Origin of the sequence: Peptoniphilus sp. KCTC 25270, from assembly GCF_021012875.1 — a bacterium.
Taxonomy (GTDB): domain Bacteria; phylum Bacillota; class Clostridia; order Tissierellales; family Peptoniphilaceae; genus JAJMZJ01.
Genome location: NZ_JAJMZJ010000003.1, coordinates 230,686 through 280,674, shown reverse-complemented (window position 1 = coordinate 280,674; position 49,989 = coordinate 230,686). Strand labels below are relative to the sequence as shown.

Genomic DNA, 49,989 nt, shown 5'->3' with positions numbered 1-49,989 from the left:
AACAAATAAAATGTTCCACATAGAACAAATAAAATGTTCCACATAGAACAAATAAAATGTTCCACATAGAACAAATAGTTTTCAGGGCAAGTCTTTTTTTCTATCTTTGAATTTGATATTATAAAAGAAAGGAGGCGTATTGTGACAAAAATTGTAACTGTTTTTAATCAAAAAGGTGGTGTCGGGAAGACGACCACTGTTGTAAACTTAGCAGTAGCCTTGAGTTTATCTAAGAAAAAAGTTCTAGTAATCGATATTGATCCACAAGCCAATACAACCAGCGGTTTGGGGATTGAAAAAGATTTAGATTATATGGTCTATGATTTTATTATAAATGAAGGAGAGAACGTAGAGATAATAGAACGTTCAAAAAACCTAGATATCATCCCATCTGGAGGCGATTTGGCAGGAATTGAAATGGAGCTCGCTTCTATGGAGGGATGGAATAAAAAACTAGAAAATGCCTTAAAAAAATTAACTAAGGAATACGATTATATTTTAATCGATTCTCCCCCATCTTTAGGGATTTTGTCTCTAATGAGCTTATCGGCTTCGAATAGCATTTTAATTCCTGTGCAATGTGAATACTATGCTTTAGAAGGTGTGGCCCAATTAATGGATACAATTGAATTGGTAAAGAACAATTTCAATCCAGAAATTGAGTTGTTTGGCGTAGTAATGACTATGTATGATGGAAGAAACAATCTTTCTACACAAGTAGTGGAGGAAATTAAATCGGCTTTTAAGAACAAAGTATTCCGGACAATGATTCCTAGAAATGTTCGTTTGGCAGAAGCTCCTTCTTTTGGGCAGAGTATTTTAGAATACGATCCAAAGAGCAAGGGGGCAGAAGCCTATAAGAAATTGGCAAAGGAAGTTATACAGAAAGGGTAATTATGGCGAAAAAATCAGCTCTTGGAAGAGGTTTGGGGAATTTTATTAAGGATTCTACCTTTACCGAGGAAATAAGTGAAAAAAAGCAAGAAAAGAATATAGAAATGATTCCCATTGAGTTGGTAATTCCTAATAAAGATCAGCCACGGAAGGTTTTTGAAGAGGAAATGCTTTTGAATTTATCAAAAAGTATTGGAGAAGTGGGAATTTTACAGCCTATTTTAGTAAAAAAAGCAGGGGAAGAATTTGAAATTATAGCGGGAGAACGTCGATTGAGAGCGGCTCAAATGGCTGGACTAGAGAAAGTTCCTGTATTGATTTCTGATTTTACGGAGGAAGAGACAGATAATATTGCTTTAATTGAAAACATTCAAAGAGAGGATTTGAATCCAATTGAAGAAGCTCTTGCTTATGAGAAATTAAAGAAAAATTATAAATATACACAGGAAGATATGGCGAAAAAATTGGGAAAAAGTCGCCCTTATATTGCCAATACAATGCGTCTTTTGAATTTGGAGCCGGAGGTACAGGAGCTTTTGATTCAAGGGAAATTAAATACATCCCAAGGGAAATTGCTTCTTATGATTAAGGATCGAGACAAACAAATAAAAAAAGCACTCCATATTGCCCAAGTAGGGGAAACGGTAGAGCAGACCCAAAGCCATATTAAGGAAAAACCGGCTCGTTCTCCCTATGAAGAACAATTAATGGACAAAATTATGGAAAAATTAGGGACAAAAGCACAATTAAAGGGAAAGACAAAAAAAGGGAAATTAATTATTGATTTCTATTCAGAAGAAGATTTAACTCGTATTGTTGACATTATTCTTGGTGGTGACTCAATTGATGAATAATTACACTTTTTATTTAACAGATGCATTTACAAATACCCCATTACAAGGGAATCCAGCAGGTGTGGTATTATCTGATGATCATCTAAAAACAGAAGATATGCAAAAGATTGCGGAGGAATTAAAGCAGTCAGAAACAGCCTTTATTAAAAGATTGGATAAAGATATTTATGAGGTGCGCTTTTTTACTCCTGTGGAAGAAGTGGATCTATGTGGCCATGCGACCATTGCTACTTTTTGGGTAAAAGGTGCCAAGGGATATATTGAAAGTATCGAAAATGGAAGAAAAATTATCATACAACATACCAAAGCGGGGGCTCTTCCTGTGTATTTGGACTATAGAAATAATGAGCTCCAAAAAGTAACAATGGAACAGCCAGAAGTTCAATATTTTGGAAATTGTAAGAATATTGATAAATTAGTACAGGCTTTAGGAATAAAGCAGGAAGATATAGGCATTGAAGGTTGTGAATTGCCTTTGGAATATGTTTCTACTGGCATTAAAGATTTGATGATTCCAGTAAAGTCGAAGGAAATTCTAAACAATATTCAACCGAATTTTGCCTTAATGGAAGAATTGTCAAAAGAAGAAAATTTTTATTCCTACCATGTATTTACAGGTGAATTTCCTCTTTTGGAAGTGTATCAAAGAAACTTTTGCCCTATTTTAGGAATTGATGAAGAGTCTGCCACTGGTACATCTACCGGGGCGTTGCTAGCCTATTTGGATAAAGCGGGAGTTTTGAAGAAAAAAAGCATCGTAGCCAATCAGGGGATTGAAATGGGGCGACCTTCTGTGATTTATGCTTCCATAGAAGAAATAGATGGGAAAGAAAAAATATTGGTAGGAGGACAAGCTACTACCTTTATTGAAGGGGTTATTGACTTATAATGGAAAAGAAACTCTATGAATACACCTTAAAGGATTATATAAAAAAAGCCTCCGATACATCTTCCATGCCTGGGGGAGGGTCCATTTGTGCCTTAAATGGATCCTTAGCGGCTTCTTTGGGAATGATGTGCTTAAAGTTAAGCAAAGAAAATATAGAGCAAGAGAAATTGCAAGAGGCGATAGAAGTTTTAGAGGAAGTACAAGAACAGCTAATGGATTCTATAGAAGAAGATGGAAAATCTTTTGATGACGTTCTAAAAGCTTTCAAAATGCCGAAGAATACACCAGAGGAAGAAGCCTTTCGCAAACAAAAAATTCAAGAAGGATATATTCATGCCATTGAAGTTCCCAAAAAAACAGTGGTTTTATCGGCAAAAATATTGGAAATCTTGCAGAAATTTGATAAAAAATGGAGCAGCCACGGGATTACCGATGTTAAAATTGCTAAGAGTTTGGGAAAATCAGCCATAGTAGGATCTTTGGAGACCATTGACTTGAATTTAGAATCCTTAAAAGACGAAGAAATTCGCAAAAATTACGAAAAAGAATTGGAAAGATATAGACTGTTGGAAGAGGAAAACTAGCATCTTTCCCCTATGTAGGAGAAAAGAATGAAGTGTTTGTTTGTTGTAAATAAAACAGCGGGGAAAAACAATAAAGAAAAAATGATGGAAGAAATCCATAAATTTATGGAAGAAATTCATCAAGAATACAAGATTTTAACAAAAGATTTACGTTGGGAAAATTGGGATGCGTTGTTTTATGAAGTAGACCATATTATTTCTGTTGGAGGAGATGGAACCAACCATTATTGCATTAATGCAGCCATGGAAAGAAATATTCCGAAATTCTCTATACTTCCAGCAGGAAGCGGAAACGATTTTTCCCGAACGCTGGAAGCATCCAGGGAAGTTCGAGAACAATTAGAGAAGATTTTTTCTGGAAAAAGTAGAAAAATCGATGTAGGGAAATGGAACGACCAATATTTCTTAAACATAGCCTCTATTGGATTCGATGCTGACGTAAACTATATAACCAATCGAGAAGTTTTGAAAAAATACGGCACCTTTGGTTTTATTATCTCTTTAATGAAAAAGGCCCTTCAATACGAGGCAAAAACCATAGTCTTTCCTTGGAAAGGAGAGAGGAAAGAGAAAGAAATCGCAGTATTTACTCTGGGAAATGGAAAATATTATGGAGGAGGCGTTCCGATTTTTCACAGTAGTTCCGTAGAAGATGGAAAACTGGAGCTATTGATTGTAGAAAGAAAAGAAATGAGGCGTCTGCCGCTATTGATTGGAAGCCTTTATTTGAAAAAAGACCATTTGTGGAAAAGAGGATTTTACCGGGATAAAATCGAGACTTTTTCTATGGAAATAAAGAACGAAGCGATTGTCAATCTCGATGGAGAATCTCATTTTTATAAAGGGCCTGTAAAGGTTGAAATTATCAAAAATGCCATAGAATATAAGGGGTAGGAAACTACCTCTTTTTTTATTGTAATAAATATGTAATGATTTTTTTAAGAAACCAGTGATATAATATCCATTGTGTTCCGAAAGTGGTTACAAAAAAGTAACAAGTTATGTAATTTTTAGGGACATATTACAAAAAAGATAAAATTAGAAAGTTGGATATAGGATTGAAAATCAATTACAGTAAGAAAACACTAGCCATTATGGCCTTAACAGGAATTATGATGGGGCAAACTTTAACTCCGAATGTAGCCTTTGCCCAAGAAGTAAAAGCAGAAAATACCACAGCAGTGGAAACGACCCATGAAAACAAAGTGGGAAAAAATCTCGTATTATATGTAGGAAAAGAAGCAATTTGTCGTTTAAGTTCTCAAGAGGAATACGACGCTTTAACGGAAAAAGTCAAAGCTTACTTTACAGATGAAGGGGCCCAAGTGGTTGAATTTAACATTGAGCCAGCCATGGAATTAAAAGAAAAAAGCTTTACTTTTGAAGAAGTAAAAACAGCAGATGAAGCTTATAAAATGTTAACCCAAGGTGGACGTCAAGAGGCTTTATACATAGCAGAAGAAGAGGAAACTTTAGAGGCCATCGCTGAGAGATACGGCATGACCTTAGAAGAGATTCAAAAATTGAATCCAGAACTTGTGGATCCAATTGAAAAAGGGACCCATGTAAAAGTTTACCAAGGTTGCCCTATGATCCAAGTAAAGATGGAACAAATCATTTCTATGGAACAAGATCTTCCTTTCGAAACCGAAGTACGTCAAGATGGAAATATGTACCAAGGGGAAAGCAAAGTATTGCAAGAGGGCGTAAATGGGAAAAAAGTCATTACCATTCACCAAGGAAAAACCAATGGAAACATTGATTTTAGTGTAATGAACAACCAAACCATTTCTGCAGAACCAGTAAAAAGAGTGGTTGTGGAAGGCACAAAGGAACGTGCGGCGACAGGAACTTTTATGAATCCAACAACGGGACGCCTTACTTCTAGATTTGGTCCAAGATGGGGACGTATGCACAAGGGAATTGATGTAGCAAACTCTATTGGAACGAGTATTTTGGCTGCAGATGGTGGAGTTGTAACCAAAGCTTGTTATTCCGGTTCCTATGGAAACTTAATTGAAATCGACCATCAAAATGGCTACAAAACACGTTATGCTCACTTAAGTGGATATAAGGTATCGGTTGGAGATAAAGTAACTCAAGGCCAATTGATTGGTTTAATGGGGTCTACAGGACGTTCAACAGGAAGTCATTTGCATTTTGAAGTCATTGTAGATAACGTACAAGTCAATCCATTGGGATATGTACAATATTAAAAAATAAACCTTTCCATATAAAAAACCTCTCCTTAAGGAGAGGTCTTTTTTTATTCCATAAACAAGACAATTTCTTTTGTTTCTATAGATTTTTGTATATCAATAATTCTTTGGTTGCTACTTCCTCGAAATTTAAGTCGCAAATCTTTTAAGGAGTGGACAAAAGGACCATCCACCAAGACGTCACAGAGAAGCAAGAGTTCTTTCTGTTTTGTATTTTCTAAAATTTGTTCTAGGTTGTAGCCAGAATAAATCCAAATGTTTTTCTTGGTTTCTTCTTTAATCTTTTTTGATAGAGGAATGAGCCCCTCTGTATTTTCCATGGGCTCTCCTCCTAAAAAAGTAATTCCAGAAATCATAGGATGTTTTAGAGCTTTTAAGATCTTTTCTTCCCACGCTTTGGAATATTCTTCTCCAAAGTGAAAATCCTGATATTCTTCGTTAAAACACTCTTTACAATGGTGGGTGCAACCACTGACAAAGAGAGAGGAGCGAATTCCTTGTCCGTTGGCCGTGTCCATTTCTCGAAATTGTGCAATTTTCATTAGATATGCAACACTCGATTCTTAATTTCTTTGGTGCGCCCTTCGTTCCAGAAATTTTCTCCTAAATAGCCACAAGTTCTTCGAATGACAGTTAATTGATTTCGATCGGTATTGTGACATTGAGGACATTCCCACTGGTTATCATCGTTTACAAGGATTTCTCCATCGTAACCACATTGGTGGCAATAGTCCAATTTTGTGTTAAACTCTGCGTACATAATGTTATCATAAATGTATTGAACCATCGTTTCTAAGGCTTCTACATTATTTCCCAAATTAGGAATTTCTGCATAGGAGATCGAACCTCCCTTAGACTTATTTTGGAAACGACTTTCAAAGGAAAATTTATCAAATACATTGATTTCTTCTCGGACATCTACGTGATAGCTGTTGGTGTAGTATCCTTTGTCTGTAACGTTTTTAATTTCTCCAAAACGAGCTCGATCCAATTTGCAGAAACGATTGGTCAAGCTTTCGGCTGGTGTTCCATAAAGAGCAAAACCAATTCCCATCTCGTCTTTCCAAGATTGTACGGCCTCGTTTAATCGGTCCATAATTTTGTGGGCAAATTTTTCTCCTTCCGGATCCGTATGGCTTACTCCCTTTGTTAAATAGGTGGCCTCATAAATTCCAATATATCCTAAGGAAATGGTTGCATAGCCATTTTTTAGAAGAGGAGCAATTTTTTCTCCTTTGGCCAAACGTGAAATTCCACCATATTGCCAATGAATGGGAGAGACGTCGCTTGTTGTATCCTTTAGTAAATCGTAACGCAACAAAAGGGCTTTTTTCACCAATTGTAGGCGTTTTTCTAAGATTTCAAAGAACAAATCTTCGTTTCCATTGGCAAGGATTCCAATTTGTGGAAGATTTAAGGAAACAACGCCCATATTAAAACGTCCCTCAAATTGGTAGTCTCCCTTTTCGTTTTTATAAGGAGCTAAGAAAGAACGACATCCCATAGGGGAAAAGACATTTCCTTCGTATAAATCCCGCATTTTTTTGGCGGAAATATAGTCGGGATACATGCGTTTTGCAGTACATTCCGCTGCTAGTTTTGTTAAATAATAATAAGGGCTATCCTCCGTAATATTGTGTTCGTCTAAAACATAGATCAATTTTGGGAAGGCGGGCGTAACAGAAACGCCCTTTTCGTTTTTAATTCCCTCGATTCTTTGTTTTAGAATTTCCTCTGTAATCATAGCCGCTTCTTTTTCGTATTCGTATCCAGGAAGAAAATGCATAAACAAAGTAACAAAAGGTGCTTGGCCATTGGTTGTCATTAAAGTATTGATTTGATATTGGATGGTTTGGATTCCGTCCTTAATTTCCTTTCGCGTTCTCTTCCAAGCAATCTCCTCAGCCTTTTTTTCATCTGGCTGAATTCCGTAAACTTCTTTTTGCTCTTCTAAAATGGATGCATAGTGTTTTTCGTAAGATTTTCGTACGTAAGGAGCCAAAATACGATCAATTCCATTAATGCTTTGTCCCCCAAATTGTCCACTGGCAATCTGTGCAATAATCTGTGTAGTAACGGTACAGGCTACTTGAAAAGATTTTGGTGTTTCGATTTGTTTTCCATTAATAACGGTTCCGTTTTTCAACATATCTTCTAAATTTACTAGACAACAATTGAACATAGGTTGAATAATATAGTCCATATCGTGAAAATGAATCGCCCCACTATCATGGGCTTGAACGATATCAGTAGGAATAATTTTTCTACGGGCAATATCTTTGGAAATTTCTCCAGCAATTAAATCCCTTTGAGTAGAAACTACATTGGCATCCTTGTTGGAATTTTCATCCATAACCTCGAAATTGCTTCGGTTTAACAGACCGGCAATGTCGCCATCTGTTGTATTTTCCATACGCTTAAAAGATTGTACTGCTTTATAATTTTCATAAGCACGAGCCGTTGCCGGATTTTTGTATTCCAAAAGTTTATAATACACTTGGTCTTCGATTTGATAAATGGTAATATCCTTTTGGATTTTTTGAACAAAAGTTTCAATTTCCTTAGCAATTTGTTCCGCTTGTCCTTCTATGTAAAGTCCACTACTACTGTGCATGGCTTTTTCTATAGCAATGGCAATTTTTTGAGGATCAAAATCTACTCGTCCCCCATTTCTTTTGATTACCTGATACATGTTTCTCTCCTTTTGATTCTAGGGCAATTGACAAACTGATTATACAACATATAGGAAAAAATATCTATAGAAACACAAGATATAGTGCAATAAATTTTTATAGCTATTTTATCAATTGACAGAGATTGTTTTTTCTTATAATATGATAAAGATATGGAGCTGTAGCTCAGTAGGATAGAGCAGTGCCCTCCTAAGGCACGTGCCGGGGGTTCGATTCCTCTCAGCTCCGCCAGATAGCCTGCAAAAAGCTGCAGGCTATTTTTTGTCGGATGATAATGGCTATGATATAATAGAAAATAGCGAGGTGAAATAAGAATGAATCATAGGAAATACGATACAACTCTATATTTTTTGTTATTTATTCTTTTTTTTCTTGCCGTTTGGCCAACTTTAAGCAACCCTTCTTGGGAAGTGGGAGATAGTTGGCGTCAAGCGGACACTTTTAGTGTAGCTTATGATTACAACAAAAGCGGCATCGACCTTTTGAATCCTCGTTTTTTTTATTATGGAAAAGAACCAAAAACCGTTCAATTGGAATGGATGATTATGCCGGCATTAGGAGCGATATTAAGTAAAGGTGTGGGCTTTACTCCAGCCGTTTTACGAGTAGTTTCTGCCTCGGCCTTTTGTGGTTCGGCGATGTTTCTCTATAAATTGCTACGAATTCGTTCCCAGAAAGAAGAAGCATCCATATTGGGTGGTTTCTACTATATTATCCTGCCCTATGCTCTATTTTATGGGCGAGCCATTATGCCAGAAAGCATGGCTCTTTTTGGATATTTAGGAGCTTTTTACTTCTTGGCAAAATGGGAATTGGATAAAGAGTATAAGACTTTGATTTTTAGTGCCTTATTAATGGGATTTGCTCTTTTAGAAAAATTAAGTTTGGGATTTTTGGGAATTGTTCCCGTAGGAATTCTCTTATTCCATCAAAAACAAAAAATATTTGTGCAAAAAGAAGCCTATACTTATGGACTGATTTCTTTGGCCATTCCTTTATTGTATTATTACATTGTGGGGCAAAATGCCACAGATACCTTTGTTAGCCAAATTATCAATCGCTTTGTTTTAGGGGGAATGGAAGGAGTAAAGGATAGTCTTTCTTTTCTATTTGCAACGGCAAAAACAGCTTATACTCCTTTAACTTTGATTTTAGGAATTTTTGGTCTTATTGGAATTTACTTGCGAAAAGATTTGTTTTTAGGCCTTTGGTTTTTGGGTCTTTGTTTAAGTACTATGGTTATTTTTCAAGGAATCCGTTTGGGATACTATATTATTTTCTGGATGCCTTTTTGGGCTTATCTTGCGGGAGAAGTTTTGGGAAGTATAAAGAAATCTTTCTTATCCTATGGACTTATTTTTCTTATCTTTTTTTCCACCACTTTTCTTGGGTTAGATTACTTGGATCGAGAGGCAAGGGTGAACCCTATGTTTCATTCTGCCATTGCTTTAATGGAAAAAAATATTCCTGAAAATTCCTATATTGCAGGAAATGGAGAAAGTCCGGTTTTATTTAGTGCAACAGGCTATCCCGGTGTGCGTTATCCAATGAACAAATCGGATACACCAGAAAAATTTGACGCCTTATTAAAGGATGGGCTGCAATATTATATCTTCCATAAATACGTAGAAATGGACGAAAATATAATGAAAAAAATACGTAGTCACGTGGATTTGGTAGAACAAAATTCATATATTGTAATCTATAAGGTAAAGACGGAGGAATGAGTTGAATCTAGAACAGAAAAAATTAATACGGTATTTACTCATCTCCATATTTATTACGTTGATTGACTTGGGAGTCGTTTACATTTTACGCTTTGCCTTTGATCAAAATTTGGTTTTTTCTAATACTATTGGCGTTATTACTGGATGTGTTGTACAATATTTCTTAACTATGCGCCACGTATTTGAAAGAGAAAAGAATTCCTTATCCGCCATTATTTTTTTTGGAACCTTTTTTGTGGGTTTGCTTTTGGCCGATGTGACTATTTACGTGGTTCATGAACTTTTGGATACCACATTTTCAGAAAAACTGGTATTTTTAATTTCCAAAGGGTTTTCCATGGTGGTTCCCTTTTTTGTACTTTATTACCTTCGGAGGTATTTATATGACCGTTTCCAACCTCGATCCTAGGATATTTGTTCTTCTTCCTTGTTACAATGAAGAAGAAAATATTCAAGCTCTTATAAAAGAGTGGTTTTATCAACAGCCTCTTTTGAAAGAGCAAGGATATGAGCTGTTGATCGTTCCTGTGGATGATAAATCAACAGATAAAACAAAAGAAAAAATAAAAGAGATGGAATCGGAAAGAGTTCATCCTCTTTTTCATACAAAAAATCAAAACCTAGGTGGCGTAATGCGCACAGGGGTGGAATTCTTTTTAGAAAATGCAGAAGAAGAAGACCTATTGGTTGTAATGGATGGAGACAATACCCATCATCCCAAATACGTCCAGGATCTGTTAAAAAAGCACAGACAATTTGATGTAATTATCTGCTCTCGATACCAAAAAGGAGCGTCGATTCGTGGATTATCAAAATTTCGAGAAATGTTAAGTATTTTTGCTAAGTGGTACTATACTTTGATTCTTAGAATTCCCAATGTACGAGACTACACCTGTGGTTATAGACTCTATACGAGAGAAATTCTTCTAAAGGGAAGAGAAAAATATGGAGAAAAATTAATTGAGCAATCCTCCTTTGCTTGTATGATGGAGCTTTTGTATAAACTGCATCGTTGTGGTGCCAAAATCTCTGAAGTTCCTTTTGTTCTATATTACGATCAAAAAGGAGGAGAAAGTAAGATGAGTGTGATTAATACAAGTAAAAACAGTATATTTACTGCATTGAAAATTCGAAGAGAAGCTTAGAAGAGGGAAGAGTTATGGATAAGAGTTGCGATCTAGAAAAAACCATGAACGAAGTCTACTTAAAATTCAAATTGAATTTTTATCGGAATTTATTTCGTAATGGAGAGTTTGGAAAAGAAAAATTAACGGTAATGGAAAATTTCTGTGCCGAGGCGATTTACGCTCTAAAGGGACCAAATATTAATGAATTGGCAGAATTTATACAGGTAAGCCAGCCGAACGCAGCTTATAAAGTAAACAATCTAGTGAAAAAAGGTTACATAAAAAAAATCCCCTCTACAATCGATAAAAGACAGGTTCACTTATATGTTACGGATAAGTTTAAAGAACATTATTCCGTAAATTACAATTATATTCATGGAATTATCCATCGTTTAGAAGGCAGTATAGATCAAGAACATTTAGAAACCTTTTGCGATGTATTGGAAATCATGGAAAATGGTCTAATGACAGAAGTTTCGAAAGATATGGATTCCATGTATTTGGATTCAAAAAAAGAAAAATAAAAAGAAAAACCTTACGCTTTCAAGGGCGTAAGGTTTTTCATTATACATGTTTGGCCATGGCTTCGTCCAATTGAACTTGGACTTCGCGAATGTTTCTTTCGGAAAGATCTTCTCCTAAATCCCGCAAAGCATAAGCGGCTTCAATGGCTTTTTGCAACTCTTTATCTTCTACTTTCACTTGTAGAACTTCTGCTTTTTTTACACGGCTAATTAAGCGAGTGTAAGCACGAACAGTTTTGTTTTCCTGCTCAATGTGATTTACCAACATACGGAAAGTCCAATCTTGCGTAGTGCGCGTAAGGGCCGCCTTATGAGGAATGGTATATCCCTCTTCTCGAAGACGATCAATGGTATCGTAAATTTTTTGGCGCTCTACATTTGCGAAAAGAACCATTTCACTTTCAGGAGCACGACTTAAATCTCCCTTTTCATCGGTTTTTTTATAACCTTCTAGGCCAACAAGAGCTCCAACCTTTTGATGGACTTCTCCCTGTGAAATTTCCTTCACTTCCAAATCAAGATCCTTAGCAATGGAAAGAAGAGTTTCTTGCTTTTCCATTGGATCCATTTGATAGATTAAAATAAGCGACATATCTATTTCTCCTTCTTATAAAGTTAAATAAAGATGGTTTGGTATTCATAAAATTCTTCCAAACCTTCCAAGGCGCCTTCTCGACCCATTCCACTTTCCTTAAAACCGCCGAAAGGAGAGTCTTGACTAATGGCAGCGCCATTTACTTGAACTTGTCCCGTACGAATTTCAGAAGCAACCAAAAGGGCTTCTTCCTTATCCGGACCGTAGACAATTCCAGAAAGGCCATAGATGGAATTATTAGCAATTTCAATGGCCTCCTCTATTGTATCATAGAAAAGAACGCTTAAAACAGGACCAAAAATTTCCTCTTGGGCAATTTTCATATCAGGCAATACATCCGTAAAAATCACAGGCTGAATTTCATATCCTGTACCAATTTCCTCAGGAACTTCTCCATAGAGAATCTTTGCGCCCTCTTTTAATCCAAGTTCTACATATTTTTTCACCTTATTCCACTGATCTTCACTATTTAAGACACCAACTTTGGCCTTTTCATCCAACAATGGATTGCCAAAAGGATATTCCTTGGTTTTTTCAATTAAAAGTTTTTCAATGGTTTCTCTTTCTTCTCGTGGAATCAAAAGCCGCGTTTTGGCAGAACAAGTTTGCCCTACATTTAGGTAGACGGAATCGAGAACGCCCTTTAGTGCATCGGAATAGTCCGCTCCTTTTAAGAAAATCGCAGCACTTTTTCCTCCCAACTCCAAAGTAACTCGTTTTACAGAATGAGAGATTCCGTGGGAGGCAATTTCTTTTCCTCCATTAGTAGAACCAGTGAAAGTAATGGCATTTACATCTGGATGATCGGCCAGAACATTTCCAACCTCTCCTCCCTTTCCTGTAACTAAGTTAAACACGCCCTTTGGTAAGTTTACGCTTTCCGCTGCTTCCGCCCAGAAATAAGCCGTAAGAGGCGTGGATTTTGAAGGTTTTAGAATTACTGTATTCCCAGCCAAAAGAGCCGGAATAACTTTTTTTGCAATTTGTCCAAAAGGATAATTCCATGGGGTAATACAAGCAACAATCCCTTGTGGACGGCGATACAAACGATAGTTTCCTCGATCTTCTACATAAGAAATGGATTTATGATGCTCCAAAAAAGCATACATAGATTCCTCATAGCCTTCTAAGTGACCTTTTAAGGCAAATTTTTCCGTAGATCCCAATTCTGAGGCCAAAACAGGAGCCATTTCTTCAAAGCGAGAAACCAAGTGATCAATCATTCCTTGAACGTATTCCTGTCGTTTTCCAGGACCTAAATTTTTCCAAGAAACGAAAGCATTTTTGGCCGCTTCAACTGCTACATTTACGTCCTCTTCGTTTCCACGAGGAACTTTTTCTATGATTTTTCGATTGGCCGGGTTTTCAATATCTAAAAATTGATTGGAAATAGGATTTACCCATTCTCCATTTATATACAACTGGTTATATTTCATATAGACACTCCTTTTGAAATTCTTTTGAGTTTCGCATTTATCATTTGAATATCTTATACCCAAAAGGAAGAGAAACAAGCAAAGGAGAGAAAATAGCCAAAGAGAAGCGACAAATGTTTAGAATATAAAAAAATGGATATATATAGATAGATGATTCTCACCTATATTTAATGAAAGAAGATAGAGAATGAAGTTTGAAAAAGATCAGATCTATACGATTCAGCGAACTTTTTCCAAGGCAGAAGTGTTTGGATTTTCAGAACTCGCTCAATACGTTGGAAAGCATCATGCTGCACCAAACGAAGAGGGAGAATATATGGTTTAAGGACTTTTAACGGGAATGCTCCCTGGATGGATTGGTGGAGAATATGACATAATTGCTTATGGAATGGATTTCCAATTCTTAAAACCTGTATATACAGGAGATCATCTTACATGTAAGATTGTCATAGAAGACGTTTACGAAAAAAATCAAAAGGAAAGGATTCAATTTTCCTATTCTATTGAAAATGGCAGCAAAGAAATAGTGTTAAAGGGAAATATGTTAGGGACTCCCTACATAGAAAATTAGGAGTGATAAGTATGTCAGAAAGATTAAGAGTAGACGAAAAAGATGAACGTTTTGAATTGGTGGAAAAATTAGGGGAACAATTTGTCGGATCTTTAGAAGATTATGATGATGTTCATATTTATAAGTTTCAGGACTTTGATCCACAATGGTTAAAAGTATTGTTAAAATTTGGGGAAAAAGTATTTGGCGAAGATGCTTACGATGCTTTTGGAATCGTATCTCAAATTTATTATGGAAATGTATTTATTCTACAGGAGCAAACCGATGATACAATTTTAGGTATTGCTTGTTTTAACCGTGCTTGGGATGATAGAAAATTGGCGTATTTATCTGATTATGCCATTTCTGAAGATGCTCGAGGAAATGATTTCGGAACTCGTTTCTTGGGATTGGTTTTAGAAAATCTAAAGGATCAAGGAATTGCAAGAGTGCGTTTAACGGTAGATGTGGAAAATGTTACAGCGATTAACTTATACAAAAAACTAGGCTTTGCTATTATGGAAGAATTTGAAAACTTCTACGGAGAAGGAATGCACCGTTACATTATGCAAAAACGCCTAGTAAGTAAAGATATAGAAGATATGTATGGAGAATAAAATTTGAATGTAAGCATCAATCAATGGAACTCTTTGGTTTCTTTTTTGGAAGAGTTTGCCCCGAATACGGTAGATTCTTTTGTAGAAGAAAGTGACGGAGAATATGATTTTATATTGGAAGAATTAAATATTCGCAACCGAGGCGAAGTAGAAATGGATCCGACTTTCTTCTACGGGAAAGAGGATGAATTCATTCAAAAAGCCACAGAAGCATTGTCAGAATGGGACGAGGAAGAATATATTTCCCACATTGATGAGGCGGCAATGTCTGTTTATAAAGATGCAATAGAAATTTTTGAAAGAGTAAAAGCAGAGAAACGATAAGTTCTCTGCTTTTTTCTATTTGTTTAATCCTCCCTTCCTATGGGGTATACCTTAACCATTGAACCTTTTAGGAAAAAAGGTTCCATTTAGGAAAGGAGGAGAATACATGGATGTATTGATTAAAAATTGCCAGTATCCAGACTTCTTAGAAGGAAAGATGAAAAAGGGAAACATTGCCCTAGAGGAAGGAAAGATTTTATGGATCAAAGACTCTATTCATAAGGAAGATGAAGAAGAGGCGGAGAATACAATCGATGGAGAAGGAAAGGTCTTATCTCCAGGATTTATTGATATACACATGCATGAGGAAAATTTTCTTATTGAAGGAAAAGAATACATTATAGCCAATATGATGTTAGAGCAAGGGGTAACGACTTGTGTGGGAGGACAATGTGGAGTCCTTAGACAGAAGGTGGACGATTTTCGCCAGATTATTGAGGAAATGGGAGGATCGCCAGTAAACTACATTACCTTGACAGGGTATAATACCTTGCGAACCGTAAAGGGAATTGGGCGTCATGAACAGCCTACAGAAGAACAATTACAAGAATTGATTGAGGAAGTAAATCTAGAAATTCATAAAGGATCTTTTGGTGTTAGTTTTGGGATTGAATACGATCCAGGAATTACTTTGGATGAAATGTTAGAAGTTGTCTGGTCCATTCCAGATGAAGAGATTTTAGTAGCAGCCCATTTTCGACAAGATGGAATGGGAGCGATTGAATCCATTGAGGAAATGATAGAAATTCAAAATAAAATCAAACAAAAATTCCAAATTTCTCATTTAAGCTCCTGTTCTGCCATGGGACAGATGAAAGAGACTTTGGATCGAATTGAAAAAGGAATCGAAGAAAATCCAAATTTAAGTTTTGATATGTATCCTTACAACGCTTTTTCTACTTCCATGGGTTCAGAAGTATTTTCAGAAGGGTGTTTCATTCATTGGGAAAAAGATTATGAAGATATTTTATTAACGGACGAACCCTATAAAAATGTTCGATGTACCCAAGAAATTTTCGATGAATGTCGTGAACATTATCCCAATATGTTGGCGGTAGCCTTTGTAATGAACGAAGAAGAGATTGAGATGGCTTTGGCCCACAAAGAAGGAATGATTGCCAGTGATGGAATTATAAACAATGGAAATGGCCATCCAAGGGCAGCAGGAACCTTTCCAAGGGTGTTGGGCCGTTATGTAAGAGAAAAAGGCGTATTGTCTATGTATGATGCCTTACGAAAAATGACCTATGTGCCGGCAGAACGGTTGAAATTGTCTGAAAAAGGGCGAATTGAAGAAGGAATGGATGCAGACCTTGTATTGTTTGATCCAGAAACGATTATAGACTGTGCGACCTATGAAGATATTTCCTTAAAACCAGAAGGAATCGAATACGTTTGGATTGATGGACAATTTGCCATAAAAGACGGAAAAGTGGTCAACAATCGATTGGGAAATTATTTGGTATCAGAAAAAAGATATGCTCATAGGGAAACGAACCAATAAAAAAGAGCCTTTTCGGCTCTTTTTTTGTATATCTAAATTTTATTTCCATTCCAAAATTTTGTATCCCTTTGGAGCTCGTTTGGCGTTGATTAAATAGCGATTTTTTACTATTTCAAGCATCGGACCATCGGCGGAAAGACTATCGCTATATCCCCTGCTGTTTTCGTAATCGATGGCTAGATTTTTTTCTTTAAGAAAAGCTTCAATTCGCTCTACTTTGGCTTTTTGTTTGTTGTTTTTCCCTACTACTTCATAGTTTTCGTTGGTTTCTGTTCCAATAATATGATCAAAAGGTAGGAAATCGCCAACATATTTCAGGTATTTTTCTACAGAAGCAGAAACGAGGATTAAATAATATCCCTCTTCTTTCAAATGAAGAATTTCCTCCTTTGCGTCCTGAAATATCATCTCTTCCATTAAATCCTTTGCTACGAATTGGTATAAATCTTCATCGGAATAATAATGAAGCATTTGTAAAAATTCGGTTTTTATATCCTTTTTCCAATTGGGATTCCCAGGGACACGGGAAATCAATCGGAACATTTTTTTGTACAATTGATCTCGAAAATCTTTGTGTTCTTTTACCGTTTTTCTATAGAGTAGAAAAATACTATCTTGGGCAATGATGGTTTTATCAAAATCAAATAAAGCTACTTTTGTTTTCATTTTCCCCTCCTACTCTATTCATTATACCTTAGTATACGCTATTCTTGTAGAGAAATCCCGAGGATAGGGTGGAATAAAAGAAAGTTGGGTAGTATAAATATAAGGGCCCGCTCTCAATATGGCAAAATTTTAAGAAAAACCGGTTTCACTCGTTTAGAATATTGAGGAAGCCTTGTCAAATAGCATCTTTGTAGTATACTAATTTTTGTATAAGACGTATGATTATTCTATGTGGAGGTATAAAATGAGAGAAGAAAATGTAAAAGTTATCATTTGGGGCTTCGGCTCAATGGGTAGCGGTATGGCTAAAATGCTACTGAAAAAACAAGGTGTTGAAATTGTTGGCGTTGTAGATGGTTGGGATCAACTAGCTGGCAAAGAAATGCACGAAGTTCTTAAAGTAGAAAAAACAAATCATCCAGAAGTTAAAATTACTTTGGATACAGAAAAAGAATCTATTATTAAACCAGGCGCTGCAGATGTAGTATTATTGGCTACAGACTCTTTCACAGCGAAAGCTTTTGATAAGATGAAATTTATCTTAGAAAACAAAATCAACGTTATCACTACGGCTGAAGAAATGGCTTACCCACAAGCACAAGAACCAGAATTGGCAAAACAATTGGATGAAATTGCCAAAGCAAACGGCGTAAGTGTATTGGGAACAGGTATCAACCCAGGTCTTATTATGGACTTGTTGGTATTGACTTTAACAGGTGCTTGTGAAGATGTTGAGCACATCGTTGCAAAACGTGTTAACTCTTTATCACCATTTGGTAGAGCTGTAATGGAAGAACAAGGTGTAGGTCTTGAGCCAGGAGAATTTGACCGTTTGGTTGAATCTGGCGAATTGGCTGGTCACGTTGGATTCGAAGAATCTGTAGGCGTTATTGCTGAAGGAATTGGTTGGGAATTAGATGAACCCGTTCGTACTTCTATGGACAGCATCGTTTCTTCTGTAGATCGTCACGCTCCATACGCTGAAGTTGCTGCTGGTAATGTTGCCGGTGTTAACATGTTAGGTTGGGGTAAAGTAGACGGAGAAGACAAAATCGAAATGATTCATCCACAACAAGTTGAACCAGAAGATGAAGGCGTTCATACTGGTGACTACATTGAAATCACTGGTGAGCCAAACATTTCTATGGCTATCACTCCAGAAGTTCCAGGTGGTATCGGTACAATCGCTATGTGTGTAAACTCTATCCCTAATGTAATCAATGGGGAAGCTGGTTTATTGACTATGCTTGATGTTCCAGTGCCAATGGCAATTATGGGAGATATGCGTAAACGCATTAAATAAGTTTCTTAAAAGGAGGCCTTTAAGGGGTCTCTTTTTTTATGGAAATCTTTTGTGGTAAAATATTTTGGGGAAGGAGGACAAAATGAGAAAAATTTTACATGTTGACTTAGATGCCTTTTATGCATCTGTAGAAGAATTAGACAATCCAAAACTAAAAAATTATCCCATTGCAGTAAGTGGTTTATCGGATTCAGGAATTATTACAACGGCCAATTACAAAGCGCGAGAATATGGGATTCATTCCGCCATGCCCGTTTTTATGGCAAAAAAACTCTGTCCTCATTTGGTCCTCGTTCCCATTCGAAAAAAGCGATACGCTGAGATGAGCCGAAAAGTTTTTTCTATTATGGAAGATTATACCGACGTAATGGAACAGGTTTCTATTGATGAAGCGTATTTGGATCTATCCCATCGAGATGATCCGGTTCGTGTGGCCTATGAAATTCGCCAACGAGTAAAAGAAGAAATAGGTTTGACCATTAGCTGTGGTTTGTCTTATAATAAATTTCTGGCCAAGTTAGCTACGGACTTTAATAAACCCGATGGCTACACTAGAATTCGCCCTTCTCAAGTTCGAGAAATTTTGGATTCTTTGCCCATTCGGAAAATTCATGGAATCGGCGCCAAGTCGGAACAGAAATTGAAACGGATTGGAATCGAGACTGGGCGGGATTTATATGAATTGGATTTGGAATTTTTAGAAGAAAAAATGGGAAAAGCAGGGGTTTTGTTGTACAATCAAATTCGTGGCATCGACAAACGTCCTGTGGAAAGCCATAGAGTTCGAAAGAGCATTGGCAGTGAGGAAACGTTCAAAAATCCAACCCAGAAAAAAGAAGAATTGTATGAAAAATTAAAAAAATATGCAAAAGAGATTGAAGAATCTATGAATGCAAAAGGATTTTATGGCCATACCGTTACGGTAAAAATTAAGACGGTGCATTTTGAAGTACATACTCGTTCTAGAACCTTTGAGCGGCCAATTACAAAAAAAGAAGATTTGGAAAAAATTGGTCGCATTCTTCTAGATGAGATGGAATTTAAGGAAAAATTACGTTTGATGGGGCTGACGTTATCGAATTTAGTCCCTGCAAAGATGGAGCAATTGTATTTTTTATAGGAGGTTTTATGGAGCTAAGAGAAGTTGAAGAGTTGATGATGAGTGTTGGGTATGGGGCAGAGTTCCCTGCCCATTTTACCAATTACGAAGAAGATTGGTTGGAAGGGGAGTTTCATCTAACAGAAAAGGGATGCAACCCCTTAGGAATTTGCCATGGGGCTATTAGTTATGGTTTTGCGGATACTTTAGCAGCAGCTTTAAGTGTTGCATCGGAGGCTCCTTGTGTGACAGCAGATAGCTCCTTGTATTATTTGAGAGAAATCCGTCCTGGTAAAGTAGATGGGAAAGCGTATTTTGTGAAGCGGGGTCGTAAGTTTAATGTAATTGAATCCGAGGTATACCAAGGGGGAAAACTTTGTTTGAAAAGTACATTTACTATGGCTGTCATAGAAACTCCAAAAGTTGAGTAGTCTTCTTTTCTCCTTTTACAAAAATTGCAAAATGGGGAGATAAAAGAAACCCTTAGAAGAAATACTGTGTTAAAATAGATACAGAATAGAGAATTGGGGGGATGATTGTGACGAAAAAAATGCGGGGAAACTTAATGTTGACTCTGACAGCATTTATTTGGGGTACCGCTTTTGTAGCTCAAATTAGTGGGGGAGATCATATTGGTCCTTTTGCTTTTAACTTTTCAAGAAATATTATAGCGACATTATTTCTTTTTATTTTAATTCAAGTTTGGCCAATGATTATGAAACGTCCCATTGATGTGGAAACAGAAGAAATGAAACGACCGACTTTAATTGGAGGAATTGCCTGCGGAGTGATTCTAACGGCAGCTATGGCGTTTCAACAGGTAGGAATTGTATATACAACAGCGGGAAAAGCCGGATTTATTACTTCTCTTTATATTGTCTTGGTTCCCCTTGCTGGTATTTTTTTAGGAAAGCGAATAGGCTTTCGAATTTGGTTTTGCGTAGCCCTTGCAGCAGTGGGGCTTTATATGTTGAGTATTAAAGCGGGATTTACTATGCAATTTGGAGATTTGTTAATTTTAATTTGTGCTTTCTGTTACACATTGCATATTTTGGTAATCGACTATTTCAGTCCAAAATCCCATGGTACAAAATTAAGTATGATTCAGTTTTTAGTAGCAGGTATTTTATCTGGAATTATTATGCTATTTTTGGAAGATATTTCCATGGAAAATGTAATGAACGCAGCCATTCCCATCCTTTATACAGGAGTTTTATCTAGTGGGGTAGGCTATACTTTCCAAATTTTGGCACAAAAGGATACCGATCCAACAACAGCAAGCTTATTAATGAGTTTGGAATCTGTATTTGCTGTATTGGCAGGAGCTGTTTTATTGGGAGAACGTCTAAGCATTCGAGAAGGAATGGGATGCATTCTTATGTTTGTAGCGATTATTTTGGCTCAAATTCCAATGAAGAGAAGACAAAAAGAAATAATATAGCTCAACTCAGGGAGAAATCCTTGAGTTTTTTAGTTTGAAGGAAAATAGGGTATAAAGTTAAGGAAATTATTGTAAAATATAGTAAGGAGCCCAATATGATTAAAAATTATCCAATAGAAGAAGTTTGTAAAATGTCTCAACAAATTGATATTTTGCCAGGACAAGTAGTAAGCAAAACATTAGCTCAAAATCATTACGTAAGTTTAACTTTATTCGCTTTTTCAGCAGGAGAAGAGATTTCTACCCATGGGTCCAATGGAGATGCTTTGGTTCATGTTTTAGAGGGAGAAGGGCGCTTTGTTGTAGATGGCCATGAGTTTCGTGTAAAAGAAGGGGAGACCCTCTTGATGCCAGCAGAAAAGCCCCATTCTGTTCATGGAGATATGGATTTTAAAATGTTATTGACAGTGGTTTTCCCTATTGAAGAGGAATAATGGATATCCAAGAAGAACTGTTCTTTCAAAAAGATGAGGGATATAAAAAATTTCAAGAAAAAATCATTCCCAATATTGATCCAGATACCATCATTGGGGTTCGAATGCCTGAAATAAAGAGAATAGCCAAGGAGTGGGCTAGAAGAGAAGAAGTAGAATTATTCTTGGGAGATTTACCCCATAAATATTATGAGGAAAATCAGCTACACTGCCAAATTTTGGTCTACGAAAACAATTTTTTTCAGGCTCAGAAGAAGGTTGAGTCGCTTTTGCCCTATTTGGACAATTGGGCATTAACCGATGGATTCGTTCCGAGGGCCTTTAAAAAAGAGAAGAAATCGACATGGGATTTGGCAAAAAAATGGGTTTGCTCTTCAGAGGAATACACCATTCGCTACGGGATTTTACTTATGATGAAGCTTCATTTGAAAAGTGATTTTTGGAAAGAAGCGATGAGAGAGGTGGCTGGGATTTCCTCTGAATTTTATTATGTAAATATGGCCATTGCTTGGTTTTTTGCAGAGGCCTTGTTTTACTATGAGGAGGAAACCATTGATTTGTACAAAAAACGGATTCTTTCTCCCTGGGTACAAAATAAATCCATTCAAAAGGCGAGAGAGAGTAGAAGAATTTCCCAAGAACTAAAAGAAAAACTGAAAGATTATAAACGGTAGAAACCATTAGAAAGGCGTCCTTATGATATATGTAGATCACGGAGCAACAACAAAACTACATCCAAAGGTTTTAGAGGAAATGATGCCTTATTTAACCGAAGAATATGGAAATCCCTCTAGTCTTCATAGGAAAGGAAGAAAAGCCAGAGAGGCAGTGGATGAAAGTCGTTTGAAAATTGCTTCTTATTTCCAAGTTCGTATGCGAAATGTCTATTTTACAGGTTGTGGAACGGAATCGGATAATTTGGCCATTGAAAGTGCCTATGCCTTAGGAAAAAAGCAAGGTAAAAACCATATAATTACAACCTCCATTGAACATCCGGCGGTTTTATCTAAATGCGAAGAATTGGAAAAAGAGGGGGTAAGGGTAACGTACTTACCTCCCAATGAAAAAGGAGTAATTGAAGGAGAAGATGTAAAAGGAGCTATAGAAGAGGACACCTTTTTAATTAGCGTTATGGCGATCAATAATGAAATTGGAACGATTCAAAGGATTTCTGAAATCAAAGAAATTGCTCAAAATTACAAAATCCCTCTTCATGTAGATGCCATTCAAGCCATTGGCCATCGAGAGGCCAAAGAATTTATAGGAATTGACTACGTTTCTCTTTCTCCCCATAAATTCAACGGTCCCAAGGGAATTGGAATCTTGATTACGAAGGAAGATACCCCTCTAGAGCCGTTGATTTTTGGCGGAGGACAGGAACGAGGATATCGAGGAGGCACAGAAAATGTGGCTTCTATTGTAGGTTCGGCCAAGGCCTTGGAGATTGCACAGGACAATTTAGAAGAGAAAAAGAAAAAAATCCAAAAATTAAAAGAATATTTTACAGAAAAAATCGAGGACATTCCAGAAATCCATTGGACGATTTCCCAAGAATGTGTGGCAGAAAACTCCATCCATCTTCGAATCGAAGGAATCGATCGAGACGTACTTTTGTTTCAGTTGGATCGCAGAGGAATTTGTGCCTCTGGGGGGAGTGCCTGTTCTGCAGGGGCTTTAGAGGAAAGTCACGTATTAAAAAGTTTAGGAATTCACTTGGAAAACAGTGCTTCTTTGCGGATTACTTTAAGTCATGAAAATACCATAGAAGAAATGGAATCCATTGGAGAAGCTTTGAAAGAAATAATAGAACGGAGGAAGAAATGAGTCGAGTGCTTGTTGCCATGAGTGGTGGCGTAGATAGCTCTGTAGTGGCTTATTTACTAAAAGAACAAGGCCATGATGTAATTGGCGTAACGATGAAATTGTACGAAAATGATTTGGTAGGGAAGAAAAATTCCCATACCTGTTGTAGTTTAGATGATATTGACGATGCTAGAATGGTAGCCTATAAATTAGGAATTGACTATTTTGTCTATGATTTTTCTCCTGAATTTGAAGAAAAAGTGGTAGAAAAATTCGTTCAAGCCTATGAAGCGGGTTTAACGCCCAATCCTTGTATCGATTGCAATCGATATTTGAAATTCGATCGTCTATACGAACGAGCCAAAGAATTGGATTGCGATTACATTGCAACGGGACATTATGCACAGATTGTAAAGGACGAAAAAACGGGACGCTATCAACTAAAAAAAGGACTCGATGAGAAAAAAGATCAGTCCTACGTACTTTATTCCATGACCCAAGATCAATTGGCCCATACTTTATTGCCTCTTGGAGGAATGGACAAAGAAACCGTACGAAAAATCGCAGAAGAAGCAGAAATGATCAACGCAAAAAAACACGATAGCCAAGACATCTGTTTTGTTCCAGACGGAGATTATAAATCCTTCTTAGAATCCTACCAAGGGAAAACCTATGAAGAGGGAAATATTCTCAATTCAAAGGGAGAAATTTTAGGCAAACATTCTGGAGCTGTTGGCTATACCATTGGTCAAAGAAAAGGATTGGGCGTAGCCGCCGGTCACCCTGTTTATGTAACAGAAAAAGACATGGAAAAGAACACTGTAACCGTAGGGCCGGAGAAAGAGCTATTTTCCCAAGGACTTTACGCAAAAGACTGGACCTGGGTAAGTCGAGAAGAGCCAAAGGAAGAAATTCAAGTTATGGCAAGAACTCGTTACCATCAAAAGGAAACCCCAGCAAAATTGACAGTAGAAAAAGACCGAATTCGATTGGACTTTTTAGAGCCAAAACGAGCCGTAACCAAAGGACAAGCCGTTGTTGTATATGATGGAGATTTGGTAATCGGTGGCGGAACCATAGTAGAATCATTTTAAGGAGGAAGAATATGTATCTAAATGACTATAAAGTAGGAATGGAATTCCCCTTGGAGCCCATTTCTCTATCCAAAGAAGAAATTATATCCTTTGCAAAAGTCTTTGATCCAAGACCTATTCACGTTGATGAAGAAGAAGCCAAAAAATCACGCTTTGGTGGAATTATTGCCTCAGGATTTCACGCAACATCTGCTTGTTGGGGACAATACGTTCATCTAAAACATGACGAAAAAGGCGTAATTGCAGGAAAGGGAATCCAAGACTTAAAATGGCACAAACCCGTTTATCCAGATATGATGTTATATGGAGTGGTAACCATTACAAAAATTGTTCCCTATGACGACGGATCCAAAGGTACTGTATTTTTTGAAATGGTAGTAAAAGATGAAAAAGACGAATTGGTTATGATTATGAACTCCTCTTCTTTAATTGCTGCTTCCGAAGACGTGGAATAAAATCCAAGATAAAATACTACAATTAAAAAATTTCTTTTCTTGTTAAAAGTTTTAGGAAAATTTTCATAAGAAAAGAAATTTTTGAAAAAACATCAAATTTCAATAAGCTGCCCTGGCAGCTTATTTTTTTAATATTTAATAAATTGAAACAACGTTTTTTCTATATATTTTCAAAGAAAGGAAAATATATAGAAAAGTGAACAGATGACAGGGCATTGCATATTGTATATATTCCATAAAAACTCTGTAATTTGTCGAAAAAAGAAAGGAAAAAGTTTTCCTAAAAACGGAAAAACTTCTTATGAAATTTTAATATATAAAAATTAAATCAATAAATTTTCTTTTCTTTATAAAATTTTGTAATTTTTACTATCAATATAATGATAGATTTATAGACATTCTAGATTGTTTGAAGGTATAATAAAAATACAGAATAAAAACGCTATCCTTGTAGCGTAGAAGGGGGAAAATATGACAGAACACAACAAAAACCAAGGAGCTTACAATCCGCGTAAGGCGACTTTAGGGGAAGCGTTAATTACGTTTATTGTGCTTATTGCCATTATGTTTGTATCCATTATTGTATTTGAAGTGGATCCACATATGCCAATGTTTATTGGGGTAATTATTGCCGCTCTTATGGCGTTAAAAATTGGTTATACATGGGGAGATATTGAATCTTCCATGGTAAAAGGTATTACACAGGCCTTACAATCTATTATTATTTTGGCGGTAATTGGTATCCTTGTAGGGGTATGGATTACAGCAGGCGTTGTACCATCTATGATTTATTATGGACTTATGATTTTGAAACCATCGATCTTTTTGGTAGCTGCCGTATTGATTTGTTCTATTACATCGATTGCTACAGGATCTAGTTGGGGTACGGCTGGTACCATGGGTATCGCCTTAATGGGTATTGCACAAGGTATGGGAATTCCATTGCCAGTGGCGGCCGGTGCGGTTATTTCAGGAGCTTATTTTGGGGACAAAATGAGTCCACTTTCTGATACAACCAACTTAGCGCCAGCTATGGCAGGGACCGATGTATTTACTCATATTAAAGCCATGGCAAAACCAACAATTATTTCTTATATTATCGCTTTGGTTTTCTTTGGTATTATGACAACTCGTTACAATGTTGCAGGAGCTGATACTTCTGCTGTAGTGGAATTGCAACAAGGGCTAAGCGACAGCTTTAATATCTCTCCCTTGTTACTATTGCCACCAGTAATTGTAATTGTAAGTATTGCTTTCAAAATGCCTGCCTTACCAGGAATTGCCATTGGTATTATTGTGGCTGCAATTATGGGACCTATTTTCCAAGATATTGATTTTGGTATAATTCTTTCTGCAGGGAAAGATGGGTTCGTTTCTGAAACGGGGATTGAAGCTTTGGATAGCCTATTAACAGCCGGTGGACTTATGGGTATGATGAGTTCTATTTCTTTAACAATTATCGCCATGATGTTTGGTGGAATTGCAGAGAGAACAGGACAATTAGAGGCAATTATTCATGCCGTATTGGGTGGAGTAAAATCCGTAACTGGTTTGGTTTCCGCTACGATCTTTACTTGTTTCCTATCCAATATCACTATGCCAGAACAATATATTTCTATTGTGGTTCCAGGACGTATGTATGCTCCAGTATATGCTGAGCGTGGATTGCATCCTAAATTATTATCTGCCACATTGGAAGCTTCTGGTACAGTAACTTCAGCTTTGATTCCATGGAACACTTGCGGGGTTTATCTAACAGGGGTATTGAAGGTTTCTACTTTCGAGTATTTACCATTTGCGGTATTTAATATTGCCATGCCAATTGTAACCATTATTTTAACAGCCATTGGACAAAACGTATTCTGGGCAAAAGACGATCCAGACACAATTGTTCACATTGACTAATGGAAATTTTAAGAAAGGGGCCCGAGTCGGGTCTCTTTTTTTGTGGAAATGGGTATAGATGGGAGATATGGAGGAGAAAATGAAAAAAGCAACAAGAAGAAAAAAACAAAAAAGACAAAGAGGAACCATAGGCTTTTTGCTTCTATCTTTGGTTATGGTAATGGGCTTGTTTGTTTTGGTAATGAATTTTGCGATTCCTTCGAACCCAGAATTTCCCATTAACAACCGAGAGGAATTTTTTCAAAAAATGGCTCCTTACGCCCAAAAAGAAGGAAAAAAACACGGCCTCTATCCTTCTATTATCTTGGCGCAAGCGGCATTGGAATCCAATTATGGAGAAAGTGTTTTATCAAAAGAATACAATAATTATTTTGGGATCAAAGGAACGAAAGAGAATGGCGTTTCCTTAAATACCGATGAAATATATGATGGAGAGCGAGTTTCTGTGGAAGACTATTTCCGGGTCTATGATTCTGTAAAAGAAAGTTTCCAGGACTACGGAAATTTAATTGGCAAAGCCAGTCGTTATTCTATTGTAAGGGAGGCTGCCTCTCCAGAGGAATATGCTCAAAATCTGTACAAAGCAGGATATAGTACCAATCCTCGTTATGGGGATTCTCTGCTACATTTAGTGGAACAGTACAATTTGAAGACCTATGACGAAGATCTTTAATCAATAGTTATTTTGTAAAAATTCCTATTGAACCTAGGGCTCACATGTAGTACTATACTATATGTAGATTTCGAAAAAGAAATTAACCACAATATGTTGATAAATTGTGGATAACATAGGGATAAATCGAAGGAATGCTTATGATTTAAGGAGAAAGGAAGGTTGTTTCATGGAGGTACGTAAGAGAAACGGTGATGTAGTCGATTTTGATCCGTCAAAAATTAAAATTGCTGTACAAAAAGCAATGAAGGAAACGGATAAAGGAGTGGACGAAGAAGTTGCTCAGTCTGTAACAGATGCTGTAGTGGCAGAATTGGGAGAGAGTGCGATTGTAGACATTGAGTCCATTCAAGACAATGTAGAGCTTGCATTGATGCGCGTACGTCCAGACGTGGCGAAAAAATACATCCTATATCGAGAAGAAAGAACTCGTTTAAGAGAACATGGATGGAATATGACCGATTTGCAAAGAGATATTTACGAGAAGAAATATCGCTATGACAACGAGTCTTTTGAAGGATTTTTGGACCGAGTAAGTGGCGGAAACAATCAAATTAAAAAGGCCATTGCCAACAAACAATTTATGCCTGCAGGTCGTATTTTAGCAGGTCGTGGATTGGATAAAATGGGTAAGAAAATTACCTTAAGTAACTGCTATGTAATGCCACAAGTAGAGGACAACATTGAGTCCATTTACGATACGGCCAAATGGATGGCAAGAACTTATAGCTATGGCGGCGGCGTTGGATTGACTTTGAATAAATTGCGTCCAAAGGGTGCGAAGGTAAACAATGCAGCTTCCACAACAACAGGAGCCGTAAGTTTTATGGATCTATATTCTTTAACAACTTCTCTAATTGGAATGCGTGGCCGTCGCGGCGCTTTAATGTTGAATATGGATTGCAATCATCCAGACATTATGGATTTTATTAATGTAAAAAAAGATTTGGATAAGGTAACCAGTGCCAATATTTCTGTAAATTGTAGCGATGAATTCTTTAAGGCTTACAAAGAAGGAAAAGACTTTAAACTTTCCTTCGATGTGGAGTCTACAGGAGAAAAGATTCGTGAAAAAGTAGAAGCCCGAGAAATGTTGAAAAATTTGGCTTTTAATAATTGGGAAATGGCAGAACCAGGAATTTTGTTTAAGGATCGCATTAACTCTTGGCATTTAATGAGTGAAGACGATACCTTTGAATACGCAGGAGTAAATCCCTGTGCAGAGGAACCATTGCCAGCTTTTGGATCTTGTAACCTTGCGAGTATCAACTTAGGAGAATTTGTAAAAAATCCTTTCAGTAAATACGCTCGCTTTGAGTTTGAATCTTTTGGTCAATTGGTGCGAGATGGAGTCATCTATCTAAATGAAGTTTTAGATGAGAATATGCAATTGCACCCATTGGAGCAACAAAGAGAATTATCAAAAGAATTACGCCAAATTGGTTTAGGAATTATGGGCGTGGCAGATATGTTTATTAAAATGGGAATTCGTTACGGTTCTCCAGAGTCCTTAAACTTAATCAATCAAATTGGCCGTTGCCTAGTAAATGAGGCTTTGCGTCAATCGGCTTTATTGGCAGAAAAAGACGGAACATTCCCTCGCTACCGCAGGGAAAAAGTATTGGCATCAAAATTCCTACAATCCAATGCCGATCCAGATGTGTTGGCTTTGATTGAAGAACATGGTTTGAGAAACTCCCAAGTTTTAACCATCGCTCCAACGGGATCCATTTCGACTTTAATTGGTTGTAGCAATGGAGTAGAACCGATTTTCCAAATTTCTTATACAAGAAAATCAGAATCTCTTCATGTAGAAGATACCTATTATACGGTTTATACACAAATCATCAAAGACTTAATGGAAGCTTTGAATATCTCCCATGAAGAAGATTTGCCAGATTATATCATTACAACGGAAAACTTAAATTACAAAGATCGTATTGATGTACAAGCTACATGGCAACAATTTATTGATGCTTCCATTTCCTCTACTGTAAATGTACCAAATGAATTTACAGTGGAAGATGTAGAAAATCTATATGTTTATGCATGGGAAAAGGGATTAAAAGGAGTAACCATTTATCGAGATGGATGTGCTCGCTCAGGAATTCTTTCTACAGAAAAGAGCAAAAAAGGGCGAATTCAAGAATTACAAGATGAACTGAATCGTGAAATTGCTCATCAAATGATGGAAGATCCAGACACCTGCCCAATGTGTGGTGGACATATGAACCATTCCGGTGGATGTGCAGAATGTCAAGATTGTGGCTATAGTCCTTGTGCAATCTAAAAACAAAATAGAGAGAAAACCTAGGGATTTCTGTGGAAGTTTCTAGGTTTTTTGTTTTAGTAAAAGGAATACACTGGGTATATATAAAGATAAGAACAAATAGGAGACAAATATGAAGAAAAAAGATTTTACAAAATGCATATTGGCTTTTCTTTTCCTTTTTTCTCTTACAGCCTGTACTTCTCAAAATCCAGCAGCTCCAGAAGAAGAAAACGTGGCCATTGAAACTCCTTCCGGGATCCGAGGATTGGGAAAAATCGAAATGACGGGAATGGATTTGAAAACAGGAAAAGCAGTAGGCAACGAAATATTGACAGAAAAGGTAAATGTATTAATGGTTTGGCAACCCGATTGTTATTTCTGTGAAGAGGAAGCCAAGGCGATGGAAAAGATTCTTCCAGAGCTTGAAAACACAAAAATCATTGGGTTGGTAGTAACGGAAGACAAAGAGGCCGCACAAGCTCGAGTAGAAGAGTGGGGCTTAACTTTTGAAAATATACTCCTAAGGGTGGATCAAATTTATGGAATTTCTCCAGAGATTCAGACAACCCCTAGTGTGATTTTCGTCAATGAAAAAGGGGAAGAAATCGCAGAGAAACAACTGGGCGCTCTTATGGGGTTTGATACAGTAGATTCTTTGGCCAAAGAATGGAAAGCCCGCCTAAACGCCTTAGAGGCCATGGAATAAAAATATTTAGAATCATTGAAAAAAAGCCAATGGTTGTATTTGTGAAATATATCAAGTAGACTAATAAGAGAGGGGAATATCGTGCACGAAATCATTTTTCGAATCGTAGATTTTGTTTCTGGAATTATAGAACTTTTGGGAACGGCTATTGTAGCAATTACGATTCTTCAAGGATTGTATCGAATGATATTTGTATATAAGATGGATTTTAATGCGGCTCATTATGATTTTTCCATTAATGCAGGTCTTAATAATGCTTTGGAAATTCTATTGGCGGCGGAGGTTTTGAAGACCATCGCTTATCGAACAACGGATCAGTTGTTAGAAGTGGCAGCTTTGGTCATTATTCGAATCTTTTTGACTCTTTTGATTCATTGGGAATATAGGCAAAAAGCGGACCATGATTTAAGGGAGCATCCCCAGGATGTGGAATATGAATATACAGTTGTAGAGGAGGAAGAGGAAGTCTAAAATTTTTCTACAAAGTCCTTGTATTTTTATATAAAAAAGGTTATATTGATAATTATTCCGGATGGGGCAACTAGATAATTAAATAAAAAAACGATGCGACCTTTGGCCGGTCGCACTTTTATTTTTTATGGAGGAAATGAAATGGAAGATATGATTCGCCAAGTCCTTCAAATGGACGAAAAAACCAAGAAATTGGTAAAGGAATCCGAAAAAAAGTTAGAAGCAGAAAAAGCAGAAACGGAAACCCGTTTGAATCAATTGGAAGTAGAGGGCCACGAAGAATCAAAACAGGCTGCTATTGATGAATACAATCGTGTTTATGCGAAGGCTTTGGATGAAGTGAAAGAAATTGAAGAAGAAAATCAGAGGAAAATCGATGCAGTAGATGCTTTCTATCAAGAAAACAAAGAAGATTTAGTAGAGAAAGCTTTTCGCATGATTATTCAATAAAGAAGGTGTGCTATGCATTTCCATGCAGTAAATACAAAAATACGCTCTACGTATGCAAAATATATTAAAGAGCAACCACAATTGGAAGCGTTGGAGCGAAATACTGTAGCAGAAGTGGTTTCCTTTGTGGAAAATTGGTGGGGATTGGATTTTGGTCCGACTTTTGATTTATATAAAATCAATCGAATGTTGGAAGAAAGAGTCTATTCCATATTGGTGAGTCTATCCTATTATTTGCAAGGAGAGACCAAGACTTTTTATAAAGCCATTTTAGCACGATACGAAATCCGAGATATTAAGCGAGTGATGCGTGCTTTGGTCCATCATGAAGATTTGGCGCCTTTACGGCAAGGTCTTTTGGCCCTCCCTCCTTCTTTTTTAGGAAGCGAAGGGGGCGAATTAACCATACGAAGTTTTTTATCCAATTTGGAAAAAACGGAATATGGAAGAAAACTTATAGTATACGAAGATCAACCGATGGATCGCATCCTCTTTTACATAGAGATGACCTTGGATCGAAGTTATTATGAGAATATATTTAATCATATGAAGAAATTGGGTAAAAAAGACCAAAAAATAGCCAGAGAATTAATAGGAACCCATATTGATTTAATTAATTTAATGTATATTTATCGAGGAAAGAGAAGTTATGAAATTCTTCCTCAAGAAATGGCAAATTTTATTATTGATGGAGGATATTCTCTTCATTTGCCAAAATTAAGAAAATTGGTACGTTGTGAAACCTTAGAAGAATACGTAAAAGAAGTACAAAAAACCCATTATGGATATTTATTTCCAAGTTCCAGGGAAGTAGGGCTTATTGATATTGAAGTAGAACATATTTTATATGAAATGTATCGAAAACGGATACAATCGACGGCTTTTGATATTGCAAAGATTATCGCCCTCCCCATATTATTGGAATACACTGTCCGTGATATTTCTACGATTATTGAGTCCAAACGAGTAGGATTCTTAGGAAGTCGTACAAGAGGTTTATTATCCATTCCAGAGGAAGTAGGTGATATATAATGGCTGTAGAGAAAATGCTAATGCTTAACATCGTTGGGAAATTAGACTATATGGAAGAGATGCTTTATGAAATTTTACACAGTGGATCTTTGGATATGGTCGATGCAATGGCTCAGCTAAACCAAGCCAATGCAATTTACGATGTTGAATCTAGGGATGTAGACATGATGGTGGACGTAAGCCGCCTGATTCCCTATGAAGTGAATCCCGTAGAACGGGAGCGATTGGCTCATACAAGGCAGTTAATGCAATATTTTGGTCTGACAGAGGAAGAGTTGGAAGGGTTAGAAGATTCTCTGGCTACCCGAGAAGATTTGGATGCTCTTTATGAGGAAACCAAGGTTTATTTTGAAGAAGAAGAAGAAATCAAAGAGCAGTTGGCTTTGGCCCATAGTTTTAAGGAAAATGTATCTTTGTTCTACAATGTAGATATTGACTTAAACGCCTTAAAAGATATGGAATTTTTTACGGCTCGTTTTGGTCGTTTGGAAAAGGCGGCTCGCCTTCGCTTAAAAGAAAATTACCATCATATTTTGGCCATGGTATTTCATACAGGTAGCTACGAAAATGAAGAAGTATACTTGGCCATTTATCCAAATGAAGTAAGCGAAGAAGCGGAACGGGTGTTACAAAGTTTGCATTGGATAGACGTGCCGATTTTGGAGCATGCAGAGGGAACCACAAAGGAAACGTTTGAGTATTTCAACAGAGAAACGGAGCAGTTGAACCAACGCTTGGAAGAATTGGATGAACACAAACACGAAATGTTCAATGAGCGTTCGGAAGAAATTCAGAAAATTTTGGCCAAGGCTCTATTCTACGGGCGAATTGAAGAAGCCAAAGAGCAAATGGCCCATTCTAAGAAATATTTCTTACTTTCTGGATGGACCGACGAAGAAGGCGTAGAAGAAGTTCGGAATCGTGTGAAAAAATACGAAGGAACCCACTTAACGGTTTTGGATGAAGGAAATGGAAATTTTATTTCCACTCCTCCTACAAAATTAAAAAATCCTTCCTTTTTTAAGCCCTTTGAACTTTTAGTCCGAATGTATGGAGTGCCTCATTATAACGAAATCGACCCGACGATATTTGTGGGAATTACCTATATGATTTTATTCGGTGCGATGTTTGGAGATGTTGGACAAGGGTTAATCTTTTTGTTAGGGGGACTTCTCATTAGAAGAAAGCCCAACTTAAAAGATATGGGCGGCCTATTAACCCGAATGGGTGGCGCCAGTATTGTATTTGGATTCTTATATGGGTCTTTATTTGGAAATGAAGAGATTTTGCCGGCCCTATGGATTCGTCCTTTCCACAATATTAACGAGGTATTAATTATTGCCATAGGATTTGGGATGTTGTTATTGTTTATGGCCTATGGACTTAGTTTTGCCAATGCCATCCGAAATAAAAATCTCTACGAAGGGATTTTTGGCGAACATGGATTGTTGGGATTCTTGGTATTTTTAATGTTAATTTTCATGTTATTGGATTTAACAGGATTTTTAACTTTGATTCCAGCAAAAGTGGCAGGCGCCATTTTGGTTTTATCCATTGTTCTTATGATTTTCAAGAAGCCAATTATGGCGAAAATCCAGAATAAAGCACCCCATTACGCAGAAGGAAAAACTGGATATTACATTGAGTCTTCTTTCTCTATTATTGAGTTATTGATTTCCACTTTATCCGGAATTGTTTCCTTTATTCGTGTAGGGGCCTTTGCCATTAACCACGTTGGTTTGTTTATGGCTTTCCATACTATGGCAGAAATGGCAGGAACGGGAATTGGAAACTTTATCATCCTAATATTAGGAAATATTTTAATTATTGGATTGGAAGGCTTGATTGTATTTATTCAAGGTCTTCGTTTGGAATATTATGAGTTATTTAGCCGTTACTACGATGGAAGTGGAACTGCCTTTAACTCTGATACATTGTCATTAAAGAATAAAAAATAGGAGAACAAAAAATGGAAAATATTTTATGGATTGCATCATTTGTTGTATTGGGAACCATTGCTTATGGAATGATTTTAATGGAACGAGGAGCAAAGTCTGATCGTCCAAGATTGAAGAAAGTATTGCGTACGAATTTAGCTGTATTTATTCCAACCATTGTGGGAGCGATGGTATTAATGGCACCACAAGCGGTACAAGCCGCCACAGGAACAACACAAGTAAACGGCTTGGGACTTTTGGCAGCGGCTTTATCAACTGGATTGGCAACAATCGGAACTGGTTACGCTGTAGGTGTTGTAGGAAGCTCCGCTCTAGGTGCTGTATCGGAAGACGATAGCATTCTTGGTAAAACTTTGATCTTTGTAGGTTTGGCAGAAGGGATTGCCATTTACGGATTGATCATCTCTATTATGATTTTAGGTAAACTATAATGCGCTCTTTGGTGCTAAGTTGCGACGATGAATTGCTAATAGCCCTTAGAATGAGTGGATTTGAAGGAAAATTCTGTCGTGACGAAGAAGAGTTAAGGGCGAATTTTTTGGAAGGGGTAAAAAACAAGGAAATTGGCATTATTCTCTTAGGAGAAGAGGATTTTACGAAATTAAGAGAAGAAATTTTGAAAGTAAAATCGAAGCCAAGAAGTCCTTTGATTGTAACCGTACCAGGTAGAGAAGGATTCAAAGAGAAAGACTTTATTATGAAATACGTTCGAGAAGCCATCGGACTGAAATTGGATAGGTGATATCATGTTAATGATTGAAAATAAATTGGAGCTCTTTGAAGATGTGGTGTATAAGTCTCGACTATTGGATTTCGATAAGAGGAAAACACGAATTCAAGAAGAGACCGAAAAAATTGTAAAAGAAAAAGAAGAAGCACTACGTGAAGAAAAAGAGACAATGATGGAAAGACGGCATAAATTGGCTACCGTTTTGGGAAATGAAAAAATTTCTAAGGCCAAGGAGCAACGCCGCGTTCTTGAGTTGCAAAAAATGGACCAACTAGAAGAAGATTTTGTAGAAGCGATTATGGAACGGGCAAAAAAATTTACCTTAGAAGACCGTTATAGAGAAATATTACTTAAAGGGATTGATGTAACCTTTTCTCATTTAACCCCAGGAACCTATCGTATGGGATTAACCCAAAAAGATATGGACGTTTTTTTTGAAGAAATTGAAGAAAAAGGAAAAAAACTAGGCATCTCTTTGATCCCTAATGTAATGGGAGAGGAAATCATTGGCGGCCATGTAGTAAGTGATGAGGCCAATACCTATAATCTAAACAACGATCTTCGAACAATGGTAGAAGAAAAACGCTACGAAATTGGGAAACTTCTCTATAAATTATTCCATAGGGAGGATCAAAATGGAAAATAAACCAATTATTGAAAAAATCAACGGTCCCGTTGTAATCGGTAACCATATGTCCTCCTTTGCCATGCGGGAAATGGTACAAGTGGGAGAGAAAAAACTCATTGGAGAAGTGATTTCTGTAGAAGGAGATCATGGAATCGTTCAGGTTTATGAAGAAACCGAAGGATTAAAACGAGACGAGCCGATTCAAGGAACTAGGGCTCCCCTTTCTGTGCGTTTAGGTCCAGGACTTTTGGGAAATATGTTTGATGGAATTGAACGCCCTTTGGACCGAATTGCAAGAGAACAGGGTTATTTTATTCCTGAAGGAATTGGCCTTATGAATTTGGACTTAGAAAAACTCTGGGATTTTCAACCGACGCGAGAAGTAGGGGAGAAAATAGAACCAGGAGCCATTTTTGGGGAAGTGGAAGAAACACAAATTATTACCCATAGAATTTTAACGCCTCCAAAAGTAAAAGGCGAAATTGTTTGGATTGCAGAACCAGGGAAATACAATGTAGTAGAAACGGTTTTGAAATTAAAGGATGAAGAGGGAGAAATTCACGAACTCGCCATGAGCCATGAATGGCCCGTACGTATTCCAAGACCTGTAAAAGAATATACGGATCCAGACACTTTACTTGCTACAGGAACCCGTGTATTTGACGTATTTTTCCCTATTGCAAAGGGAGGAACCGTAGCCGTTCCAGGATCCTTTGGCACAGGAAAAACCATGACCCAACATCAAATTGCAAAATATTGTGACGCCGATATTATCGTATATATTGGATGCGGTGAACGGGGAAATGAGATGACAGAAGTTTTGGAAGATTTCCCAAAACTAATTGACCCTTATTCTGGAAAACCGTTAATGGATCGTACCATTTTAATTGCCAATACATCAAATATGCCTGTGGCGGCCCGTGAAGCCTCTATTTATACAGGCATTACTTTGGCGGAATATTTCCGCGATCAAGGCTATGATGTAGCCATGATGGCAGATAGTACCTCCCGTTGGGCAGAGGCGCTACGGGAAATTTCTGGACGTTTGGAAGAGATGCCAGCAGAAGAAGGCTACCCCGCGTATTTGCCAAGTCGTATTGCTAGTTTTTACGAACGAAGTGGACCAGCGGTGGCTTTATCAGGAAAAGAAGGTAGCGTAACAACCATTGGCGCCGTATCTCCGGCGGGAGGAGATTTCTCCGAACCCGTTACGGAAAACACTCGCCGTTTTGTAAATACTTTCTTGGCTTTAGACCGAGATTTGGCCTATGCTCGTCACTATCCAGCGATTCACTGGTTGGATTCTTATTCTGGTTATGTCTCCGCTATGGGGAATTATTATGACAACCGCTTAGAGGGAGATTTACCAGCTTTACGGAAAAAATTCTTAAGCTTGCTTCATGATGAGGCAAAATTACAAGAGGTTGTTATGTTAGTAGGGGAAGATGTCCTTCCAGATAGAGAACGTTTTGTGTTGGAAGTGGCTCGCGTTGTGAAAACAGGATTTTTGCAACAAAATTTCTTCCATCCAAAGGATTGTTTCGTATCTTTGGAACGCCAATATGAAATGCTTCGAACGATTGATATTTTGTACGAAGAAGGAATGGAAACCATTCAGATGGGAATTTCTATGGCAGAAGTACGGAACGTTCCCTTGATTACAGAAATTATCAATATGAAATACAATATGGATGATGAGACCATGTCAAAATTCACCGTATTAAACAATAAAATTCGAGAATATTATCGAAATCTACGATTGAAATACCAGGAGGAACTCTAGGATGAAAAAAGAATATTTGCTTCTTGACCGTGTCCATGGTTCCTTGGTGGAATTATCCGGGCTACACCATGTAAGCTATGGGGAAATTGTAAGCTTAACCAATCGAAATACGAAAGAAGTTTTAACCGGTCGTGTGATTGGGATTGATGGAGATAAGGCAACCGTTCAAGTCTTTGGGGAATCTTTAGGGATTTCTCCCACCAATATGAAAGTCGTTTTTGAAGGAAAGCCCTTTACCATTCCTCTATCCAAAGATATTTTAGGCCGTACTTTTAACGGAATTGGCCAACCAACAGATAAAGGGGGGAAAATTTACGCAGACGAATTTTATAACGTAAATGGTCGCCCAATGAATCCTGTGGCTCGTCTTTATCCTAGAAACTTTGTAGAAACAGGGATTAGTTCCATTGATGCTTTAATGACCTTAATTCGTGGACAAAAACTTCCGATTTTTTCCGGCTCCGGTTTGCCTCATAATGAATTGGCAGCACAAATTGTAAAACAAGCCCGTATCCGTGGAGACGAAGGAGAATTTTCCGTTGTCTTTTGTGGAATGGGATTGAAACGAGAAGTAGCCAGTTATTTCAAAGATTCTTTTATGGAATCGGGAGTAATGGACAAGGTAGTTATGTATTTGAACTATGCCGATGATCCCATTATGGAGAGAATTATTGCTCCAAAATGTGCTTTAACCGCGGCAGAATATTTGGCCTTTGAAGAACACCGCCATGTTTTGGTTATTATGACCGATATGACCAGTTATGGAGAAAGTTTACGGGAGGTAAGCTCCCAAAGGGGAGAGGTTCCTTCTCGAAAGGGCTATCCAGGATATTTGTATTCCGATTTGGCAGCTATTTATGAAAGAGCCGGCATGATTGATGGAGTAGAAGGCTCTGTAACTTTAATTCCTATTTTAACCATGCCTTCCGATGATATTACCCATCCGATTCCTGACTTAACGGGATATATAACCGAAGGACAAGTTGTATTAAGTCGAGATCTAAACCAACAGGGGATTTATCCTCCTGTGGATATTTTGCCCTCCCTTTCTCGTTTGATGAAAGATGGAATTGGAGAAGAATATACTCGTGACGACCATCCCGATGTTTCGGCTCAGTTGTTTGCTTCCTATTCACGGGTAATTGAAGTTCGTGCCTTAGCACAAATTATCGGACAAGAAGAGTTAAGCGAAGAAGATCAACTTTTGCTTCAATTTGGAAAGCGTATGGAAGAAGAATTTATTGGTCAAGGTTTCCACACCAATCGATCCATTGAAGAAACATTGGATTTGGGATGGGAATTGTTACGAATTTTACCAGAAGATATGTTGACTCGAATTACGCCAGAAATGAAGGAAAAATACCTCTAGGAGGCCAAAATGGCAAAGAAATTAACAGCAACAAAAGCCAACTTAATGAAAGTAAAAGATAGTTTGGCCTTTGCCGAAAAAGGATATGGCCTACTAGACAAAAAACGGACGGTTTTGATTCGAGAAATGATGAGTTTGAACAATCGAGCCGCAGAAATTCAAAAAGAAATTGAAGGAAAATTTCAAAAATCCTACGAATCCTTGACCATGGCCTCTGTAACCATGGGTTGGGAAGCAGTAGTAGATATTTCGAAATCCATGCCAAAAGAAGAAGAATATATCATGGGCTATCGCTCTGTAATGGGCGTGGAAATTCCCGAGGTACAATACAAACATTTCAATCCAAAACATAGCTTTTCTCTCTATGAAACAACCGTTGCCTTTGATGAGGCCTATCTTGAAATGGATCAAATGCGAGAGTTAATCTATGAATTGGCAGAAATTGAAACCAGTTTGTATCGATTGGCAAAGGAAATCAAAAAAAGTGTAAAACGGGCCAATGCCCTAGAAAAAATTCAAATTCCTAAATACGAAAAAGCGAAAAAAGAAATCCAAAACGAATTGGAAGAAAAAGAGAGAGATGATTTCTTCCGATTGAAACGTATGAAAGGAAGAGAAGAAAATGACGGAAATGCGTAAGATTTACGACGAAAATTTTCATCCCATGGGATATTACAAAGAACGAGGAGAAACTTTGTCTCCAGAGGAATATTATTTGGTGGCAGGAAGTTTTGTGATTTCTGAAGGGAAATTGTTGGTAACCCAACGGGCCGAAGGAAAAGAATTTGCCCATAAATGGGAATTCACCATGGGAAGTGTGGTAGAAGACGAAACGGGAAAAGAAGGGGCTCTTCGAGAATTGGAAGAGGAAGTTGGAATCAAAGCCAGCGGCAAGGAGCTTCAATTCTTAGGGCAAGCAAAAGAAAACCGAAAATTCAGCGAAATCTATTTATTGATAAAATCTGTGGATAACATTCAACTACAAAAGGAAGAAGTGGAAGATTTTCAATGGATTGATCAAGAAAAACTAGATAAAATGTTAGAGGATGGATTCTTTGCAAAGCCCATGGAAAAGCGAATTCGAACCCATTATAAAACAATTTTAGAGCATATAAAAAAGGAAGGCTAAGCCCTCCTTTTTTTGTATAAAGATATTCACATAAGTTATTAACAAGATGTGGATAAACTGTGTGGATTTATTTCCGCAAAGGAATCATACAAGTTGCAATATTATCTGTATCGGCATTATAGAATACGCTAATGGAAATCTCTTGAGCAGAGGGATCCATTAAAATGGAGCGATGACTAGGAGAATTCATAAAATTCTGAACAATCACATTGGCATTGGCTTCATCGCTTCCTCGATTGTAAATATAGGAAACCACTTCTCCGATAAAATAATATTCTGGGTAGATTTGAATGCCTTCTTGGTACCAAATGTCTCCATTTGGTCGTAAGTGGTTCATACTACCTGTTTGCGCTTGTTGGATACTTTCTTCCAACACACGGTTGGTAGCATAATAATTGATGCTTCCCTGAAGAGAGAGGGGCCTTAATCCATTTTCCATTCTTGCGGAATTGACTCGATTTAATAAATCATAAATCATAGAAGATTCGTAAAAATATCCCCTTGCCCCTTGGTTTTGGCTGGTATAGTAAGTTTCGAATTCTGCTTCAGAGAAAGAATTTTCTGAAGGATCCTCCCATTTTACAAGAACGGTTGGATTTGTAGGGGTTTCGTAGCTTCTGGCTATGCCCTTATAATAAACATAGTTCATCAAAACCATGGCAAATTCAGATCGAGTAATGGCTTTTTTTGGATCTAGAGAATCCAACAATCCCTTTACAATTCCCTTTTCAATTAAAATAGAAATAAAAGGCTCTGCCCAATCGCTAATTTTGGAATGATCATTATAGATTTCTAAAAAATTTGGATCGTAGGATCCAAAATCCAATAATCGGCCGACCATAACCAAAGCCTCTTCTCTAGAGATATAAGCTCTAGGGCTTAGGGTATTTTTGGAAGTTCCTGAAATACAACCAACAGAAACGGCCAATTGGAAACTAGGATAAAACCAGTCAGATCTTCGTACATCTGTAAAATGAGAAATATCCACTAATTTTATTTGATTGGAAGAAATGGTCCGAGACAATATAGTCGTAAGCTCTGCACGAGTTAAAGTGGAATCAGGCCGCAAACTGCCATCCTCGTAACCACTAATAAACCCCTGTTCAATAGCACGAGTTAATAATTGGCTTTTTTGTTGGACAAAATCATTCCCATAATAAGCAAAACTTATATTAGAGAATAATGTAGCAATGGCTAAACTGGTAATAATAATTCTACTCCAAGCTTTCATAAAGAAGCCTCTTTCTTAGAAAATATTTTTACAATGGCCAGTTGTATTATCACTATAGTATTTCTTGCTATTGCTAGTATACCACTAAAAAACCCTTAAAAAAACGCTAAATTTCAACATTTCCAAGGGTTTTTGCAATTTCATAAAACCTACAATTCCCATCAATTTTATATACATAATTTATAGGAATTTACTGTTATTTTGTCTAAATATTGAAAATTCAATATAAACAAAGGTTTAATAGTCAAATATTTAATTTCTATCTTTTTTCTACGCATTTCCATTTTTGAGCAAATTTCGTTGTAATTTTTACAAACTAGTATACAAGTATTTAAGAATAAAAATATACAATTCCCTATTTTTACTGGTATAGAATTTATGTCCCGCAATACGTTTTGTATCCGAATATTTCCTTGTAAAATCGAAATTTTTCCTTATGTTTTTCGTAATCATAAGGAGATTTTAGTGCTGCCCATAATTCTAAGAATAGATCCAGATTTCCTTCTTTTGCTTCAAAAAGGGCTTGTTCCACCCAGTAGTTTCTTGGAATAATATAGGGATTGCTATTTTTCATTCGTTTTTCTACTTCTTCAGGGTTCTCTTTTTCCAAACGTTTCAGCCATTTTTCTTTCCAAGAGAAGAAATCTTTTCTTTGATAGATTTCCTGCTCCCAATCCCTTAAAGTCAAATCTACAAAGGTATTGGTGTAATCCGTGGAATTTTTTTCCATAATTTCCAACAATTCGTGAATGAGCTTCCGATCGTCCCCATCCACTTGAGAAAGCCCTAGTTTTCTGCCATAAATTCGGTAGAATTCCCGTTGAAATTCTTTGGCAAATTCTTCCAAAGCTCCATCTACACGTTCCATTGCTTTTTCGTGGGTTTCTCCAATGAGAGGAGAGAGGGCCTGGCCAAAGCGGGCCAAATTCCAGGCAGCCATTTGAGGTTGTTTTTCGTAGGCATAACGCCCATAAATATCGATGGAGCTGTAAACCGTTTGAGGAGCGTAGACGTCCAAAAAGGCACAAGGGCCATAATCGATGGTTTCGCCGGAAATGGTCATATTGTCTGTATTCATAACTCCGTGAATAAATCCTACGCTCATCCATTGGGCCAAAAGTTTTGCTTGTCGTTTTTGCACTTCCAAATAAAATTGAAAATACTTGTCTTCTGCGTTTTCAAGTTCTGGGTAATGTCTTTGGATGGCGTAATCAGCCAAGGAAATTAGATTTTCTTTGATTTGGCTATGGGCGGCCCATTCAAAAGTTCCCACTCGTAAATGGCTCGCAGCAACACGAGTTAAGATGGCTCCTTTTTCTACCCTTTCTCGGTAAACGGGTTCTCCTGTGGAAACAACGGCCAAAGAGCGGGTTGTTGGAATTCCTAGCCCAAACATGGCTTCACTAATTAAAAATTCCCGTAACATAGCTTGTAGCGTTGCTCGTCCATCTCCATTGCGAGAATAGGGGGTAGGGCCACTTCCTTTTAATTGCAAATCGTAGCGTTCCCCTTTAGGCGTAATTTGTTCCCCCAATAAAAGGGCCCGCCCATCTCCTAAGATCGAAGGGAAACCAAATTGATGTCCCATATAAGATTGAGCAATTTGGCTGGCATTTTCGGGAAACTCTGAACCAGAAAGGGGAAGAAATCCCTCTTCTTTCAAAGCTTCAGGATCCAAACCTAAAAACTGAGCCAAATCTTCATTGAGCACCACCCATTTTGTTTTTTTTACTGGGGACAAATCAATTTTGTCATAAAAAAACGAGGGGAGTGTTTCGTAACTATTGTTAAAATTCCATTGTATTTTTTTCATATTCATCACCTAAACTATCCATACCCATTCCACAAAAAAAGCCCAAGGAGAATTCCTCGGGCCGTTTTTTATTCTTTTGTATTTAACAATCTTTCTTTCAATTGGGTTTCCATAATTCGCAGTTCGTGTTCGGCTTTTACGCGATTTTCGTGCCCTTCAATTTGAATGGTACGAACTTCATCCAAAGCAGAAATCAATTGTTCGTTGGTATGACGAATGGTTTCTACATCCACAATGCCACGTTCTGATTCCTTGGCAATTTCTACGGTGCTTGTTTTTAGCATATCGGCATTTTGTCGTAACAATTCATTGGTAAGATCCGATACTTTTCGTTGAGCCGCCGCTGCTTGGGCGGAATGATGAACTCCTAAAGCCAATACCATTTGATTTTTCCAAATAGGAATGGTATTTACAATGGTAGATTGAATTTTTTCTGCCATAACCGTATTGGAAGCTTGGACCATGCGAATTTGTGGCGCCATTTGAAGGCTAACCATGCGAGTTAAATCCAAATCGTGAAGTTTTTTCTCAAAACGATTGGCCAAATTTTGCATATCCGTAACTTTTTGCGCTACGATTCCATCTCCAGTAACATCGGCTTCTTGCATTAAAGCAGGAAGTTCCTTTGTGCGGACCTCTTCCAATTTCTTTTCTCCTGCAAGAATATACATGGAAAGTTCCTTAAAATACTCTTCGTTCAAATCGTACATTTGATCCAAAAGAGTAATGTCTTTCATTAAAGTAATTTGATGATTTTCCAAAGCACGGGCAATTTCGTCTACATTTTTTTCTGCCTTATCGTAATTGGCTTTCATCGCGGTAATTTTATTGGAAGATTTCTTGAAAATTCCACGAATTCCCTTGGTTTCTGTTTCATCAAAACTCTTTAATTCCGTCACAACAGAAGAAAGAAGCTTTCCCACTTCTCCCAAATCCTTGGCACGAACGGAATTTAACGTTTTTTCTGAGAAACTGGAAATTTTCTTTTGGGCTCCCACACCATATTGTAAAACCACAGAAGAATTGGTTAAATCAATGGTTTTTGCAAATTCTTCTACTTGTTTTTCTTCTTCTGGAGTCAAATGAACGGCAGTATCATTCGTAAGTCGTATTTCTTCTTGAACGGTAAGATCGGTGATTGCTTCGTTTTCATCGAGTCCGTCTAAGGTTAATTTAATTTTATTTTCGTCCATATTTTCCTCCTATTTTTCTTTTTGAATCAACCCATCTTGGGTTAACACTGTATTCATAACTTCCATTTCGGCAGATAAATCCAACAAATCTTCTTGATACAATTCGCCCAATAAATTTTCATAGGCAGAGATAACTGTTTCAATGGATTTTTCAATATCTCCTTTGGACTTCTCTAAACTAGATACCGAAACGGGAGTTTTTTCAAACTCTAAATATTTTTCTACCAAACGAATGGTTGTTGGCGTATAGTAGTCAACAAATTTATTCAAATCATCCATGCGACTATGATCCTTGGCAATGGCTTCTTTGATCGCCGATAAAATCAAAAGGAGGCGTTGAATCTTCCCTTGAAATCTTTCGCTGGACACTTGAGATTTCAAATTCGCCAAATGTTCCATATATTCCACAATGGCTGTAGCCCTTTGATCATCAGGAAGAGCCGTTTCCGTTTCTTCAAGGGAACGAGGTTGTTCCTTTACATGAATAGTATCCCGATAATTTTCCTTATAAGCTTTATAGGCATCCTTGTCCAATAGGAAAAGCTGCCCATTTTCCACCACGCGTCCCTGTGGGAAATGGCCGAGAGAAATAAGCTTTTGCAAATCCTCTACCACATGACCAGGAGGAAGAGATACAGCCGTAGAAAAATCATCTATGGCCAAAACGCGGCTATCTCCTACCTCAATTTTATAACGTTGAAATCTCTTTTCCAAAAGCATGCGTTTGTGGGCCCAAAAAGTACCGTATCCAGAAGCCACTGCCGCTACAACACAAACCAAAATCCCAAAAAGCGCCTCTGGAGATTGGAAACGGAGCATATCTACAAATGTTCCAATGGCTCCAAGGCCCCAAGATACGCTTAAAAATCCAAGCAAATTTCGCAACCAAAAATAACTATTGGGCATACGAACCTTTTGATTTACAAATCGTGGGTCTCTATTGATGGGAATACGAACTACTTTTTCTTCTTTTCTTAATCCTTTTTGAATTCCATTAAAAAGAGCCGTTGCTCCCGTTTTTGTTAAGTCGATGGCAACTTCTACACTTTTTTCAATAATATCAGAAACTTGAGAGAAGTCGTTATTATCAATGGCCTTATCAACGGTATCGGCCAGTTTGTTTTTCTTTACCATATATATACCACCTCATCATTATCATATCATAAGCAAAGGTCTTTAGAAGTTAAGATTTGTCAAATATTGCAAAAAGAAGGGGAAGTAGTTTTCAAGAATATTACTTGCAAAATCTCTTTTTATCCCTCATACTAGAGAGTAGAAGATTTTGGCAGTCGAGGTCTACTCGGCTGCTTTTGTTATGAGAAAAAAAGAACAGGATGTGCAAAGATTGAGATTTAACGAATTCGAATTATCGGATCAAATACTAAAAGGAATAAAAGAAGTGGGTTTTGAAGAAGCAAGCCCTATCCAAGAGGAGAGTATTCGCCCTTTGCTTAGTGGACAGGACGTTATTGGACAAGCCCAAACGGGAACAGGAAAAACCGCCGCTTTTGGGATTCCTATGTTGGAAATGGTAACAAAAGAAAAATATGTACAAGGTTTGATTTTGTGCCCAACAAGAGAACTTTCCATTCAAGTGGCAGACGAATTAATGAAATTGGGAAAATATAAAAAAGGATTAAATATTCTTCCCGTCTATGGTGGGTCCAGTATGGAACGCCAATTGCGCGCTCTAAAAAAAGGCGTACAAATTGTAGTAGGAACCCCTGGTCGTGTTATGGACCATATGCGTCGTAGATCCTTAGATTTATCCCAATTGAAAATGGTTGTATTGGACGAGGCAGACGAAATGTTCGATATGGGATTCCGTGACGATATGAAAACCATATTGGATGGAACCAACGAAGAAAGACAAACTTGTTTCTTCTCCGCCACTATGGGAAAAGAAATTATGGATTTCTCCAAAATGTATCAAAGAGATCCAGCCGTGATCCGAATCAAACACAAAGAATTAACCGTAGAAAATATTACCCAATACTATCTGGAAATGACCGCTCCAATGAAAACGGAAATTTTAAGTCGATTGGTAGATATTTACAATCCAGAACTAACCATTGTATTTTGTAACACAAAACGCCGCGTAGACGATTTGGTGGCAGAGCTTACGGCTCGTGGATTTAGTGCCGACGGACTACACGGAGATTTGAAACAAACCCAACGGGATACGGTGATGAAAAAATTCCGTCAATCCACCATTGATATTTTGGTGGCAACAGACGTAGCGGCCCGCGGAATCGACGTAGGAAATGTGGATGTAGTTGTAAACTACGATTTGCCACAAGATGAAGAATATTACGTACACCGCATTGGTCGTACGGCCCGTGCGGGACGAAGAGGCCGCGCCTTTACCTTTGTGGTAGGCCGAGATGTTTACAAATTGCAAGATATTATTCGCTATACAAAAGCAGATATGCAATATATGGAGCTTCCAACGATTTCCGATATTACGGCTACTTTTGAAGAAAAATTAATCGATAGCATTCAAAAAGAATTGTCAAAAGAAGAAGATTTAAGCAAATATCGTGCTTCCATTGACAAATTATTATTGCAAGAATATGGAGCCGTAGAAGTGGCTTCGGTTTTATTAAAAATGTTGGCCGATACCCAAGGATTGCGAACTCACAAGGAGTTGGATCAAGTTGACTTTGGGAAAAAATATCGCCTTTCTCGTAGTGGAAAAAATGGAAAAAAAGGGGGAAAAGGTCGTGGAAAAGGAAGAAACGACCGTCGCCCAAGAGTTTTCATTAACAAAGGGAAACGAGATGGATTGGATCCAAAGTCCATTTTGTCCGCCTTCCATAAAGAAACTAACATCCCTAAAAAAGCCATTGGAAATATTTTAATCAAAGACAACTTTACCTTCGTAGAATTGCCAGAAGAATTCTTAAAAACCGCTGCCAAAAAACTAAGCGGAAAGAAAATTCGTGGAAAAAAAGTCCATGTAGAGATTTCTGAAAATCGAGGAAGATTATAAAAAAGGACCTAGCGTAAAAGCTAGGTCTTTTTGTATGGGATTAGAAATCCACTTTTTCTCCATAATACGCACATTCATAGATTTTTTTAATATCTTCTGGACTTGTTTCCCTTGGATTTGTAAGAGTACAAGCATCTGCGTGTGCATTTTTAGACATTTCATCCAAAACTTTTTTGAATTCTTCTTCGGAAATTTCTGTGTTTTTGCCTTCTTTGATATTATTTGTTAAACCAACAGCCGCATTTAATTTGCGAACTTCTTCGGCGATATCATCAACGCCAAGGATATTTTCAATCAATTCGTAACGGTCTGTGCCTTTTCGATTGTAATCGATAATATAAGGCAACATAATCGCATTGGCTTCTCCATGAGTTAAATGGAAAATTCCGCCGATTTTATGGGCCATACTATGAACGATTCCTAAAGAAGCATTTGAGAAGGACATACCAGCTAAAGTAGAAGCATCGTGCATCTTTGTACGGGCCTCCATATCTTCGCCGTTATCTACGGCTTTTTTCAAGTTTTCGAATACCAACTCAATGGCACGAATAGCAAGAGGAGTGGTATAATCATCCGCCGCCGTAGAAACCAAAGCTTCCAAAGCATGAGTCATAACGTCCATACCCGTTTGAGCTGTAATCAACGGTGGCATTTTTGCAGGAAGGCGTGGGTCGATAATTGCAATATCAGGAACGAAATCAGGATGTACCAAAGGATATTTGATTTGTTTTTCTGGATCTGTAATTACAGAAAAAGCCGTAATTTCAGAAGCTGTACCAGAAGTAGAAGGGATACATACCATGCGAGCTTTTGTTCTCAATGGTGGATTATCAAAAGCAACAAGTTTTTCAAAATCATAATCTGGGTGTTCATAGAAAACCCACATAGCTTTTGCAGCATCCATAGCCGAACCGCCACCAATAGCAAGAATCCAATCCGGGCCGAATTCTTCCATTTTCTTTCCGCCTTCTAAACATTCTTGTAAAGTTGGGTCCGGATTTACTCCATCAATAATAAGAACTTCCATACCCGCTTTTTCTAATTTTTCTTTTGCTTCATCTAGGAAGCCAAAGCGTTTCATAGAACTACCGCCAGTAACAATAGCCGCTCTTTTTCCCTCAAGGGTTGTTAAAACATCCATGGCGTTGTCGCCGTGATAAATTCGATTTGGTACACTAAAAATGTTAACCATTTTTGTATTCCTTCTTTGTACCTAATTTATGTCGAATTTATACCCTAATTTTCATAAATATTCATTTTTTTTATAAAAAAATTTGCCCGTTGGAGGCAAGGGATAAGTGAATTTGGACAAGGAAAAAAGCCCTGAAATTGGAGGCAAGGGCTTTTTATTTGGTATATGAATGACTTAAATAAAATATATCATAGACAAAAAGCAAGGTCAATAGAAAATTGATAATTTTTATCATTTATTTTTTTCTTCCTCTTTTATCTTCTGAAAACGCTCCATATATTTTTTATAAATGGGAAGCATATGGGCTTCATTTACAAAAGTATCCAAAGAGTCTAGAGGAATCCAATGAACTTTTCCCGATTCGTTATGAAAAATCGTATCTCGAACTTTTCCCATAAAACCAAAAGTAAAATTTACATGAAAATGCATTTCAACGCTTTCCCCTTTGCGCTGGTGTTTCTTTACAGGAAGTATTTCCATTCCAATGGGATCTTGGCTTAAAGGTTGAACGTATTCCAACCCCGTTTCCTCATACAATTCTCGCAAGGCCGACTCAAAAAGATTTTCTCCTTCTTCTATATGTCCCCCCGGCCAACTGAGAGATTCGTAAATGGGATGATAAATCATCAAAAGTTTTTCCTGTTCCACATCAATCACAATGGATGAATTGGTAAAGTGATAAGGGCAATCTCGGCTCGTTCCCACAAAAGTAGAGGGAAGTTTCAGAAGGTGGTCCCGGTCCTTTTCTTCTTTTCGATCCCGTGGCTTATAATTTTGAATCCATTCCATAAATGGCCTCCTCTCGATATTTTGTCAAAGCAGAAGAAAAAGCATAGACTTCCTCTAAATCCTTTTTCTTCGCCCAAGTTTTTTCTCCAAAGGGAATTTCTTCTTCCAAAACCAAAACTCGCTCCAATGAAATTTTATATCCAATTAAATCCCAAACTTTATGGCTAAAAACATGGGAGGAAGAAGGGAGAGTTTCGATATTTTTTGGAATATAGAAGTTTTCTTGGCAGAATTTTTCTACATCTTCTAATTTCAAATGGCCTTGAATCATGGGAAATTGCCAAAGGTTGGCTAAAAGTCCTTTAGAAGGGCGTTTTTCAATAAAAAATTCGCCGTCATATTCCAATAAAAGAACCGTCCATTTTTCGTCGGTTTTCTTGATTTTTTCTTTTCGTTTGGGAAATTCTTCTTGGCAATTTTTTTCCAAAGCCAAACAATCTTCCTTCAAAGGACAGATGGAACATTTTGGATTTTTTGGTAAACAGACATTGTTTCCTAAATCCATTAAGGCCTGATTAAAATCGCCGGGTCGCTTCGTAGAAATTTCTTTTTCCGCCAAAGCAAAAATTTTTTTCTTTCCTTTGGCACTATCAATGGTTTCTTCTATTAAAAATCGACGGCTATAGACACGAAGCAAATTGCCATCAATAGCCGGAACGGGAAGTTGAAAGGCAATGGAAGAAATGGCCCCTGCTGTATAAGGGCCAATTCCCGGCAAAGACAATAGTTTTTCGTAAGAGGCCGGAAGTTCTCCTCCATATTCTGAAACGATTTTCTCGGCGGCTTTTTTCAAATTTTTTGCTCGCGAATAATATCCCAACCCTTCCCAAAGTTTGTGAAG

The 49,989-nt window shown here is 37.4% G+C and carries 52 protein-coding genes and 1 tRNA gene (1 of these 53 only partly in view); 41 read left to right on the top strand and 12 right to left on the bottom strand.

Annotated elements, in window-relative coordinates:
* The first annotated feature begins 141 nt into the window (after positions 1-141).
* The 6 genes from LQU94_RS06850 to LQU94_RS06825 all read left to right on the top strand — a co-directional run bounded on the left by LQU94_RS06850 (position 142) and on the right by LQU94_RS06825 (position 5,437).
* Positions 142-894, top strand: coding sequence for a ParA family protein (locus LQU94_RS06850; RefSeq protein ID WP_230696953.1), 753 nt, complete (start codon positions 142-144; stop codon positions 892-894).
* Between the two features lie 2 nt (positions 895-896).
* Positions 897-1,748 carry a ParB/RepB/Spo0J family partition protein gene (locus tag LQU94_RS06845; protein ID WP_230696952.1) on the top strand — a complete coding sequence of 284 codons (852 nt, stop codon included), beginning with the start codon at positions 897-899 and terminating at the stop codon, positions 1,746-1,748.
* Positions 1,741-2,637 (top strand): PhzF family phenazine biosynthesis protein, encoded by an 897-nt coding sequence (locus LQU94_RS06840; RefSeq protein WP_230696960.1) that lies wholly within the window; start codon positions 1,741-1,743, stop codon positions 2,635-2,637. The genes LQU94_RS06845 and LQU94_RS06840 overlap by 8 nt, the downstream gene beginning before the upstream one ends.
* Positions 2,637-3,221 carry a cyclodeaminase/cyclohydrolase family protein gene (locus LQU94_RS06835; RefSeq protein ID WP_230696951.1) on the top strand — a complete coding sequence of 195 codons (585 nt, stop codon included), beginning with the start codon at positions 2,637-2,639 and terminating at the stop codon, positions 3,219-3,221. The genes LQU94_RS06840 and LQU94_RS06835 overlap by 1 nt, the downstream gene beginning before the upstream one ends.
* A 27-nt stretch (positions 3,222-3,248) precedes the next feature.
* Complete coding sequence (locus LQU94_RS06830; protein ID WP_230696950.1) at positions 3,249-4,115, top strand: diacylglycerol kinase family protein; 867 nt, start codon at positions 3,249-3,251, stop codon at positions 4,113-4,115.
* A gap of 164 nt (positions 4,116-4,279) precedes the next feature.
* On the top strand, positions 4,280-5,437 hold the full coding sequence (locus LQU94_RS06825) for a peptidoglycan DD-metalloendopeptidase family protein (RefSeq protein ID WP_230696949.1): 1,158 nt from the start codon (positions 4,280-4,282) through the stop codon (positions 5,435-5,437).
* A gap of 50 nt (positions 5,438-5,487) precedes the next feature.
* Here LQU94_RS06825 and nrdG read toward each other — a convergent pair whose 3' ends face one another.
* Together nrdG and nrdD are read right to left on the bottom strand one after the other, a co-directional pair.
* Complete coding sequence (gene nrdG / locus LQU94_RS06820; protein WP_230696948.1) at positions 5,488-5,982, bottom strand: anaerobic ribonucleoside-triphosphate reductase activating protein; 495 nt, start codon at positions 5,980-5,982, stop codon at positions 5,488-5,490.
* Positions 5,982-8,132 carry an anaerobic ribonucleoside-triphosphate reductase gene (gene nrdD / locus LQU94_RS06815; RefSeq protein ID WP_230696947.1) on the bottom strand — a complete coding sequence of 717 codons (2,151 nt, stop codon included), beginning with the start codon at positions 8,130-8,132 and terminating at the stop codon, positions 5,982-5,984. Before nrdD ends, nrdG begins: the two co-directional genes overlap by 1 nt.
* Positions 8,133-8,287: 155 nt before the next feature.
* Between nrdD and LQU94_RS06810 the strand changes: the two genes are divergently transcribed.
* The 5 genes from LQU94_RS06810 (at position 8,288) to LQU94_RS06790 (ending at position 11,511) form a co-directional block, all read left to right on the top strand.
* Positions 8,288-8,364, top strand: a tRNA-Arg gene (locus tag LQU94_RS06810).
* A gap of 83 nt (positions 8,365-8,447) precedes the next feature.
* Positions 8,448-9,860, top strand: a complete 1,413-nt coding sequence (locus tag LQU94_RS06805; RefSeq protein WP_230696946.1) for a glycosyltransferase family 39 protein — start codon at positions 8,448-8,450, stop codon at positions 9,858-9,860.
* A 1-nt stretch (position 9,861) separates the two neighbouring features.
* A complete protein-coding gene (locus LQU94_RS06800; protein WP_230696945.1) occupies positions 9,862-10,269 on the top strand; it encodes a GtrA family protein in 408 nt (135 codons plus the stop codon).
* A complete protein-coding gene (locus LQU94_RS06795) occupies positions 10,244-11,005 on the top strand; it encodes a glycosyltransferase (protein ID WP_230696944.1) in 762 nt (253 codons plus the stop codon). The genes LQU94_RS06800 and LQU94_RS06795 overlap by 26 nt, the downstream gene beginning before the upstream one ends.
* Before the next feature lie 14 nt (positions 11,006-11,019).
* Positions 11,020-11,511, top strand: coding sequence for a MarR family winged helix-turn-helix transcriptional regulator (locus LQU94_RS06790; protein WP_230696943.1), 492 nt, complete (start codon positions 11,020-11,022; stop codon positions 11,509-11,511).
* Between the two features lie 40 nt (positions 11,512-11,551).
* On the opposite strand, the gene LQU94_RS06785 is transcribed toward LQU94_RS06790, so the two are convergent.
* Complete coding sequence (locus LQU94_RS06785) at positions 11,552-12,103, bottom strand: DUF3783 domain-containing protein (protein WP_230696942.1); 552 nt, start codon at positions 12,101-12,103, stop codon at positions 11,552-11,554.
* Positions 12,104-12,126: 23 nt separating this feature from the next.
* On the bottom strand, positions 12,127-13,542 hold the full coding sequence (locus LQU94_RS06780; RefSeq protein WP_230696941.1) for an aldehyde dehydrogenase family protein: 1,416 nt from the start codon (positions 13,540-13,542) through the stop codon (positions 12,127-12,129).
* 187 nt (positions 13,543-13,729) lie between these two features.
* Between LQU94_RS06780 and LQU94_RS06775 the strand changes: the two genes are divergently transcribed.
* From LQU94_RS06775 to LQU94_RS06755, 5 genes are all read left to right on the top strand, one after another.
* A complete protein-coding gene (locus LQU94_RS06775; protein ID WP_230696940.1) occupies positions 13,730-13,867 on the top strand; it encodes a hypothetical protein in 138 nt (45 codons plus the stop codon).
* Between the two features lie 15 nt (positions 13,868-13,882).
* Positions 13,883-14,113 carry a hypothetical protein gene (locus tag LQU94_RS06770; RefSeq protein ID WP_230696939.1) on the top strand — a complete coding sequence of 77 codons (231 nt, stop codon included), beginning with the start codon at positions 13,883-13,885 and terminating at the stop codon, positions 14,111-14,113.
* Between the two features lie 11 nt (positions 14,114-14,124).
* Positions 14,125-14,709, top strand: a complete 585-nt coding sequence (locus tag LQU94_RS06765; RefSeq protein ID WP_230696938.1) for a GNAT family N-acetyltransferase — start codon at positions 14,125-14,127, stop codon at positions 14,707-14,709.
* A gap of 3 nt (positions 14,710-14,712) precedes the next feature.
* The gene (locus tag LQU94_RS06760) at positions 14,713-15,033 is read left to right on the top strand and encodes a hypothetical protein (protein WP_230696937.1); all 321 of its coding nucleotides are present in this window, start codon (positions 14,713-14,715) and stop codon (positions 15,031-15,033) included.
* Positions 15,034-15,139: 106 nt separating this feature from the next.
* Positions 15,140-16,537, top strand: coding sequence for an amidohydrolase family protein (locus LQU94_RS06755; RefSeq protein ID WP_230696936.1), 1,398 nt, complete (start codon positions 15,140-15,142; stop codon positions 16,535-16,537).
* A gap of 39 nt (positions 16,538-16,576) precedes the next feature.
* Here LQU94_RS06755 and LQU94_RS06750 read toward each other — a convergent pair whose 3' ends face one another.
* Positions 16,577-17,203: an HAD family phosphatase gene (locus LQU94_RS06750; RefSeq protein ID WP_230696935.1), complete on the bottom strand. Its 627-nt coding sequence runs from the start codon at positions 17,201-17,203 to the stop codon at positions 16,577-16,579.
* 244 nt (positions 17,204-17,447) lie between these two features.
* On the opposite strand from LQU94_RS06750, the gene ord reads away from it, so the two are divergent.
* The 24 genes from ord (at position 17,448) to LQU94_RS06630 (ending at position 39,938) form a co-directional block, all read left to right on the top strand.
* A complete protein-coding gene (gene ord, locus LQU94_RS06745) occupies positions 17,448-18,506 on the top strand; it encodes a 2,4-diaminopentanoate dehydrogenase (protein WP_230696934.1) in 1,059 nt (352 codons plus the stop codon).
* Between the two features lie 82 nt (positions 18,507-18,588).
* Positions 18,589-19,626, top strand: a complete 1,038-nt coding sequence (locus LQU94_RS06740) for a DNA polymerase IV (RefSeq protein WP_230696933.1) — start codon at positions 18,589-18,591, stop codon at positions 19,624-19,626.
* Between the two features lie 8 nt (positions 19,627-19,634).
* Positions 19,635-20,036 (top strand): PaaI family thioesterase, encoded by a 402-nt coding sequence (locus LQU94_RS06735; protein WP_230696932.1) that lies wholly within the window; start codon positions 19,635-19,637, stop codon positions 20,034-20,036.
* A 107-nt stretch (positions 20,037-20,143) separates the two neighbouring features.
* Positions 20,144-21,046, top strand: coding sequence for a DMT family transporter (locus tag LQU94_RS06730; protein ID WP_230696931.1), 903 nt, complete (start codon positions 20,144-20,146; stop codon positions 21,044-21,046).
* 95 nt (positions 21,047-21,141) lie between these two features.
* Entirely contained in the window at positions 21,142-21,480 is a 339-nt protein-coding gene (locus LQU94_RS06725; protein ID WP_230696930.1) for a cupin domain-containing protein, read from the top strand.
* Positions 21,480-22,154, top strand: a complete 675-nt coding sequence (locus LQU94_RS06720) for a DNA alkylation repair protein (RefSeq protein WP_230696929.1) — start codon at positions 21,480-21,482, stop codon at positions 22,152-22,154. Before LQU94_RS06725 ends, LQU94_RS06720 begins: the two co-directional genes overlap by 1 nt.
* Before the next feature lie 22 nt (positions 22,155-22,176).
* On the top strand, positions 22,177-23,304 hold the full coding sequence (locus LQU94_RS06715; RefSeq protein WP_230696928.1) for a cysteine desulfurase family protein: 1,128 nt from the start codon (positions 22,177-22,179) through the stop codon (positions 23,302-23,304).
* Positions 23,301-24,377 carry a tRNA 2-thiouridine(34) synthase MnmA gene (gene mnmA, locus LQU94_RS06710; protein ID WP_230696927.1) on the top strand — a complete coding sequence of 359 codons (1,077 nt, stop codon included), beginning with the start codon at positions 23,301-23,303 and terminating at the stop codon, positions 24,375-24,377. The genes LQU94_RS06715 and mnmA overlap by 4 nt, the downstream gene beginning before the upstream one ends.
* An 11-nt stretch (positions 24,378-24,388) precedes the next feature.
* Positions 24,389-24,832: a MaoC/PaaZ C-terminal domain-containing protein gene (locus LQU94_RS06705; protein ID WP_230696926.1), complete on the top strand. Its 444-nt coding sequence runs from the start codon at positions 24,389-24,391 to the stop codon at positions 24,830-24,832.
* Positions 24,833-25,303: 471 nt separating this feature from the next.
* The gene (gene nhaC / locus LQU94_RS06700; RefSeq protein ID WP_230696925.1) at positions 25,304-26,737 is read left to right on the top strand and encodes a Na+/H+ antiporter NhaC; all 1,434 of its coding nucleotides are present in this window, start codon (positions 25,304-25,306) and stop codon (positions 26,735-26,737) included.
* 79 nt (positions 26,738-26,816) lie between these two features.
* Complete coding sequence (locus LQU94_RS06695; RefSeq protein WP_304622582.1) at positions 26,817-27,410, top strand: glycoside hydrolase family 73 protein; 594 nt, start codon at positions 26,817-26,819, stop codon at positions 27,408-27,410.
* A 169-nt stretch (positions 27,411-27,579) separates the two neighbouring features.
* Positions 27,580-29,700: an adenosylcobalamin-dependent ribonucleoside-diphosphate reductase gene (locus LQU94_RS06690; protein ID WP_230696924.1), complete on the top strand. Its 2,121-nt coding sequence runs from the start codon at positions 27,580-27,582 to the stop codon at positions 29,698-29,700.
* A 112-nt stretch (positions 29,701-29,812) separates the two neighbouring features.
* On the top strand, positions 29,813-30,388 hold the full coding sequence (locus tag LQU94_RS06685) for a redoxin domain-containing protein (protein WP_230696923.1): 576 nt from the start codon (positions 29,813-29,815) through the stop codon (positions 30,386-30,388).
* Between the two features lie 81 nt (positions 30,389-30,469).
* Complete coding sequence (locus tag LQU94_RS06680) at positions 30,470-30,859, top strand: DUF1622 domain-containing protein (protein ID WP_230696922.1); 390 nt, start codon at positions 30,470-30,472, stop codon at positions 30,857-30,859.
* A gap of 141 nt (positions 30,860-31,000) precedes the next feature.
* Positions 31,001-31,309: a hypothetical protein gene (locus tag LQU94_RS06675; protein ID WP_230696921.1), complete on the top strand. Its 309-nt coding sequence runs from the start codon at positions 31,001-31,003 to the stop codon at positions 31,307-31,309.
* Positions 31,310-31,321: 12 nt separating this feature from the next.
* Positions 31,322-32,341, top strand: a complete 1,020-nt coding sequence (locus LQU94_RS06670; RefSeq protein WP_230696920.1) for a V-type ATPase subunit — start codon at positions 31,322-31,324, stop codon at positions 32,339-32,341.
* Complete coding sequence (locus LQU94_RS06665) at positions 32,341-34,299, top strand: V-type ATP synthase subunit I (protein WP_230696919.1); 1,959 nt, start codon at positions 32,341-32,343, stop codon at positions 34,297-34,299. Before LQU94_RS06670 ends, LQU94_RS06665 begins: the two co-directional genes overlap by 1 nt.
* Positions 34,300-34,310: 11 nt before the next feature.
* Complete coding sequence (locus LQU94_RS06660; protein ID WP_230696918.1) at positions 34,311-34,730, top strand: ATP synthase subunit C; 420 nt, start codon at positions 34,311-34,313, stop codon at positions 34,728-34,730.
* Positions 34,730-35,041: a V-type ATP synthase subunit F gene (locus LQU94_RS06655; protein ID WP_230696917.1), complete on the top strand. Its 312-nt coding sequence runs from the start codon at positions 34,730-34,732 to the stop codon at positions 35,039-35,041. The genes LQU94_RS06660 and LQU94_RS06655 overlap by 1 nt, the downstream gene beginning before the upstream one ends.
* A 4-nt stretch (positions 35,042-35,045) precedes the next feature.
* Positions 35,046-35,675, top strand: a complete 630-nt coding sequence (locus tag LQU94_RS06650; protein WP_230696916.1) for a hypothetical protein — start codon at positions 35,046-35,048, stop codon at positions 35,673-35,675.
* The gene (locus tag LQU94_RS06645) at positions 35,665-37,440 is read left to right on the top strand and encodes a V-type ATP synthase subunit A (RefSeq protein ID WP_230696915.1); all 1,776 of its coding nucleotides are present in this window, start codon (positions 35,665-35,667) and stop codon (positions 37,438-37,440) included. Before LQU94_RS06650 ends, LQU94_RS06645 begins: the two co-directional genes overlap by 11 nt.
* A 1-nt stretch (position 37,441) precedes the next feature.
* Positions 37,442-38,809, top strand: coding sequence for a V-type ATP synthase subunit B (locus LQU94_RS06640; RefSeq protein WP_230696914.1), 1,368 nt, complete (start codon positions 37,442-37,444; stop codon positions 38,807-38,809).
* 9 nt (positions 38,810-38,818) lie between these two features.
* Positions 38,819-39,448 carry a V-type ATP synthase subunit D gene (locus LQU94_RS06635; protein WP_230696913.1) on the top strand — a complete coding sequence of 210 codons (630 nt, stop codon included), beginning with the start codon at positions 38,819-38,821 and terminating at the stop codon, positions 39,446-39,448.
* Positions 39,432-39,938: an NUDIX domain-containing protein gene (locus tag LQU94_RS06630; RefSeq protein ID WP_230696912.1), complete on the top strand. Its 507-nt coding sequence runs from the start codon at positions 39,432-39,434 to the stop codon at positions 39,936-39,938. Before LQU94_RS06635 ends, LQU94_RS06630 begins: the two co-directional genes overlap by 17 nt.
* Positions 39,939-40,005: 67 nt before the next feature.
* Here LQU94_RS06630 and LQU94_RS06625 read toward each other — a convergent pair whose 3' ends face one another.
* The 4 genes from LQU94_RS06625 to LQU94_RS06610 form a co-directional block, all read right to left on the bottom strand.
* Positions 40,006-41,169, bottom strand: coding sequence for an S-layer homology domain-containing protein (locus tag LQU94_RS06625; RefSeq protein ID WP_230696911.1), 1,164 nt, complete (start codon positions 41,167-41,169; stop codon positions 40,006-40,008).
* 376 nt (positions 41,170-41,545) lie between these two features.
* Positions 41,546-42,982: a YdiU family protein gene (locus LQU94_RS06620; protein WP_230696910.1), complete on the bottom strand. Its 1,437-nt coding sequence runs from the start codon at positions 42,980-42,982 to the stop codon at positions 41,546-41,548.
* Positions 42,983-43,050: 68 nt separating this feature from the next.
* Positions 43,051-44,175, bottom strand: coding sequence for a toxic anion resistance protein (locus LQU94_RS06615; RefSeq protein ID WP_230696909.1), 1,125 nt, complete (start codon positions 44,173-44,175; stop codon positions 43,051-43,053).
* Between the two features lie 9 nt (positions 44,176-44,184).
* Complete coding sequence (locus tag LQU94_RS06610) at positions 44,185-45,309, bottom strand: 5-bromo-4-chloroindolyl phosphate hydrolysis family protein (protein WP_230696908.1); 1,125 nt, start codon at positions 45,307-45,309, stop codon at positions 44,185-44,187.
* Between the two features lie 148 nt (positions 45,310-45,457).
* Here LQU94_RS06610 and LQU94_RS06605 point away from each other — a divergent pair, with 148 nt between their 5' ends.
* On the top strand, positions 45,458-47,167 hold the full coding sequence (locus LQU94_RS06605; protein ID WP_370631507.1) for a DEAD/DEAH box helicase: 1,710 nt from the start codon (positions 45,458-45,460) through the stop codon (positions 47,165-47,167).
* A 40-nt stretch (positions 47,168-47,207) separates the two neighbouring features.
* Here LQU94_RS06605 and LQU94_RS06600 read toward each other — a convergent pair whose 3' ends face one another.
* The 3 genes from LQU94_RS06600 to mutY all read right to left on the bottom strand — a co-directional run.
* Entirely contained in the window at positions 47,208-48,359 is a 1,152-nt protein-coding gene (locus LQU94_RS06600) for an iron-containing alcohol dehydrogenase (RefSeq protein ID WP_230696907.1), read from the bottom strand.
* Between the two features lie 231 nt (positions 48,360-48,590).
* A complete protein-coding gene (locus LQU94_RS06595) occupies positions 48,591-49,148 on the bottom strand; it encodes an NUDIX hydrolase (protein WP_230696906.1) in 558 nt (185 codons plus the stop codon).
* Positions 49,126-49,989, bottom strand: the 3' portion of a protein-coding gene (gene mutY, locus LQU94_RS06590; RefSeq protein WP_230696905.1) for an A/G-specific adenine glycosylase. The gene runs 201 nt beyond the window's last position; only the last 864 of its 1,065 coding nucleotides appear in the window; the start codon falls outside the window, past its right edge — the gene reads right to left on this strand; it ends in the stop codon at positions 49,126-49,128. The genes LQU94_RS06595 and mutY overlap by 23 nt, the downstream gene beginning before the upstream one ends.

Coding starts and splice junctions, on each gene's coding strand:
- LQU94_RS06845 (WP_230696952.1), top strand. CDS start 897: ATGGCGAAAAAATCAGCTCTTGGAAGAGGTTTGGGGAATTTTATTAAG.
- LQU94_RS06840 (WP_230696960.1), top strand. CDS start 1,741: ATGAATAATTACACTTTTTATTTAACAGATGCATTTACAAATACCCCA.
- LQU94_RS06835 (WP_230696951.1), top strand. CDS start 2,637: ATGGAAAAGAAACTCTATGAATACACCTTAAAGGATTATATAAAAAAA.
- LQU94_RS06830 (WP_230696950.1), top strand. CDS start 3,249: ATGAAGTGTTTGTTTGTTGTAAATAAAACAGCGGGGAAAAACAATAAA.
- nrdG (WP_230696948.1), bottom strand. CDS start 5,982: ATGAAAATTGCACAATTTCGAGAAATGGACACGGCCAACGGACAAGGA.
- nrdD (WP_230696947.1), bottom strand. CDS start 8,132: ATGTATCAGGTAATCAAAAGAAATGGGGGACGAGTAGATTTTGATCCT.
- LQU94_RS06805 (WP_230696946.1), top strand. CDS start 8,448: ATGAATCATAGGAAATACGATACAACTCTATATTTTTTGTTATTTATT.
- LQU94_RS06795 (WP_230696944.1), top strand. CDS start 10,244: ATGACCGTTTCCAACCTCGATCCTAGGATATTTGTTCTTCTTCCTTGT.
- LQU94_RS06790 (WP_230696943.1), top strand. CDS start 11,020: ATGGATAAGAGTTGCGATCTAGAAAAAACCATGAACGAAGTCTACTTA.
- LQU94_RS06785 (WP_230696942.1), bottom strand. CDS start 12,103: ATGTCGCTTATTTTAATCTATCAAATGGATCCAATGGAAAAGCAAGAA.
- LQU94_RS06780 (WP_230696941.1), bottom strand. CDS start 13,542: ATGAAATATAACCAGTTGTATATAAATGGAGAATGGGTAAATCCTATT.
- LQU94_RS06775 (WP_230696940.1), top strand. CDS start 13,730: ATGAAGTTTGAAAAAGATCAGATCTATACGATTCAGCGAACTTTTTCC.
- LQU94_RS06770 (WP_230696939.1), top strand. CDS start 13,883: ATGCTCCCTGGATGGATTGGTGGAGAATATGACATAATTGCTTATGGA.
- LQU94_RS06765 (WP_230696938.1), top strand. CDS start 14,125: ATGTCAGAAAGATTAAGAGTAGACGAAAAAGATGAACGTTTTGAATTG.
- LQU94_RS06755 (WP_230696936.1), top strand. CDS start 15,140: ATGGATGTATTGATTAAAAATTGCCAGTATCCAGACTTCTTAGAAGGA.
- LQU94_RS06750 (WP_230696935.1), bottom strand. CDS start 17,203: ATGAAAACAAAAGTAGCTTTATTTGATTTTGATAAAACCATCATTGCC.
- ord (WP_230696934.1), top strand. CDS start 17,448: ATGAGAGAAGAAAATGTAAAAGTTATCATTTGGGGCTTCGGCTCAATG.
- LQU94_RS06740 (WP_230696933.1), top strand. CDS start 18,589: ATGAGAAAAATTTTACATGTTGACTTAGATGCCTTTTATGCATCTGTA.
- LQU94_RS06735 (WP_230696932.1), top strand. CDS start 19,635: ATGGAGCTAAGAGAAGTTGAAGAGTTGATGATGAGTGTTGGGTATGGG.
- LQU94_RS06725 (WP_230696930.1), top strand. CDS start 21,142: ATGATTAAAAATTATCCAATAGAAGAAGTTTGTAAAATGTCTCAACAA.
- LQU94_RS06720 (WP_230696929.1), top strand. CDS start 21,480: ATGGATATCCAAGAAGAACTGTTCTTTCAAAAAGATGAGGGATATAAA.
- LQU94_RS06715 (WP_230696928.1), top strand. CDS start 22,177: ATGATATATGTAGATCACGGAGCAACAACAAAACTACATCCAAAGGTT.
- mnmA (WP_230696927.1), top strand. CDS start 23,301: ATGAGTCGAGTGCTTGTTGCCATGAGTGGTGGCGTAGATAGCTCTGTA.
- LQU94_RS06705 (WP_230696926.1), top strand. CDS start 24,389: ATGTATCTAAATGACTATAAAGTAGGAATGGAATTCCCCTTGGAGCCC.
- nhaC (WP_230696925.1), top strand. CDS start 25,304: ATGACAGAACACAACAAAAACCAAGGAGCTTACAATCCGCGTAAGGCG.
- LQU94_RS06695 (WP_304622582.1), top strand. CDS start 26,817: ATGAAAAAAGCAACAAGAAGAAAAAAACAAAAAAGACAAAGAGGAACC.
- LQU94_RS06690 (WP_230696924.1), top strand. CDS start 27,580: ATGGAGGTACGTAAGAGAAACGGTGATGTAGTCGATTTTGATCCGTCA.
- LQU94_RS06685 (WP_230696923.1), top strand. CDS start 29,813: ATGAAGAAAAAAGATTTTACAAAATGCATATTGGCTTTTCTTTTCCTT.
- LQU94_RS06675 (WP_230696921.1), top strand. CDS start 31,001: ATGGAAGATATGATTCGCCAAGTCCTTCAAATGGACGAAAAAACCAAG.
- LQU94_RS06670 (WP_230696920.1), top strand. CDS start 31,322: ATGCATTTCCATGCAGTAAATACAAAAATACGCTCTACGTATGCAAAA.
- LQU94_RS06665 (WP_230696919.1), top strand. CDS start 32,341: ATGGCTGTAGAGAAAATGCTAATGCTTAACATCGTTGGGAAATTAGAC.
- LQU94_RS06660 (WP_230696918.1), top strand. CDS start 34,311: ATGGAAAATATTTTATGGATTGCATCATTTGTTGTATTGGGAACCATT.
- LQU94_RS06655 (WP_230696917.1), top strand. CDS start 34,730: ATGCGCTCTTTGGTGCTAAGTTGCGACGATGAATTGCTAATAGCCCTT.
- LQU94_RS06650 (WP_230696916.1), top strand. CDS start 35,046: ATGTTAATGATTGAAAATAAATTGGAGCTCTTTGAAGATGTGGTGTAT.
- LQU94_RS06645 (WP_230696915.1), top strand. CDS start 35,665: ATGGAAAATAAACCAATTATTGAAAAAATCAACGGTCCCGTTGTAATC.
- LQU94_RS06640 (WP_230696914.1), top strand. CDS start 37,442: ATGAAAAAAGAATATTTGCTTCTTGACCGTGTCCATGGTTCCTTGGTG.
- LQU94_RS06635 (WP_230696913.1), top strand. CDS start 38,819: ATGGCAAAGAAATTAACAGCAACAAAAGCCAACTTAATGAAAGTAAAA.
- LQU94_RS06630 (WP_230696912.1), top strand. CDS start 39,432: ATGACGGAAATGCGTAAGATTTACGACGAAAATTTTCATCCCATGGGA.
- LQU94_RS06625 (WP_230696911.1), bottom strand. CDS start 41,169: ATGAAAGCTTGGAGTAGAATTATTATTACCAGTTTAGCCATTGCTACA.
- LQU94_RS06620 (WP_230696910.1), bottom strand. CDS start 42,982: ATGAAAAAAATACAATGGAATTTTAACAATAGTTACGAAACACTCCCC.
- LQU94_RS06615 (WP_230696909.1), bottom strand. CDS start 44,175: ATGGACGAAAATAAAATTAAATTAACCTTAGACGGACTCGATGAAAAC.
- LQU94_RS06610 (WP_230696908.1), bottom strand. CDS start 45,309: ATGGTAAAGAAAAACAAACTGGCCGATACCGTTGATAAGGCCATTGAT.
- LQU94_RS06600 (WP_230696907.1), bottom strand. CDS start 48,359: ATGGTTAACATTTTTAGTGTACCAAATCGAATTTATCACGGCGACAAC.
- LQU94_RS06595 (WP_230696906.1), bottom strand. CDS start 49,148: ATGGAATGGATTCAAAATTATAAGCCACGGGATCGAAAAGAAGAAAAG.